The organism is Reichenbachiella agariperforans (assembly GCF_900142205.1).
Classification (GTDB): Bacteria; Bacteroidota; Bacteroidia; order Cytophagales; family Cyclobacteriaceae; genus Reichenbachiella; species Reichenbachiella agariperforans.
In genome coordinates this window covers 115343-173013 of the sequence record NZ_FRAA01000003.1, presented here as the reverse complement: position 1 = coordinate 173013, position 57671 = coordinate 115343, and the positions used below count along the sequence as shown (strand labels likewise).

General features: G+C 43.9%; 41 protein-coding genes (2 of these 41 running past the window's edge). 29 read left to right on the top strand and 12 right to left on the bottom strand.

The window, feature by feature from the left end:
- Positions 1-731: the end of a RagB/SusD family nutrient uptake outer membrane protein gene (locus BUB99_RS09955; RefSeq protein ID WP_073122073.1), read on the top strand. Its footprint begins 820 nt before the window's first position; the window shows 731 of its 1551 coding nt (coding positions 821-1551); its start codon lies off the left edge, out of view; it ends in the stop codon at positions 729-731.
- Positions 732-799: 68 nt separating this feature from the next.
- The gene (locus tag BUB99_RS09950) at positions 800-2485 is read left to right on the top strand and encodes a DUF5107 domain-containing protein (protein WP_073122070.1); all 1686 of its coding nucleotides are present in this window, start codon (positions 800-802) and stop codon (positions 2483-2485) included.
- A 72-nt stretch (positions 2486-2557) separates the two neighbouring features.
- On the opposite strand, the gene BUB99_RS09945 is transcribed toward BUB99_RS09950, so the two are convergent.
- Positions 2558-5347 carry a sugar-binding domain-containing protein gene (locus tag BUB99_RS09945; RefSeq protein ID WP_073122069.1) on the bottom strand — a complete coding sequence of 930 codons (2790 nt, stop codon included), beginning with the start codon at positions 5345-5347 and terminating at the stop codon, positions 2558-2560.
- A gap of 806 nt (positions 5348-6153) precedes the next feature.
- On the opposite strand from BUB99_RS09945, the gene BUB99_RS09940 reads away from it, so the two are divergent.
- The 13 genes from BUB99_RS09940 (at position 6154) to BUB99_RS09880 (ending at position 30302) form a co-directional block, all read left to right on the top strand.
- On the top strand, positions 6154-9390 hold the full coding sequence (locus BUB99_RS09940; RefSeq protein WP_245816822.1) for a SusC/RagA family TonB-linked outer membrane protein: 3237 nt from the start codon (positions 6154-6156) through the stop codon (positions 9388-9390).
- A gap of 20 nt (positions 9391-9410) precedes the next feature.
- On the top strand, positions 9411-11123 hold the full coding sequence (locus tag BUB99_RS09935; RefSeq protein ID WP_073122066.1) for a RagB/SusD family nutrient uptake outer membrane protein: 1713 nt from the start codon (positions 9411-9413) through the stop codon (positions 11121-11123).
- An 89-nt stretch (positions 11124-11212) separates the two neighbouring features.
- Entirely contained in the window at positions 11213-12370 is a 1158-nt protein-coding gene (locus BUB99_RS09930; RefSeq protein ID WP_119844749.1) for a glycan-binding surface protein, read from the top strand.
- 25 nt (positions 12371-12395) lie between these two features.
- The gene (locus BUB99_RS09925) at positions 12396-14435 is read left to right on the top strand and encodes an IPT/TIG domain-containing protein (protein WP_073122062.1); all 2040 of its coding nucleotides are present in this window, start codon (positions 12396-12398) and stop codon (positions 14433-14435) included.
- 302 nt (positions 14436-14737) lie between these two features.
- Entirely contained in the window at positions 14738-15883 is a 1146-nt protein-coding gene (locus BUB99_RS09920) for a glycoside hydrolase family 26 protein (protein WP_073122060.1), read from the top strand.
- A gap of 235 nt (positions 15884-16118) precedes the next feature.
- Positions 16119-17312 (top strand): glycoside hydrolase family 130 protein, encoded by a 1194-nt coding sequence (locus BUB99_RS09915; RefSeq protein ID WP_073122058.1) that lies wholly within the window; start codon positions 16119-16121, stop codon positions 17310-17312.
- Between the two features lie 5 nt (positions 17313-17317).
- Positions 17318-18715: an MFS transporter gene (locus BUB99_RS09910; RefSeq protein WP_073122056.1), complete on the top strand. Its 1398-nt coding sequence runs from the start codon at positions 17318-17320 to the stop codon at positions 18713-18715.
- A 120-nt stretch (positions 18716-18835) separates the two neighbouring features.
- Positions 18836-20743, top strand: coding sequence for a sialate O-acetylesterase (locus tag BUB99_RS09905; protein ID WP_073122054.1), 1908 nt, complete (start codon positions 18836-18838; stop codon positions 20741-20743).
- 76 nt (positions 20744-20819) lie between these two features.
- Positions 20820-22025 (top strand): glycoside hydrolase family 27 protein, encoded by a 1206-nt coding sequence (locus tag BUB99_RS09900; RefSeq protein WP_073122052.1) that lies wholly within the window; start codon positions 20820-20822, stop codon positions 22023-22025.
- Between the two features lie 77 nt (positions 22026-22102).
- Positions 22103-23806: a glycosyl hydrolase gene (locus tag BUB99_RS09895; protein WP_073122050.1), complete on the top strand. Its 1704-nt coding sequence runs from the start codon at positions 22103-22105 to the stop codon at positions 23804-23806.
- Positions 23807-23927: 121 nt separating this feature from the next.
- The gene (locus BUB99_RS09890; protein ID WP_073122048.1) at positions 23928-28109 is read left to right on the top strand and encodes a hybrid sensor histidine kinase/response regulator transcription factor; all 4182 of its coding nucleotides are present in this window, start codon (positions 23928-23930) and stop codon (positions 28107-28109) included.
- A gap of 122 nt (positions 28110-28231) precedes the next feature.
- Complete coding sequence (locus tag BUB99_RS09885) at positions 28232-29509, top strand: glycoside hydrolase 5 family protein (protein WP_170863772.1); 1278 nt, start codon at positions 28232-28234, stop codon at positions 29507-29509.
- Between the two features lie 154 nt (positions 29510-29663).
- Positions 29664-30302 (top strand): MOSC domain-containing protein, encoded by a 639-nt coding sequence (locus BUB99_RS09880; RefSeq protein ID WP_073122045.1) that lies wholly within the window; start codon positions 29664-29666, stop codon positions 30300-30302.
- Between the two features lie 44 nt (positions 30303-30346).
- Here the strand turns inward: BUB99_RS09880 and BUB99_RS09875 are convergent, their stop codons facing one another.
- From BUB99_RS09875 to BUB99_RS09855, 5 genes are read right to left on the bottom strand one after another with little or no spacing between them, the layout of a single operon-like run.
- A complete protein-coding gene (locus BUB99_RS09875) occupies positions 30347-31366 on the bottom strand; it encodes a lipase family protein (protein WP_073122043.1) in 1020 nt (339 codons plus the stop codon).
- Between the two features lie 4 nt (positions 31367-31370).
- Entirely contained in the window at positions 31371-32897 is a 1527-nt protein-coding gene (locus BUB99_RS09870; protein WP_221407498.1) for a phytoene desaturase family protein, read from the bottom strand.
- Complete coding sequence (locus tag BUB99_RS09865; RefSeq protein ID WP_073122041.1) at positions 32894-34195, bottom strand: phenylacetate--CoA ligase family protein; 1302 nt, start codon at positions 34193-34195, stop codon at positions 32894-32896. The genes BUB99_RS09870 and BUB99_RS09865 overlap by 4 nt, the downstream gene beginning before the upstream one ends.
- 5 nt (positions 34196-34200) lie before the next feature.
- Entirely contained in the window at positions 34201-34572 is a 372-nt protein-coding gene (gene acpS, locus BUB99_RS09860; RefSeq protein WP_073122039.1) for a holo-ACP synthase, read from the bottom strand.
- Positions 34569-36221, bottom strand: coding sequence for a C45 family peptidase (locus tag BUB99_RS09855; RefSeq protein WP_084190483.1), 1653 nt, complete (start codon positions 36219-36221; stop codon positions 34569-34571). The genes acpS and BUB99_RS09855 overlap by 4 nt, the downstream gene beginning before the upstream one ends.
- 143 nt (positions 36222-36364) lie before the next feature.
- Between BUB99_RS09855 and BUB99_RS09850 the strand changes: the two genes are divergently transcribed.
- The gene (locus tag BUB99_RS09850; RefSeq protein ID WP_073122035.1) at positions 36365-37603 is read left to right on the top strand and encodes an NAD(P)/FAD-dependent oxidoreductase; all 1239 of its coding nucleotides are present in this window, start codon (positions 36365-36367) and stop codon (positions 37601-37603) included.
- Between the two features lie 102 nt (positions 37604-37705).
- Positions 37706-38053, top strand: a complete 348-nt coding sequence (locus BUB99_RS09845; RefSeq protein ID WP_073122033.1) for a hypothetical protein — start codon at positions 37706-37708, stop codon at positions 38051-38053.
- An 11-nt stretch (positions 38054-38064) separates the two neighbouring features.
- Here the strand turns inward: BUB99_RS09845 and BUB99_RS09840 are convergent, their stop codons facing one another.
- Positions 38065-39114, bottom strand: a complete 1050-nt coding sequence (locus tag BUB99_RS09840; protein WP_073122031.1) for a class I SAM-dependent methyltransferase — start codon at positions 39112-39114, stop codon at positions 38065-38067.
- A 393-nt stretch (positions 39115-39507) separates the two neighbouring features.
- Between BUB99_RS09840 and BUB99_RS09835 the strand changes: the two genes are divergently transcribed.
- Positions 39508-39873, top strand: a complete 366-nt coding sequence (locus BUB99_RS09835) for a hypothetical protein (RefSeq protein ID WP_073122029.1) — start codon at positions 39508-39510, stop codon at positions 39871-39873.
- A 9-nt stretch (positions 39874-39882) separates the two neighbouring features.
- On the opposite strand, the gene BUB99_RS09830 is transcribed toward BUB99_RS09835, so the two are convergent.
- The 5 genes from BUB99_RS09830 to BUB99_RS09810 all read right to left on the bottom strand — a co-directional run bounded on the left by BUB99_RS09830 (position 39883) and on the right by BUB99_RS09810 (position 49030).
- The gene (locus tag BUB99_RS09830; protein ID WP_073122027.1) at positions 39883-41286 is read right to left on the bottom strand and encodes a TolC family protein; all 1404 of its coding nucleotides are present in this window, start codon (positions 41284-41286) and stop codon (positions 39883-39885) included.
- Positions 41283-42647 (bottom strand): HlyD family secretion protein, encoded by a 1365-nt coding sequence (locus BUB99_RS09825; protein ID WP_073122025.1) that lies wholly within the window; start codon positions 42645-42647, stop codon positions 41283-41285. Before BUB99_RS09825 ends, BUB99_RS09830 begins: the two co-directional genes overlap by 4 nt.
- Before the next feature lie 10 nt (positions 42648-42657).
- Positions 42658-44370, bottom strand: coding sequence for a peptidase domain-containing ABC transporter (locus BUB99_RS09820; RefSeq protein ID WP_073122023.1), 1713 nt, complete (start codon positions 44368-44370; stop codon positions 42658-42660).
- Positions 44371-44384: 14 nt separating this feature from the next.
- The gene (locus tag BUB99_RS09815) at positions 44385-45086 is read right to left on the bottom strand and encodes a TetR/AcrR family transcriptional regulator (RefSeq protein ID WP_073122022.1); all 702 of its coding nucleotides are present in this window, start codon (positions 45084-45086) and stop codon (positions 44385-44387) included.
- A gap of 149 nt (positions 45087-45235) precedes the next feature.
- Positions 45236-49030 carry a trifunctional MMPL family transporter/lysophospholipid acyltransferase/class I SAM-dependent methyltransferase gene (locus tag BUB99_RS09810; protein WP_084190482.1) on the bottom strand — a complete coding sequence of 1265 codons (3795 nt, stop codon included), beginning with the start codon at positions 49028-49030 and terminating at the stop codon, positions 45236-45238.
- Between the two features lie 160 nt (positions 49031-49190).
- Between BUB99_RS09810 and BUB99_RS09805 the strand changes: the two genes are divergently transcribed.
- The 11 genes in view from BUB99_RS09805 to BUB99_RS09755 are tightly spaced (at most 11 nt apart) and all read left to right on the top strand, a layout consistent with a single transcriptional unit that may run on beyond the window.
- Positions 49191-50720, top strand: a complete 1530-nt coding sequence (locus tag BUB99_RS09805; protein ID WP_073122018.1) for an HAL/PAL/TAL family ammonia-lyase — start codon at positions 49191-49193, stop codon at positions 50718-50720.
- Positions 50717-51451 carry a 3-oxoacyl-ACP reductase FabG gene (gene fabG, locus BUB99_RS09800; protein WP_073122016.1) on the top strand — a complete coding sequence of 245 codons (735 nt, stop codon included), beginning with the start codon at positions 50717-50719 and terminating at the stop codon, positions 51449-51451. Before BUB99_RS09805 ends, fabG begins: the two co-directional genes overlap by 4 nt.
- A 4-nt stretch (positions 51452-51455) precedes the next feature.
- Positions 51456-52670, top strand: a complete 1215-nt coding sequence (locus BUB99_RS09795) for a beta-ketoacyl-[acyl-carrier-protein] synthase family protein (RefSeq protein ID WP_073122014.1) — start codon at positions 51456-51458, stop codon at positions 52668-52670.
- Positions 52663-52911, top strand: a complete 249-nt coding sequence (locus BUB99_RS09790) for an acyl carrier protein (RefSeq protein WP_073122012.1) — start codon at positions 52663-52665, stop codon at positions 52909-52911. Before BUB99_RS09795 ends, BUB99_RS09790 begins: the two co-directional genes overlap by 8 nt.
- Complete coding sequence (locus BUB99_RS09785; RefSeq protein WP_073122010.1) at positions 52911-53777, top strand: LpxL/LpxP family acyltransferase; 867 nt, start codon at positions 52911-52913, stop codon at positions 53775-53777. Before BUB99_RS09790 ends, BUB99_RS09785 begins: the two co-directional genes overlap by 1 nt.
- Complete coding sequence (locus BUB99_RS09780) at positions 53774-54202, top strand: hypothetical protein (protein WP_073122008.1); 429 nt, start codon at positions 53774-53776, stop codon at positions 54200-54202. The genes BUB99_RS09785 and BUB99_RS09780 overlap by 4 nt, the downstream gene beginning before the upstream one ends.
- The gene (locus BUB99_RS09775; RefSeq protein WP_073122006.1) at positions 54202-54633 is read left to right on the top strand and encodes an acyl-CoA thioesterase; all 432 of its coding nucleotides are present in this window, start codon (positions 54202-54204) and stop codon (positions 54631-54633) included. Before BUB99_RS09780 ends, BUB99_RS09775 begins: the two co-directional genes overlap by 1 nt.
- A complete protein-coding gene (locus BUB99_RS09770) occupies positions 54630-55730 on the top strand; it encodes a beta-ketoacyl synthase N-terminal-like domain-containing protein (RefSeq protein ID WP_073122004.1) in 1101 nt (366 codons plus the stop codon). Before BUB99_RS09775 ends, BUB99_RS09770 begins: the two co-directional genes overlap by 4 nt.
- Positions 55727-56284, top strand: a complete 558-nt coding sequence (locus BUB99_RS09765) for a hypothetical protein (RefSeq protein WP_073122002.1) — start codon at positions 55727-55729, stop codon at positions 56282-56284. Before BUB99_RS09770 ends, BUB99_RS09765 begins: the two co-directional genes overlap by 4 nt.
- An 11-nt stretch (positions 56285-56295) precedes the next feature.
- On the top strand, positions 56296-56547 hold the full coding sequence (locus tag BUB99_RS09760; RefSeq protein ID WP_073122000.1) for a phosphopantetheine-binding protein: 252 nt from the start codon (positions 56296-56298) through the stop codon (positions 56545-56547).
- Positions 56547-57671, top strand: the 5' portion of a protein-coding gene (locus BUB99_RS09755) for a beta-ketoacyl-[acyl-carrier-protein] synthase family protein (RefSeq protein ID WP_073121998.1). 54 nt of this gene lie beyond the right edge of the window; the window shows 1125 of its 1179 coding nt (coding positions 1-1125); it begins with the start codon at positions 56547-56549; the stop codon falls past the right edge of the window. The genes BUB99_RS09760 and BUB99_RS09755 overlap by 1 nt, the downstream gene beginning before the upstream one ends.

The window sequence follows — 57671 nt, the reverse complement described above, 5'->3', positions numbered from 1 at the left end:
AGTCAGAGTATAGTATAGAGTCCGTGTTTGAGATTGGTTATGGAGATTCACCTGGATGGGGAGACTGGGGATACATCCCTGGAGGGGAAGGTAACCTAGCGGCTCAGTTACAGGGACCACGTGCTGGAGGTGGAGGTGACTGGAATAGAGGTTGGTCTTATGCACCTGTTTCGTACAAAGTCGTAGAGGCTTTTGATCCAGCGGATGTTCGGTTGGAAGCTACGATTCTCAACGAGTCAGAAATTAATACGACGGTGGATCATGGTTTTCAGCACACGACTTATTTTTCTCAGAAGTACACTTCGGACAAGGAGCACTGGGGTACGGATGGTTCGTTGGAGCTGAACAGAAAGACGAACTTTAGAGTGATTCGTTTTGCTGATGTCTTGCTCATGGCAGCAGAATTGGGGAGCCCCAATGCACAAGATTATCTCGATAGAGTGAGAACGCGTGCTGGCGTACCGTCGATACCTGCCACCGCTGACAACATCTACAACGAACGTTCATTGGAGCTGGCCTTGGAGGGGTTGAGGTATTTTGATCTGCTCCGAAAAGGATTGACCTACGCAGAGTCCGAATTGACACAGGTGGGAGAGCGCGGACCATTATACGAAGGTGAGCAAGTTAACTTCGATGTAACCTTTGATGTTGCAACGAGAGGATTTTTACCGATCCCGCAAGATGCATTGGATTTATCCAATGGCAACTTCACACAGAACGACGGGTACTAAAAAATTGTAGCTCGTTTTATTCATACTTAGAAGGAGGCACTGCCTCCTTTTTTTTATCCTATTCTACCATGAACTATTTGAAAAAAGTCAATTCATTATACCTCCTATTGTCGTTACTGATTGTCGGTCTATCTTATACCTCGTCACAAGCCCAAGTCATCTTGAGGGACACTACGGTGACCTGGCAGCATCATAGTTATGCCTTGAATCCTGACTATAGTATGGATACATGGACTACTGACAATACGGATATCGAAGAGGTTTCCTTTTCGGGAGCAAAAGTCATCGAAAATGACCTCATCCGATTGGTCGTCGTGCCAGAGTATGGCGCACGAGTCCTGTCTCATTATTACAAGCCTACGCAGCACGAGTACCTCTATCAGAGCGAATGCGGTTCTCCTTATGGAATGAATGCTGGCAATTTCTACTATGATTGGCTGATGGTGTGGGGAGGGATTTTCCCGACCTTTCCAGAGCCAGAGCACGGCAAGGCTTGGCTCGTGCCGTGGGACTATTCGGTGGTGAAAAATACCACTGATACCGTCACGATCCAGATGCAATACACCGACGAGAGGAGTTTTGACGGTGCACCGGGAGGGTTCAACAACGGTACGACCAACATCACTTGTGTCGTAGAAGTAAGCGTCTACAGTCATAGTGCGTCGTGGGATTTTGATGTCAAACTCATTAACAACGAGGCGGAAAGTGTGAACTACGAGTATTGGACATGTACCACCCTAACTCCCGGTTCTGAGGTGGGAAAGACCGCTTCACCGCTCAATTCCGAAATGATCATTCCGTCCGAAGAGTACTTTGCCGCCTGGAGCCCTGGTGCATGGATCGGCAACTACAACACTCACTATGCGATGAGCGACATTGCTTACCTCGATGATTGGGTGGACATGGGGATCGCTTATGCTGCGGATTTCAAGGCCAACTATTGGGGCGTCATCAATCATGAAAATGAGGAGGGAATCATGCGCATCTCGGACAACCAAGAGACACCAGGTGTGAAACTCTGGACATGGGGGAGAAACAATGTGGACAACAATATGTTTGATTTCAACAATGGGGGAGCAGATAACTACATCGAATTGTGGGCGGGTGCTTCTGAATCCTTTTTTACGGATGAGACCCTCAGTGCCAACGAACAAAAGAGTTGGAAGGAAAGCTACTGTGCCACCGTCGGTATGACGGGCATAGATGCCATGGATTATCATGCGGCGTTGCATCTCCTGTGGAACGAAGCGTCGCAAAGCTTAGGGTATGAGCTCAATACTTTTCAGTCCGATGCGGTATATACGTTGGTTTTGTCGTTGGATAACCCTTCTGGATTTACGGTAGAAAAGGAGATTGCTTTTGATGCCCTCGGTCAAACAGCTGATTATGATTTGACAGCTGAGGATATCTCAGCGGGTTATTATATGGCTAGTCTTGAATTGCGTAATACAGAAGATGAAGTGATCCTGTCTAGTGCCAGAGAAATCTATGTTGGGACGGTACTGCATGCTGATATAGCTGGCCCAGATTTGAATCAAATGGCTATTCATGCCTTGGGTAATCAGCGTATCATGGCACAAATGACAGAACCTGGACATTATGCGTATCAAGTCTACAATCTCAATGGGCAAACGGTGCAACAGGCACAAGTAGACGATAGTCAGATCGATATCCAGCTATCAGAGGCAGGTATCTATCTGCTGCGTGTAGCAGACGGTCATTCGGTAGTCACCCGAAAAATAGCGGTACGCTAATAAGCGTAAACCGCAATACTGAACCTGACAGGTTTTACTCATTGGATGGTGAAATCTGTCAGGTTTTTTTATCTATAGCAAGGCTTTTAACTCATCTACACCTGCTGATTGTTGGGGAGAAAAATCTGTAGAGTTCATATAGTTCAACATCGCTTGGTATAGCTGTGCAGCCTCGGGTTGGTCGATGATTCTTTCAAGATCAGACATGCATACCAGTAACTTGCCTTCTCCTACTTTGAATTCAAAGATTAAGCCCAATTTATGGTTTCGTTCGAGGTTGTCCACTACTTGGACGATTGGTTTGTAGTGGGCTGAGGTACTATCCAAGAAAAGTGACCGGCTGGCTTTGATGATCGAAAACCACTGCCAGTTGGTGTGGTAGTCCGTGGGGAATGACCGGAATAGTGGATGTTCTGGATCCATACATAACCCCAGTGTACCTGGAGAAACGGTTTTTTTGACCCACTCGCTGATCCCTTTGAACATGCCATAGTTCCAAAACTCAGGAGGAAAATGCCCCGCAACACTTTTGTCTTTGAGGCCTTCCGATTGTGGAAAAAGTAAAACGTTCTGTCCGGCCTCCAATCGGTCTAGGGTTGCTTGGTTTAGACTTTTCGAAACGAATACTTTCTCTATATTGTCCTCTAATTCTATACTTGGATACACCCAGAGATCATATTGATTGCTATAGGTCGTGCCAGCGATGGAGGCATGCAGAGTGAGCTGTTTTGCTGTCTCGATCTCCGACAGATGTATGGCAATAGAACCGATAGTGTTTAGTCGACCGTTTGGTATTTCTTGCTGATCAAAGTGGCCTTCTTGGATCACATTTCCTTTTTTGTCCACCAATCGCCAGAGGATATCTCCAGTGAGGGTTTGGTTGCTGTAGTTGGCGATTTTTAGTTGAGACTCGAATGTTTCTGTATTGGTCCATACATATTTGGGAAACTCCATGAGTAGGACTACATTATTGCAGGACTGTAGCCACTGTTCACGGCTGACGACTTCTTTGTCATCCATAAATGCGTCCAAAACCCCCACCAAGGCAGTTCCTTGCCCTGGGAAATCTTGCAAGTCCAACAGTTGAAAACCAGCCATTTGTTCCGTGCGCAGAGCGGCTTCCATTTCAGCTTTGTAGCAGAGGGCAGACCATGCTCCTGTAGCTTTTTGGAAGAGACTGTCTTGATCGAGCATACCTGCCTTTTTCAATCTTTCTTGGAATACTTCCAGGTTCCAAGCGCGTAGTACTCCCGTGTATTTTTTGATCTCTTGGTAGTCAGGGTAGATCTGGTATTGCCCGATTTCGTGACTGACCAAGGGCATATCTGTTTGGGAGATAGGGTAATCAAAGTTGGTCTCGGTGTTAGGTTTTTTGGTGTTGAGACTACCACCTCCCCGCGAATCTGCAAAGGCGTGCGTCAACCGGGTGTGGGTCATTGTAGTGTCTCCATCAGAGGGAGTGCGTGATGCCACAAAGAAGTCCGAGCTTTTGGTGGGAGGCATGTAGCCAATGTTGTTGTTAGACCCAAAGGTGTACAAAGGCCTAGAATCAAATGCTTTGAGTGCGACGATGTTACGTTCGGCACGATCGTGTCCACTCCATATCTCATTGCCATGGGAGAGCATTACAAAAGAGGGGTGATTGGCATAGCTTCGGAGCATGGCCAACCCTTCTTCTCGAAGCATCATCGCCACGGTATCAGATTCTAGCCCTCCCCAGAAAGGGAGTTCGACTTGCAAATAAATCCCTGTCTGATCCGCAGCAGTAAAAGCCGCTTCTGGGGGGCAGTAGGAGTGAAATCGATAGTGGTTGATGCCATAGGATTTGGAGATTTCGTAGACACGTATCCAACTGTCGACATCCATCGGTACATGTCCTGTCAGTGGAAATACCCCTGCTTCGTGTTTCCCGCGAAGGAAAGTCGTCTTACCGTTGATTTGAAATTGCTTAGCGACTGCTTCGAAGCTCCTCATACCAAAGGGCACGCTCATTATATCTATGGTTTCGTCGGTAGAAGAGATCGTCGCGGTGAGATGATATACCGGTTGGTTGTACTCGTCCCATAGCTGTACTTGGTCACCAAGCACGTAGCTGAGTTGTACCACGGAATCACCAGAATGAATGGTTTTTTGAGGGGTTAAATTGGTTACATTTTCACCATCCAAAGTGATACTCAACTCGATCGTCAACGATGGGTTGGTTGTAGGTTTTTTAACCTTTAGCTTCACATCTATACTTTGATGGGTGAGGTCAGGGTATACCTGTAGATCTGCGATATGTGTAGTAGGGAGGGAGGCGATGTGCATCTGTCCTAGGAAACCATTCCAGTTGGTCTGGGTGTCATCGGAGTAGATATGTACGTGACCGTATGGCGTCAGTGTCAGGCTATTGTCCACGCGCACGGTGATATGGTGTTCACCGGGTGTTAGCAGGCTTGTCGCATCAAATCGCTGTGGAGACTGGAGGAGTATGGACTCACCGAGGTAAGTAGAGTCTATCCATACTTGCGAAGGTTTGCTACGCTCCCAGTAGAGCTGTAGCTGTCTTTGGTCAAAAGTAGGAGGTATGATGACCTTTTTGCGATACCAAGCAGCTCCTTCGTATTTGTATAAGCGACTGAGGTGCATGGTCGTCGTATCACGATTGAGCCAGCCCTTTTGATTAGAATCTGTAGTGCCGGGTAGGCTAATTGAATCAGCCAACTGTCTCAAGTACCATTTTTCTTCAATCCCAATATCCGCTGTGTCAAGAGCAAATTCCCATTGTCCAGATAGGTCAATATAGTCACGTGTAGCAACGGTCTCTGGCTGACAAGCCAGTAGAGGAAGTAGGGCTAGTATGAGGTATATGCTTTTGGTCATGAGGAGTATTACTTATGGTTTGCGATGAGTTTTGGGTGTGTAGGTTTATACTTCTCCAAAGTAAGTTTAAAAACACGAGGTGTAGCAAGGTGAAAATGCACCGAGAGCATAGTCTCAAGTTGCCTCAGAGGGTGCATCCTAAATGAGTGAGCAAAAACCTATTTTTTTCTTAGTGAAAGTCATTTGTGTACTATTAGGCTAGAATTATACACCCTAGGTGATGGTATCAGCCTAGTGGGGTGATTCTTGCGAATTACCTGCCCACCCCATATTAAAGTAACATCGGGTAGTGTAGCAGTGTTACATCCGTCTCTTTATGACCTTCATAATGCCCCTAGACATCTTGTAGAATCCGTCCACGCTCAATGTGAAATCCTTCACGGATGTTTCAGCTGTAGTATGACAATCTTGCATATAGGATTAATCCCAATCATAAAGACGATATCAGATGAATAATGAGCAAGACAAACAGCATACAAAGAAGAGATACTTTCTATTGATGGAGGTCTCGATGGGTGTTGCGATTGTTGGGCTGATTTATTTCTTATTGAAGCTGTTGATTGACATCTAGTCAAAGGGATTAAACTAGCAGGTGAGAAATGATTATTTAAACTAAAGCTGAATGAGAGAAACAAATACTTAAAATGCGGTGGCATGACACGAAAAGGACTCTTGACTGAGTCAAACCAATAAGGTTCATGGAGTAAAGTTTCTGTGAATTTAATTCAAACAAAAATACGTGCTGGTTCATAACACGATCGGCATAAGACTTATTAATTACTATTTATACTAAAAAAAGCATGTTTATGAAAGACGTTTACAAAAGACGTAAGGCATGGATGATCGGAGGGTTTAAGACCCCTGCAGTCCTGCTTATAGTTTTCTGCGTGGTACTGCTAGGAGCATCCCCAGCTTTGGCGCAGGAGGTGAAAGTTTCCGGCAAGATTACCGCCGGTGATACAGGAGATGAATTACCTGGTGTGACGGTAGTTCAGAAAGGCACGACGAATGGTACGATTACCAACGTGAATGGAGACTATTCGGTCAGTGTGTCTTCAGATGCGGTACTTGTTTTTTCATATCTCGGATATGAGAGCAAGGAAGTTGCGATTTCGGGTAGATCTACTATTGATGTAGCGATGGATATTAATGCAGAGGAGTTGGAAGAGGTGGTCGTTGTAGGGTACGGTGAGATGAGAAAGGCCGATCTAACCTCTGCGCAAACTTCTATTTCCTCTCAGGAAATCGATCGTACTGTGAATACGACTATTGATCAGGCAATCGCGGGTAGATCTGCGGGTGTACTGGTGACACAGAATACGGGCGCACCAGGTGGAGGTATCTCTGTGAACATTAGAGGGCTTAGTACCTTAGGGGGTAGTAACGAACCTCTCTATGTGATCGATGGAGTACAAATACAAGGGAGTAATTCACTGAGTGGAGTTAACCCATTGTCTTCTTTGAACCCTGCTGATGTGGAAAGTATCGAGATTCTTCAAGGTCCATCAGCTACTGCTGTATTTGGTTCTAGAGGTACCAATGGTGTTGTGATGATTACGACCAAAAGAGGAAAGGCGGGTAATGCTAAAATTACTTATGGCTACAGTTACAGTCTTCAAACCCCTCCAGAAAATCAGGATGTGATGAATTTGAGACAATATGCTCAAATGGAGAATGATTACAAAGACTTGGTTGGAGGTGATGTGAGAGAAGATTTCTTAGATCCTTCTATTTTGGGAGAAGGTACTGACTGGCAGTCTGAGTTGTTTAATTCTGCAGCCATACAGAAGCACCAAATAGGTATCAGTGGTGGAGATGAGAAAAGTTCCTACTACATTTCTGGTGAGCGGTTTATGCAAGAGGGTGTTGCTGTAGGGTCTGGTTTTGAAAGGACTTCTATGAGAGTCAATTTAGATACCAAGCCAAGGGACTGGTTTTCTGTGGGTGTTAACCTCAACCTAACGCAGACAGATGAAGAAATTGCTTCTACTCAGGGCAATTTGATTTCTAATGGTCTTCGATTAGCACCTCAAATTCCTGTTACCAATATCGATGGAAGCTATGGAGGTGGAAACTTAGATAATAATGCAGAGCAATTTGCTCCAGTTAACCCTGTCGCTTTGGGTAATATGATTACCAATGAGCGTATGGAAAGGAAGTTAATTGGTGGGGTCAATGTGAAATTCCAAATCATTGATGGCTTGGAACTTCGTTCTAGCATCAATACCAACATGGGCTTCCAAGCATCTACTTATTACAGACCAACGTATGAGTTTGGCTGGCAAGTAAATGACTTGGCGCAGTTGACCAACAATCATAACTACAATACATGGTGGAATTGGAACCAAACACTCCAATACACCAAGCAACTGGGTAAGCACCATGTGAACGCTATGGTGACACACGAGGCTCAGTCGTCTTATTGGAAGAATGTAGGTGCGTCCAGACAAGGCTTTAGTACCAATACCCTATTTGATTTAGAAGCAGGTAACCCCGAACTATCTTCCAACTCTGGTCAACAGGCTGATTGGGCTCAGGACTCTTATTTGGGAAGGGTGAATTACAATTATAATGATCGTTATATCATTACTGCGGCATTTAGAGCAGATGGTTCTTCTAACTTCGGCCCTGAAAACAAATGGGGATATTTTCCATCTGTTTCAGCGGCATGGAGAGTGTCCGAAGAGGCGTTTTTTAACGTGAACTTCATCTCTGATTTGAGATTCAGATATGAGATTGGTCTGACGGGTAACCAAGGGAATGCGGGGCCTATATATGCAGGTATGTCATCAGCGATTCCTACAGATTTAGGTACTGGTTTCCGACCAGCGTCTTATCCTAACCCTGACTATCAGTGGGAGCAAACACAGACGGATAACTACGGAGTTACGCTTGGACTTTTTGGTAGTCGCATCCAGTTAGATGTAGATTATTTTATAAGAAGTACAGACAACCTTATCCTACAAGCAGCTTTGCCTTCTTACATGGGGACCAATGGAGCAGCATCTGTAACAGCACCAACAGTTAACATAGGATCGTTACAGAACAAGGGCTGGGCTATTAGCCTCAATACCATCAACATTGACAACAATGGCTTCAAATGGGAGTCTAATTTTAATGTAACGAGCGTTGATACAGAAATCACCGCGTTGAGTGCTGGAGCTACCCATATCACCCGTAGAGGAGAAGATTGGTTTCTAAAAGGCTTTGCACAGCGCTCTGTGATAGGAGAGTCCCCTTGGAGGTTTTTTGGCTATGAGGAAGAAGGGATTTTCGAAAGTGTAGAAGATATCGAAGCGAGTGCAATACCTGTTGATAACAATGGAGACCGACTATCAGTTGCAGAAGATGGTGTTTGGGTTGGAGATGTCAAGTACAAAGATCAGCTCACGGAAGATACTGATGGAGATGGCGTAGCGGATGCCAGTGATGGCATCATCGATGAAAAAGATATGACTTTCATTGGCAATCCTCTTCCAGAGTTTTATGGTGGGTTTACCAATACTTTTTCTTACAAAGGGTTGAGTTTGAGTGTGCTGTTGATTGGGAGCTATGGAAACGATGTTTACAATTATTTGCGCTTCCAAAACAGCAATCCTAATAACATCAATTTGGGACAAAATATGGTTGTCGATGCGATGAATTATGCTAGAGTAGGAGTCGATGAGGCGGGAAATCCAGCTTTGGAAAATCCAGGTACCAATGTAGCAAGATTGACTAGCTCAAGTGCTAACGGTAACTATGATAGATTGACAGATAAATATGTTGAGGATGGTTCTTACATCAGAGTGAAAAACATTAGTCTCTCGTATGTACTGCCTTCATCATTGATAGACAGACAGCGCGTGATTAGAAATGTCACTTTGGGTGTGAGTGCACAAAACGTCTACACCTTCACCAAGTACAGTGGGTATGATCCAGAAGTAGGAACTTTTGTTGGAGATAGTGGAGGAGTAGGTGCTGCTTCGGGCTTTATGGGCGTTGACTATGGTAGATATCCATTGACTCCTGTCTACTCATTTAGCGTAGGACTTGAATTCTAAAACGATTAAAGAAGAAGAAAATGAAAAACTATAAATATATATACGTTGCGCTTCTCTCTATTTTAGGGTTGACCGTGTCCTGTTCAGAAGACTTTTTGGACAGACCACCTAAAGATAGATTGGTTGACGCAGGCTTTTATCAAACGGACGATCAGTTATTGTCAGGGACTGCACCACTTTACAGTGCGGTATGGAAGGATTATGCAGACAAGGCCAATTTTAAATTGGGCGATATACGTGGAGGAACATTGTACCGTGCCTGGAACGACAGGGATGCGGTCGAGTTCAATATTACTGCTGTATCAGACGCTAGTGAATATGCTTACCGTGCGTTCTACATTGTAATAGGACAATCCAATTTGATCATGAACAACATCAATACCTATGCGGGTAGTGGTGTTACAGAGGCGGTTAAAAACCACGCTTTGGGTGAAGCGCGATTCATGAGAGCGACGGCATATACACATCTTGTGATGAATTTTGGTGCTGTTCCTATCATTGAAAATAACTTGGATCATTTGAACAATCCTCAGTTGCGTAGAAACAACGTGGAAGATGTCTGGGAATTCATTCTTCGTGACTATGAGTTTGCAGCAGAGAACCTGTCTGAAATTTCTTTAGCTGATGGACGATTGACTAGTTATTCTGCCAAAGGTATGTTGGCTAGAACACATCTTACCTTAGCAGGCTTAGGCGCATCAGCAGGAGGTAGAGATCAAGGCCATCTAGATAAAGCCAGAGATTATGCAGCAGATGTGATCAACAACAGTGGAAAATCTTTGTTGTCTAACTATGCTGATCTGTTTACTTATCCGTACGACAATGGCAATGAGTCTTTGTTCGAATTGCAATGGTCGTATTCTCCCAAAGGGAGTTCTACTCAGTATGAAGCCTCAAATACGATGATTTCGCAAATCAATCCCAACAATGAAGTAGCTGCCAATGGAGACGGTTGGGGAGGCGATCTCAGTGCTTCTTGGTGGATGTTGACTCTCTATGATGGGTTGATTCAGGACGATGGTGCTACGCCAGGTTTTACTTTAGATCAAAGATTGAAAGCTACTTTTATGTTGCCAGGCTTTACTTATCCAGGTGTCATCCAAACGGTAAAAGATGATGAGGGCAACAATGTAAATCAGGATTTGGTAGTTGCTGATCCAGGAGAGGATCCTTACCAAGTTTTTGCCAGCATCAAAAAATATGTCATAGGACGAGGGGCCTATTTAGAGGGAGACGCAGATGCGCAGGATTATCCTAATAATACCTACATGTTGCGTTTGGCAGAGATGTATTTGATCTATGCTGAGGCAGTGTTAGGAAACAGTGGCTCCACTACAGATGCGGCCGCTTTGACGGCCTTCAATGCAGTACATATGAGAGCAGGCCTTCCTGAGTTTGAGGATCCGTTGACTTGGGACGATATCTTCGAAGAACGAGTTAGAGAGTTTGCTATGGAAAGTATCACTTGGTATGATTTGGTGAGACTGCACTACTATGACCCTAGCGAGGCATATGACATTATCAATGCTCAGGATAGAGGTTTATTTGCTATCGAGCCTAACCAGTGGCCAGACCCATCTGCATGGACATTCTCGAAAACCCCTGATCAGGCATTTAGAAATGCAACTGCAAACTCGGGTAATTTCTTGATCCCTATACCTGCATCGGAAATGAGTCAGTCTCCTAGCTTGGCAGAAGAGCCAGAGGCTTATGATTTTGGTGACGGAGAGTAGGATAAAATTTAAAATGAGAGAGGTAAACATGAGGTGCGTGTTACTTCAATTGGGTTTTACTTCTCATAGATCATTAAAAATATAAAAATATGAATTCTATACTTAGATATACATTATTCCTTGCGATGACAGTGGTCATCTGGGGAGGATTGTCTTCTTGTCAAGAAGATGATATGAGTGGAGGAGAACCAATGGTGTCTTTCATCAGGATAACTGCTCCTGAGTCTGCAGACTCTTTGGTTGTCTCTGCGGGTCAAGGTCAGATGATCTCGATCATGGGAGAAAACCTCCAAAATGTAAAACAACTTTACTTTAATGACAGGCCAGCGACTTTGAACCCGTCATTTATCACGAGTAGTTCTGTGATAGTGACTGTACCGTCAAAAATTCCTTCTGAAATCAATAATTTGATGACGATGGTGTTTAGCAATGGTGACTCACTGAAAGTTCCTTTTGAGGTAAGAATTAGTGCTCCTAGTGTTGATAGATTCTTGAGTGAGTACGTTAATGAAGGAGATGTTGCTGTTGTTTATGGAAATTACTTCTATGAACCGCTGTCTGTGACTTTCTCTGGAGATGTAGCGGGAGAAATTCTTTCAGTAGAAGACGACCTGCTTTTGATTAGAGTGCCAACAGGCGCTGAAGCCGGACCAATTTCCATTACTTCTAATTTTGGTACTTCAAAATCTAAAGCTTACTTCAGAGATGATCGAAACATCATTGCGAGTTTTGATGAGACTTTTGAAGGGATGTGGAGAGGAGCTGATTATGTAGTCTCCAGTGATGCAGATATTGCCAACATTAGTGGTGATTTTATTCGTCTCAATAATGGAGCGCAAGCCGCATACCCATACATTGAAGTCTATGGTGGGCCTCAAGAAAGTGATACAAATATTGAAACCAGAAATATTCCAGCGGATGCATTTGACAATCCAGAGGCTTATTCTTTGAAGTTTGAATTGAACTCGCAAGAGACTTTCGTGGGAGCAACTATGCGTTTATACTTGGGTAATGGTGATGGCAGCACTTTTGGTGATGATAGAAACAACATCTATTATATCTGGGAGTCTAATGTCGATACGCAGGGTGTATGGCAGACCATAAGTATTCCTTGGGAGGAAGTATATGAAGCTAACCTTAGTTTTGATTATGACCCAAGTGGATATGGTATGTATATCTATTTCCATGGGCCTAATGCGGCTATTTATAACATCGGTATGGACAACTTCCGTGTGGTGCCTAACTAATTATTTCATTTAAACGAAAAACAAGATGTTTAAAAATATAAGCTTAAAATATGCTTTTCCAGTGGTACTGCTAGCGCTCGTCGCGCTATGGAGTGCTTGTGAGGAAAAGGAAGATGAATTGAGCAATGAGGTAACTTTATATAGTTTCGGTCCCTCTGTGTTGCGCGGAGGACAGCTCAAATTTATTGGTGAAAATTTGGAAGATGTAGAGCGAATCATCCTACCTAAGGATGTGGTGATCGAAGCATCAGAATTTGATAGCTTGTCGGCAAAGTTGATCGTGATCAATGTGCCAGATGATGTAGTAGAAGGTCTAGTGTCTTTGCAGGTGAAAGGAAAAGAGGACAACCTGGTGACGAAAACTCCTTTGAGTATCCTAGAACCTATTACCATTACGTCTATGCCAGACAAGGCGGTTAGACCAGGTTCTATCATCACCATCAAGGGTACTTACCTTAATTTGATCGAAGAGGTGGTTTTTGCGACCAATAAATCGGTTACGGCTTTCGAAGAGCAGAGTAGAGGTGAGTTGAAGTTAATGGTGCCAGCAGATGCTCAGACTGGAACTTTGGTATTGTTGGACTCAGAAGAGATTCCTAACGAAATCCAAACAGAGGAAGAGCTGATGGTAACTTTGCCAGCGATTTCAGGGGTTACTCCTTTGACAGTGAAGGCAGGAAGTAATGTGACCATCAAGGGTAGTAACTTGGATTTGGTGATGAGCGTAGAGTTTGGTGGTAGCCAGATTGTCGATAGTGCCAACTTCGTGAGTGCAACTGCTGGCCAGATCGTAGTGGCTGTACCTGCCGCTACCAACGATGGGGAGATTGCTTTAGCAGCACCTTCTACAGTTAAAGTGACTTCTACAGAGGCTTTGACACTGGTCGTGCCAACTTTGACAGATTTGACACCAAATCCTGCCAAAACAGGACAGAACCTTACCGTGACAGGCACTAATCTTGATCTAGTGAGCCAAGTTGTGTTTGCAGGAGATAAAGAAGGAACAATAATCGCGGGTGGTTCTGATACTTCGATCACAGTAGAAATTCCTGCAGACGCAGAGAGTGGAACGATTGAATTCCGTACACAGGCTAACAAGAGCGTAACTTCTGTAGCAGTCGATATGGTGAGACCAGGGATTACGACTATGACTGCTGAGGTTAAGTTGAATGAGGATATCACCATTACAGGTGAGAACTTGGACATTGTCAAGGAAGTTTGGTTTACAGGCGGAACGATGGGAACGATTGGGACGGCTACTGAGACGAACTTAGTAGTTACTGTACCAGTTGGAACCAATACTGGTGTAGTTACTTTGGTAGCTAACAATGGTGTAGAGGTAGTATCAACGAGTGCTTTGACTATTTTGGCTGAGGTGCCTGTATTTGATTCCTTTCCTGCCAAAGCAGAACCAGGAGAGATGTTGACTTTAACTGGAGAAAAACTGAACCTCACCAATGAGGTAGTGTTCCCTGGTGATGTGAAGGCAACTAAGTTTGGGAATAGAACTACAGAGATACTTGAGGTATATGTTCCAGATGACGTACAACAGGGTATGGGTAAAATCACTTTTACAACTTATGGTACTGATTTTACTGAATCTACGGATATCAACTTTACGGCGTTGCAGGATTTGGCGGTTGTCATTTATGAAGATGTCAACAATAGTCCGTTCGGTCAAGGTGGAGGCTGGGGTACTACCACAACTGATTTTGCCAGTACGGAAATGGTAAGGTCTGGATCCGCCTCTGTCAAGGTTACCTATGGAGGTGACTGGGGAGGAGCCTGTCAGCTGGGTACATGGGGCAATTCTCCCTTGTCTACTGCAGGAATGACCAGTTTCTTGGTATCAGTATATGGTGGAGATGGCGTAGTTGATGGACAAAAACTAGCACTCAATATCAGTGGTTCGGCAAATGGAGAGCTGACGCTTACTGCTGGTGAGTGGACGGATTTTGTGATTGATCTATCTGTTTTTGGTAGCCCTGCTGAGATATCAGAGGTCTGGTTCCAAGATCAAGGCGTTACTGGGACAGTGTATATGGATCATATTGGTCTCAAGTAGAAGAGTGAATTTTATAAAGCATACATAAAATTTAGAGTGGAAATAGCCAGGCACCATTGGTGTCTGGCTATTTTTTTCTTGACCTAACATAGGTCAATGTAACAATTGTAGTGAGGTCTTGTTACATAGTTTGTAAAGTATCAAGGAAGATAATAAGACACCCATTTCTGTGAAATCACACCCTCCTGTGAGGACTCTATTCACGAGATATTTGTGAGATAAATTAAAAGTAAGCACGTCAAGGAACTTCATTTTGGAATAAATATGAAGTCCGGATATCATTTAAGAAATAACAACCAAGAATGGAAAAGCATACATTGAAAATTTTCGCTTCTGTACTCATACTAGCTTCCATGCTAGCAGTCATGCCTGCTTGGGCACAGTACGATCTTCTCGATCATAAAGCGACCAAAGAAACCAAAAATCTCTTCAACAATCTGATCAAGATTGCCGACGGTCAGATCATGTTTGGACACCAAGACGACATGGCCTATGGAGTCGGTTGGGAAAAGATCGAAGGGAAGTCTGACGTCAAAGATATCGTCGGTTCGTTTCCCGCTGTGCACGGTTGGGATCTCGGACGCATCAAGACAGGCAAAAGTTTGGATGGCATATCCATAGATGACATGCGGGAGTGGATGAAGAGCATCTATACTCGTGGAGGCATCAACACGATTTCCCTGCACTGGGACAACTTCGCTACGGGAGGCAACTCGTGGGATTTGACTCCAGCAGTCAAGCATATTCTGCCCGGAGGCTCAGCACACGAGCGATATGTGCAGCAGCTCGACGAACTTGCGGACTTCATTCAGTCTGTCAAAGTAGGCAAGACGATGGTGCCGATGATCTTCAGACCTTTTCATGAGCACAATGGCGATTGGTTTTGGTGGGGGAAAGGCCTCTGTACCGAAGAAGAGTACATCGCTATATGGAAGTTTACGGTAGACTATCTCCGCGATGAAAAGAAATTGCACAACCTGATCTATGCTTTCTCTCCCGATGCGAGTCGCATGGGGACGACCAATCTCGAAGCGGGTTACCTATACGGCTATCCGGGCGATGACTATGTAGATATGCTCGGTATCGATGACTACTGGAACGTCGGCCGTGATGCCAACAAGCTCAGTCTAGATGAACAAAAAGCTGTGTTTGTAGAAATACTCGAACTTGTCACGCGCCTGGCAGATGACAAGGGCAAGGCGACAGCCATCACAGAGACAGGGTTAGAGTCGATCACCAATCCTGATTGGTTCGATGCGCATATCCTCAGTCCGATCAAGTCTTCGGACAAGATCAAAATGTCCTATGTGTTGGTATGGAGAAATGCCAACGAAAAACATCACTACGCACCCTACCCAGGACATGCCTCAGTAGATGGGTTCAAGAAGTTTTGTGCAGACGATGCTGTATTGATGGAAGATGATTTGAATGGAATGTATAGAAAATAGCTGAATACGAACAGAATACGCTCATTAAGTGGCTGAATCCCTCCAAGGGTTTTGTTAATAGAATTCAGAATGGAATCGATCAATGGTAGATTGATTGAGGAGTAACCCTTCGAGGGGGGGCTGTTATTCTTACTAAAAGGAGTGTACCTGATCATTCGGATAATGATACGAAATTAAGGAGGTCTCTACCGTTATTCCCTCGTCGAGGGGACGGGGGAGGAAAGAAAGAAAACAGATGAGCAAAGAACATATAGCAGCAGTCAAACAACTGATTGCCGATCACGAAGCATTTTTGGCTACAGCCAATACTCCAAAAGAGGAATTCAATGGAGTGATACAGCGCTACCAAAACCCGATCATAACTGCCAAGCATACGCCTGTGTTTTGGCGCTATGATTTGAATCCAGAGACCAATCCCCTACTCATGGAGCGACTGGGAGTCAATGTGGCTTTCAACTCGGGGGCTATCGTCTTTGACGGGAAAATTTGCTTGGCCGTGCGGGTAGAGGGAGACGATCGCAAGTCATTTTTTGCGATCGCAGAGAGTCAAAATGGGATCGATAATTTTCGATTTTGGGATCACCCCATCACTTTGCCTGAGACTCATGAGCCAGACACCAATGTCTACGATATGCGACTCACTCGTCACGAGGATGGGTGGATTTACGGGCTGTTTTGTACGGAGCGGAGAGACCCCTCTGCATCCGATGCAGATCAGTCTGCCGCAGATGCCAAGTGTGGAATCGCTCGTACCAAAGACTTGGTGACTTGGGAGCGATTGGCTGACTTGGATTCTGGCAAGAATCAACAAAGAAATGTGGTACTGCACCCCGAATTCATCGAGGGGAAGTACGCCCTCTATACGCGTCCACAAGATGGATTCATCGAGGCAGGCAAGGGCGGAGGAATCGGCTGGTGCCTCATCGAGAGCATGGACAATGCCAAGACGGGTGCTGAGAAGATCATCGATCCGAAGGTCTATCATACGATCAAAGAAGTAAAAAATGGGCAAGGGCCAGCACCGATCAAAACAGAAGAAGGCTGGCTGCATCTCGCGCACGGTGTACGAAATACCGCTGCGGGTTTGCGTTATGTACTGTACATGTTTATGACCTCACTGGACGACCCGTCGGAGGTGATCCACAGACCGGGAGGACACTTCATGGGGCCAATCGACGAGGAGCGGGTGGGCGATGTGTCCAACGTACTCTTCACCAACGGATGGATCAAAAAAGACAATGGTGAGATATTGATCTACTACGCGTCTTCGGATACACGGATGCATGTAGCGACCTCATCGGTCGCGCAGCTAGTGGACTACTGCAAGCACACACCAGAGGACGGATACCGATCCTATGCGAGTGTAGCGACGAGAAACAAACTCATAGATAGCAATTTGGCTTATTTGAAGTCAATAGGATTAAAGTAAGCCATATGAAAGACACCAGTATGAAGGTTGGGTTGAGAGAAAAGATGGCCTATGGCTTGGGGGATTTTGCGTCTTCTATGTTTTGGAAGCTATTTTCGATGTTTTTGCTGTTTTTCTACACCGATATCTTTGGGATATCTGCAGCAGCGGTGGGGACCATGTTTTTGGTGACGCGCGTCTGGGATGCCGCCAATGACCCATTGATGGGGATCATCTCGGACCGCACGCAGACCCGCTGGGGCAAGTTCAGACCCTTTTTGCTCTTTGGAGCGATTCCTTTTGGGATCGTGGGGGTGTTGACTTTCACTACGCCTGACTTGGACAGTACGGGCAAGTTGATCTATGCCTACGTGACTTATACGCTGATGATGATGGCCTACACGGTTGTCAATGTCCCATATGGTTCGTTGCTGGCGGTGATCAGTAGCGACAGCAACGAGCGGACTGCTTTGGCGTCATGGCGGTTCATTGGTGCTTATTCTGGGGGGATGCTGGTGACCTCTACTGCGACCGTACTGGTAGCCTACTTCAGCGAGGGTACGACACAGGCTCAGGGTTATCAAACGACGATCGCACTCTATGCGGTAGTCGCGGCGATCTTGTTTGGACTCACCTTTTTGGGCACCAAGGAGCGACTGATTCCGACCAAGGAGCAGCAGGGATCGCTCAAAAATGACCTCAAAGATTTGGCAAAGAACAAGCCTTGGTTCATCATGCTGGCGGCCAATATTTGCATCTTGATATTTATGTCGCTGCGAGACGGTTCGATTTTGTTTTACTTCAAGTACTACGTCCAAGACCAAACGCTTAGTCTATTTGGGACGACTTACCAGCTGACGACAGCTGTGTTGTCCTCGGTATACATGACGCTTTGGCTCGGGTCCAATATCATCGGAGTAGTGTTGGCCAAGCCCATTTCTGCCCGACTGGGCAAAAAGAAGACCTTCGGTTATGCTGCTTTGGTGTCGGCCTTCTTGAGTATGTTGTTTTTCTTCTTAGAGCCGTCTCAGATAGTCGTGATTTTTGGACTCAATGTCTTCATTGGGATCAGTGCAGGATTGGTGATGCCGCTCGGTTGGTCGATGTACGCCGATATCGCGGATTATTCAGAGTGGAAGACTGGACGTAGAGCGACAGGCCTGGTGTTTTCTTCTTCGTCCATGTCGCAGAAGTTTGGCTGGACGTTGGGTGGTGCCTTGTCCGGATGGATATTGGCAGCTTACGGTTTCGAGGCGAATCAAGAGCAAACCGAGCTGTCTTTGTTGGGTATTCGACTCATGTTTAGTGTGTTTGCGGCAGCAGGAGCTTTTGTATCCTTTTTAGCGATTCAGTATTACAAATTGGATGAAAAATTCATGGAAAAGGTCAATGCGGAGTTGAACAGGAATGCCACGGAAGAGTGATGAGAAACTAAAAATTGGGGTAAGAAATGAATGGATTTAGGGTAAGGAAAAACCATAGGGATTCCAAATCAATTCAGACTCCTTCATATTGCAGTTGTTAGAAATTAAGGCATATAAATTATGAAACTGAGAAGACTATTATTCATCCTACCGATGTTGCTGGTGATGCAATCTTATGCGGCGGATCTTACCTTACCTAGATTGTTTGCGGACCACATGGTGTTCCAACGCAACCAGCCCACCAAAATCTGGGGTTGGGCCAGTCCCAAACAAAAAATCAAGTTGCAGTTTGACGACCAGAAAGTCAAAACCAAAGCCGATGATACAGGCTACTTCGAAGCATACCTCGACGGCAAAACAGCAGGAGGTCCCTATACGCTGACGGTAGCCGCAGATACGACGATCACTTATACCGATATTTTGATCGGTGATGTCTGGATCGCAGGAGGACAGTCCAACATGGAGTGGCAGATGCAATGGGAGGTGGACAACTGGGAAGAGGAAGTCAAAGACAGTGACTATCCAGAGATCAGGTTTTTTCAGGTGCCCAACGAATTTGCGACAAGCCCACAAAAAGATATCAGCGCAGGAGAATGGCTCTTGGCGGGACCCAAAAATACCCCGAGCTTTTCGGCTGTAGCATGGTTTTTTGCGAAGCAAAACCATCGAGAAAAAAATGTACCTGTAGGAGTGATCGAGAGCCACTGGGGGGGCACACCTGCCGAAGCATGGGCTTCTGTCGAGACGCTGACCGAGACCCCAGGATACGAAGCAGCAGCAGAGAAGATCATCAATCCCGAGATCAGTTGGGAGGAGTTTACGGAGAAAAACCAAGCCAAAGAAGCACGAAAGTGGGAGTTGATGCGAGACAAAGATGGAGCCATCGCCAGCGGGGCACAGCAGGTCGAGTATGACGACAGCAGTTGGACCACCTACGAGCTTCCCAGCAATGCAAAAATGACCGATTTGGCTTGGCTAAGAAAGGAAGTGCAGTTGTCCCCAGATAGTGTAGAAGATCTGAAACTCTACATCAACAATGTCGTGCAGGAAGCTTTTGTCTTCTTCAATGGGGAGCTGATCTGGGCCAAAGTATGGAGCGATGGCATAGAGCCGCTGGAGATTCCGAAAGAACTCGTACAAGAGGGGAAAAACGTCATCACATACCGTGTAGCCAACTCGTGGGACAACAACGTGTACTTCGGTCGTGCAGGCGAGATGTGGCTAGAAGTCAATGGACAACAACAGTCACTCGAAGGAGCATGGAAATACTCTAATGACGTGGAGTCGAAGATCCCAGAGTCGATCAAGATGTATCAATTGCCGTCCTTCCTCTACAATGCCAAGATCGCGCCGATCGGTGGATACACGGCGCGAGGAGTGATCTGGTATCAAGGAGAGTCCAATGCCGACAAACCACAATACTACCGTGACTTGTTTGCCAATGTGATCAAGGACTGGAGAAAGCTATGGGGGGATGATCTGGCCTTTCAGTATGTACAGTTGGCGAATTTCATGGCCAGAAAAGACGAGCCAAGCGATAGTGACTGGGCGAGATTGAGAGATGCGCAGACTGAGACTTTGAGTCTCCCAAAGACGGGTATGGCAGTGACGATCGATATAGGGGATGCGGACGATATCCATCCCCGCAACAAGCTGGATGTAGGGCAGAGACTTTGGCTGAGTGCCAAAAAGGTGTCCTACGGGGATGATGTGGTCTATGCAGGCCCGATGTACAAGAGTCATCAAGTGGAAGGCAATGCTGTGACGGTGACCTTTGACAATATCGGTACGGGACTGAAGTCTAGTGAGGACAAAGTACTGGGGTTTGCGATTGCAGGAGAAGATCAGAAGTTCTATTGGGCGGATGCCAAAATAGTAGGCGACCAAGTGGTCTTGTCTGCGTCGGAAGTGGCCGTGCCAGTAGCGGTACGCTATGCTTGGGCAGACAATCCCGCGACTAGCCTGTACAACGAAGAAGAATTGCCAGCGGTGCCTTTTCGCACCGACGACTGGGAGAGACAATATTGATCAAATAGACCGCTCGTCTTTCCTTCCATTTTGGGAGCGCAGAGAGGAAGAGGACAGTTCAAACAAAACGAATAGCATGAAAAAGATACTCATAGTAGCAATGATCACTGTTTTTGCACTAGGTGCAAAAGCACAAAAGTTCGAAGGACTAGCAGACACTCCTCCGATGGGATGGAACAGCTGGAATAAATTCGCCTGTGATGTGACCGAAGATTTGATCAAAGAAACGGCAGACGCCATGGTGTCTTCGGGTATGAAGGATGCAGGATACGAATACATCGTGATAGATGACTGTTGGCATGGAGAGCGAGACAGTTTAGGGTTTATCCAAGCAGACCCAGCGCGTTTTCCTTCTGGGATCAAGGCTTTGGCAGATTATGTGCATTCCAAAGGCTTGAAATTTGGCATCTATTCTGATGCGGGATGGCAAACGTGTGGAGGTCGACCGGGGAGTCGGGGTAGAGAGTACCAAGATGCGATGACCTATGCGAGCTGGGGAGTAGACTACCTCAAATACGACTGGTGCAATACCGAAGGTCTCAAAGCAGAAGGAGCCTATTTGACGATGCGTGACGCGCTCTATGAGGCAGGTCGCCCGATTGTACTCAGCATCTGCGAGTGGGGAGACAACGATCCGTGGGATTGGGCCGAGCCTATCGGTCACCTCTGGAGGACGACGGGTGACATCTACAATTGTTTTGACTGTGAAGAAGATCACGGGACTTGGTCGTCGTGGGGCGTGCTGCAGATTATCGACATGCACCCGGGTATCCGTAGCGCTGCAGGGCCTGGTCACTGGAACGATCCAGACATGATGGAGGTTGGCAATGGCATGACTGTCAACGAGGATAGAGCACACTTTGCGCTTTGGGCAATGCAGGCTGCTCCGCTGATTGCCGGCAATGACATCCGAAATATGTCACCAGAGACTCTGGAGATCCTGACCAACAAGGATGTGATCGCGATCGATCAAGACACGCTCGGTGTACAGGGCTACAAGCATATCGATGAGGAGGATTACGAAGTATGGGTCAAGCCACTCGCCGGTGGTGACGTAGCGATTTGTTTCCTCAACAGAACCGAAGAAGCGATGGACATCACGTTTGACTGGGCGACCAACAAACTTGTAGACCCTGATTTTGGACACACGACTGATTTTGCACAGTCTCGCTATGACATCTACAACGTCTGGACACACAAGAAAGCAGGCAATACCAAGAAAGCACTGAAGGCTTCATTGCCAGGCAGAGATGTATTGATGCTTCGTCTGAGCAAGAAATAGACCATGACAAGCACGTCAATTCGCTAGGGATGACGTGCTTTTTTTATTCCCATCCATTTTATGAAAACACGATGACTATGAAACAAATGTTCAGAACATCTGCGCTGATTGTTATCCTATTCGCTTCATGGGTCGCGAGAGGACAAGACCCCGTGGCGAGTGTAGAAGCAGAAGAAGGTGTGCTCAATGGTGTGCAGAGTTCTTCAAGTACTTCTGGTTACTCAGGTGAAGGTTACGTCACGGGATTTGACAATGGTAATGACTATGTAGAAGTGCAGATTAATATATCGCAAGGAGATTTGTACCGCTTAGAGATAGGTTATAGTTCGTCAGCAGGTTCTCGGACGCAAAAAATATTTATCAATGATGAAGGAGCTCACCCCATACATTTCGAAGGAACGAATAGTGGCGAGTGGTTAGTCCAGCGATCAGGGACTTATCGTTTCAACAGTGGGAGCAACAAACTAAAGTTGCAAAGTGATTGGGGTTATATTGATATAGACAATTTTACGCTCTACGAGGTAGAAGAAAAGAGCTATGATGTGACAACTACTCTGATTGATCCTGAAGCTAACGAAGATGCAGGGCTACTATATGATTTTATGTTGGAGCATTTTGGTAAACGGGTCATTTCAGGTCAGACTAATGACACGTATGAAGACTTGGCCGACGAGGCAGGCTATCGACCACTGATGCGGACTTTTGATTTTCAATCTTATACTGAGGGCTATACTTACGCTTGGGACAATCAAGCCGGAGGCCATACTTTTGGGGCAGTAGATGATGGACAAGTGAGTACAGCTATTACTTGGTATGAAGCTACTGGAGGTCAGGGTATAGTCAATTGGCAATGGCACTGGCACTCGCCGAGTGGGGGAGAAGCTGGTACCAATTCTTTTTATACAGACCAGACCGATTTCGATGTGCGTGAAGCGGTGAAGAAAGGTACAGCAGAGTACGAATTGGTCATCAGAGATATTGATGCCATCGCGGTACAATTGCAGAAGCTGAGTAATGCGGGAGTCCCTATTATCTGGCGACCCCTGCACGAAGCGGGTGGAGGATGGTTTTGGTGGGGAGCGAAAGGTGCTGAACCTTGCCTCCAGCTTTGGGATATCGTCTATGATCGTCTGCAAAATCATCATGGTATTCATAACTTGGTTTGGTCTTGGTCTACACCAGAGGAGGACTGGTATCCTGGGAATGAAAAGGTGGATTTTATCGGATATGACTCTTATCCGGGTGCTGAAAATTATGTCCCACAGACACAGATGTATGATCAGGTCTATGAAATAACCAAAGGGAAGAAAATCATCGCGATGACCGAAAATGGCCCTATACCAGATTTTAAAACCTCTTTTGGGGAGGGTGCTCCTTGGTCGATGTTTATGTCTTGGAGTAATCTGGTTTTTGAGCAAAATAGCAATGGACATATTCAGCAAGTGTATGGCTATTGGAGAGTACTGGTTTTTGATGATGATTATAATCTGATTATCAGGGAGGAAGAAGATGAGACAATCGAACCAGAAGAACCTGTCTTGGATGTCAAACTGGGGAGTGGAGGAATGCGGCTGTATCCTAATCCAGCCCACGATCAGGTGCAAGTATTGGGAGGGACATTTGTAGATCTAACGGTGTATGACATGACAGGTAGGTCTGTAGGTCAATGGCCGCAGCAGTCAGATACTGTAGATGTATCTGGGCTGAGCGATGGCTACTACATGATGGTCTTCCAAAACGGACAGACCACAGAGCGTCTACAACTGATCATTAGACGTTGATGGTTGAGCAAGTATTGGTTTTGGCTATCTATACGCGACTATTGTCTAAGTACTAAATTTTTATACTCAAAAATACTATATTTAGTGATTGACGAGGAATTGAAATACAGCATTTGAGGATATGAAGAGTTTAGTGATAGGGGTGGTATTCGTCGTGGGTCTGATGTATGTGGGGTATACTCAGCCCCAGAGTATCATGACCAAAAATGTATATTTTGAGCAATTGTCGATGGATTTGGGGTTGTCCCAGCGATCTATCAACTGCGTGATGCAGGATCACGAAGGCTATCTATGGATAGGTACATGGTCTGGTCTGATCAAATACGATGGTTATACGACCAAGCTGTTTCGTGCAGACAACAGTACGCCAGGCAAAATCAAGAGTAACAAAATCGTTAGAGTTTTCGAAAGTCGCGATTCGACGCTGTGGGTTGCTACTCGTAGTGGAGGCTTGTTTCGCAAGGATAAGGTGACAGACGAGTTTTATCAATACACTTATCAAGAAGGAGCGAAGAACTGTCTGAGCAATCAGCACGTGTGGGATGTCGTCGATGACGAAAATGGAGACCTCTGGATAGCTACAGAAAATGGACTCAATCATTTGAACCGAAAGACTGGAAAGTTTACGGCCTTTTATACTGATCCTGCAGATGTCAATACACTCGGCAATAGTTTCATTACACGGTTAATGATAGACCCCAAAAAGAGACTTTGGATTGCGACAGAGTACGGCGTCAGTGTCATGGAGACTATCAATCATGAAAATCCAGTTTTCAAGCGTATCGAATACCTAGAGGATTTTGGGAATAACGGGCTGCATAACTATGTTTTTGATATGGGAGCTGTTGAAAATGCGCAAGGAGTCAATATCTACTGGGTGACCAAAAAGGGACTGAAAAAGTATAGTCAAGGCAAATTGCAAAACTATGAAGTGAAGCGAGGGGTCTCGTCTTTTAACTTCTTTAGGTCTATGGCTTTGGTGAAAACCAATGAGCCATTTTTACTCTTGGGTTCTGAGATGGGATTGAGTGTTTTTGATGTCAAGAAAAATGAATATGTGCGGTTCTTTGGCGACTATGATAAGGAGGTGAACCTCAGTCAAAACACGGTCACTGCGCTGATGATGGACAACAGCGGTGTGCTATGGGCAGGCACACGAAAAGGGCTCAATAAGTTCGATACCTACGACAACAATATAGGCCTATACCGCACCAAATCTTTTGATCCCACCAATAGTATCATCAGTGGCATTCGGCAGTTGCCTAATGGCCAATACTGGATGAGTACGCTAGGAAGTGGCTTGTTTCAGATCACGATGAATGGTGATCAAGTGATGCAAATAGAGAATTATGATATTCTGACCGAGGATGAGGTTGATTATACCAACTATATACAGAAACTGGAAGTGGATCACAAAGGGAGGCTCTGGGTGGGCACAGCTGGAGCTGGAATCTATGTGATAGATAAGTCTGGCATAGATCATTCTAAACACACCATTAATCCCTATAGACACTACGGTATGCATGATGAGTCCAATGCGATATCGGATGACTATGTGATGTCGCTCTACCCTTCCAATGGTGGAGGAATGTGGGCTGGTACATGGAATAGAGGTTTAAATTTGATCACTGAATCCGGCAAAGTGATTGTTTTTCGAGAGGAACGATTGGAGCATATTGTTTTTGCATCATTGTTTGAGGATTCTGAAGGGTATTTATGGATTGGTACCCGAGGCAATGGCTTGTTACGGTTGAAAATCGAAGGGGATAGTATCATTGATTTTCAACGCTATGAGTATGACGAATCAGGTGGAGGTTTATCCAATGATTTCGTCAATGTCATCTTTCAAGATGTACAGCAGCGACTATGGGTAGGGACAGAAGATGGACTCAGCTTGTATGACAAAGAAAATGATGTTTTCGTACTGATGAATGAACGGGATAGTGAGTTGCCACGGGATGTGATCAGTATCATGCAGGATGGTAATGGCCAACTGTGGCTGGCAGGCTATGAAGGGATTTCTGTGATGGATCCAGGCAAGGAAAAAATGTTTGTCAATCATCTCGATACGCAGGATAGAATTCAGGGAGGTTTTTTCTTCAATGAAGTCAATTTGAAAACCAAATCCGGAGCACTCATTTTTGGTGGATCGAATGGGTTTAATGTTATAAATCCTAAAAACATCTATCACAATCCTCACATACCATCTGTAGTGATTAAAGAAATAACTGCATCCGATGTGAGTCTAGAGCCAGGGAAAATATTCAATGGGAGAGTAGTACTGGACAAGCCCATTAGTTTGACCAATGAGATCGTGTTACATCATGATGAAAATACATTGTCGTTTGAATTTGCATCACTTAGCTATGCGAACCCTGCCAAAAATAAATATGCATATCGTTTGGAGGGATTTGATGAGGATTGGAAATCTACATCAGCCAATAGACGCTTTGTTCGGTACACGAACTTACACTCGGGTAAGTATAAGTTCACCGTCAAAGCCTCGAATGACGATGGACTATGGAATGAAGAGGGAACGGCCATTCATGTAGTGATCACGCCTCCGTGGTGGAAGACACAGTGGGCCGTACTGCTATATGTGGGGATAGCGATGATATTTCTATACCTGTTTCGAAGATTGATTTTGATTCGCTCGGGATATGAACATGAATTGAAGTTTGAACGATTGGAAAGAGAAAATACGGTAGCACTCAATAAATCCCGATTGCAGTTTTTTACCAATATTTCTCATGAGTTTAGGACACCGTTGACACTGATACTTGGGATCGTGGAGCAGATGATGAACGCTGGAGAGGGTGGTCTAAACGTACAGAAACAACTCAAATTAGTGTCTCAAAATGCAAGCAGACTACAACGATTGATTAGTCAGCTGTTGGATTTTAGAAAAGCAGAGGCAGGTAGTCTTAAACTCCGTGTGGCAGAGGGTAATTTCTATAAATTTGTCAAGGAGGTGAAGCTTTCCTTTGATAGTCTAGCAGCACAGCGAGGTATCGATTATAGTTTTGAGGCTTCATCCAATGTTGTCAATGCTTACTTTGATCGTGATCAGTTCGAGAAAATACTCTTTAATTTGCTATCTAATGCCTTCAAACATTGTTCTGGAGGTCAGTCTATCATCATCAAACTGGTAGAGAGAGAAGAGGCGATATCCTTATCGGTGATAGATCATGGAGAGGGAATCTCCAAAGAGTCTGTTCACAAAGTTTTTGATCGGTTTTACTCTGGAGATCAGGAGTCAGGTACAGGGAGTGGGATTGGTCTGGCACTGTGCAAGAGTTTGGTAGAGTTGCATCATGGACAAATTCTTGTGGAGAGTGAAATAGGGAAGGGATCGACATTCGAAGTGTTGTTGCCGAAAGGTTTTGAGCATTTTGAGAAAGCCGAGTTGATTACCAACTTCAAGGACAGCGAGCACATTGACTTGTATCGTGATGTGGTGCTTGAAGTCCCAGAATCAGAAGTGGTGAAGCAGGATACTGAACTGCCCAAGACAGTCAAAAATGTAGAGGACATGAAACGCATCTTGTTGGTGGAGGACAACCATGATGTGCGTAGTTTTCTCAAGTCACTGTTTCAATACGAATACGCCGTTTTTGAAGCAGCCAACGGACAGGAAGGACTGGAGATAGCCGAAGAAGAAAATCCTGATTTGGTGATTAGTGATGTCATGATGCCGGTGATGGATGGTATCACATTATGTGATAAACTAAAGACGAACCTCAGTACATCGCATATTCCTGTGATTTTACTCACGGCACGAACCTCTTTTATTTACAATGTGGAGGGACTCGAAAAAGGAGCGGATGACTATGTCACCAAGCCATTTCATATCGAAGTAATTAAACTCAAAGTACGTAACCTGATTAAATCACGGGAAGAAAGTAGACTGTTGGTTCAAGACAATAAGCAACTGATACTTGAACCAAAAATGGTGACTGTGACCTCTGCAGATGAGATTTTTATCCAAAAATGTATAGAAACTATAGAAGAAAATATGGCCAATTCGGAATATTCTGTGGTTGAATTCGGTAAGGAGATCGGGCTGAGTCGTATGCAGCTCTATCGCAAACTCAAGGCGCTGGCAGGAAAGTCACCGAACGAGTTTATCCGAATGATGCGCATCAAACGTGCAGCACAGCTATTCGAGCATGGGGATTATAATGTGTCAGAAGTCACCTATCAAGTGGGTTTTTCTGATCCAGCCTATTTTAGAAAGTGTTTCAAAGATCAGTTTGGTGAAACTCCATCCAACTATATCAAAACAAAGAAAGGCGGACGGTAGTCCTGATTATTTTGTTAGTTGCACCTCACTTTGTGCAAAATAGAACGGTTTGCTGAACGATTTGTATGCCCTGTTCTCTACACATTTGCTCCATCTTGCTGCTCTAATTAATGAACATCAATATGCGTAAGATATTTGTATTGGCGCTGCTACTGTGTAGCGGTTTGGCCTTTGCTCAAGAGGGCTTTGTAAGAGTAGAAGGGTTAGGATTTGAGATTGACGGAAGCCCATATAAATACATTGGAACTAATTTTTGGTATGGAATGAATCTCGGGTCTACAGGTGAGGGAGGAGATAGAGACCGACTTAACCGCGAGCTGGATCGAATGACAGATATGGGATTAAAAAATCTCCGAGTGATGGCCGCTAGTGAAGGTGCTGAGGATAGCCCTTATCAGAACAAACCTATACTCCAGACTGCACCAGGTGTATACAATGAAGACTTGCTTGTTGGTTTGGACTATTTTCTCGTTGAGATGGGCAAGCGTGACATGAAGGCCGTGGTTTGTTTGGGTAATTTCTGGATGTGGAGTGGTGGTTTTCCGCAGTATGTGTCATGGGCTGATGGATCAGAAATTCCGTATCCAGATGTGATGGGGGGCGGTACTTGGGATCCATTTATCAATTATGCACAGTCTTTTTACAACAACAAGAAGGCGATGAAAATGTATTTTGATTTCGTCAAATTCATAATCAATCGTACCAATAGCATCAGCGGGGTAAAGTATAAGAACGATCCGACCATCATGGCATGGCAACTAGCGAACGAGCCCCGAGGATATAAACAAGTGCCTGCGTTTCGTGCATGGGTCAATCAAACCGCAAAGCTGATCAAGAAGCATGATAAGAAGCATCTGGTGTGCTTAGGTACAGAAGGAGATACAGCGGCAGACTACTCGGGCAACGACCTATATGAGGATAATCTATCACCTGATGTAGACTATGCGACTACTCACGTGTGGATACAGAACTGGGCGTGGTACGATCCTAAGAATGAGGCAAGTTATGAGGAAGCCAAACAACTCACTATTGAATATCTCGAAGGGCAACAAGAGAAAGCACGTAAGCTAGGCAAGCCGCTGGTAATCGAAGAGTTTGGTGTATCTAGAGATAATGGAGACTTTCGGAATACAGCACCGGTGAGCTACCGTGATGATTATTACGATTTTATATTCAACTATACACTCAATAGTATTAAGGCTGGAGGGATTATTCAAGGCTGTAATTTCTGGTCATGGGGAGGCGAAGGATGCCCCTCCGATCCTGGTCAGTTGTGGGAGAAAGGAGATGATCTGATAGGAGACCCTGCTCATGAGCTCCAAGGTTGGTATTCGGTATATGACACGGATGCTACCACCATCGAGGAGATCAAATCTGCGACATCTCAGTTAGAGGATTAATCGGAGGGTGATAGCCTGTTGGGTTTTTATCGCTCCGACCTTACCCGAAAGTGACTCGTTTCTACACCACTCTAGACTAAACGGTAATAGTTTTTTCTTGCGGTGGTATAGGCTTTTGAGATAGACTGCCCATTTTTACACAAACAAAATTGAGATGGAAATAGTATCTACAAATATTGCCACTTCGAGAACTATCGTTTGGAATGGTAAAGAGGAACAAACAGGCATCTACAAGGAGCCTACCGATCAGCCATTGTATCTGGGTAAGGCAGATGTGAAAGGAGATGCAGTTATCGATAGAAAATATCACGGTGGTGTGGACAAGGCCTGTTATTTGTACTCCGCAGATTACTATCCTTTTTGGAGAGAAAAATATCCAACCCTTGATTTACCTTATGGGATGTTTGGAGAGAATCTAACCGTAGCTGGTTTGGATGAAACGAAGATGATCTTAGGAGATGTCTATCAACTAGGAGAAGCTAAGGTGCAGATTTCAGAACCCAGACAGCCTTGCTACAAACTAGGTGTTCGTTTCGGAGATCAAGGAGTTCTAAAAGAATTCATCGCTGCTAAATACGCTGGTGTGTATCTACGGGTAATCGACGAAGGGCAAGTGCAAAAAGGTGATCAATTCGTTTTACTGGAGGCGGTTAAGGGAGGGTTGTCAATTGCCGATGTATTTGATCTAACCTATGGCCAGTACGCCGAACCCGAATTGCTGCGTACCCTTCTTAGTGATGAGTATTTGCCCTCAAAACTCCGAGAAAAATTGATTAAGAAACATAGTAAGTGATCATTGATCTATGCTTGGAGATCAGATCGAAAAACTATTTAGGGTTAATCGAGTTTGGATAGCGTGTCTTTGAGTAGTTTTTTGGTTTTCTCCCAGACGGTGTCTGGTTTTTTGTTGAGAAAGTCTGCGACGATGCGTCCCATCTCTGGTGTACGGAGGTAACCATAGGATTTGTGTGCATTGTTAGTTACCCAGTTTTTGTAATCATTGTCCACGAGATGATCGATGGGCTTGATCTCTTTGCTGTTAGGAGCGAAAAATTCTGCGAGCTCGTCGAATACAGCGAAATGGTCTTCTTTGTCCGAAAGATTATACCAGTTGTTGATCGACTCAGGTGTTGGGAGTAGAGTACCTTCTTTATAGTCCAGTTGGTGTTCATTGGCAATATTCTCTCTGATTAAGGGAAGACCTAATGGAGAACCCATCGATACAAAAGTATCTATCTCGTAGATGTTTTGTAGCAGATAGAGTACATCATAGGTGATGATAGACCCCATAGAATGCGCTACGATTAGGATGCGTTTGTGCCTGTTTTTGTATAGCAGTCGTCTGAGTCGGTTACGAATCAAGCTTTTAACGGGCAGTTGATCCATGAACTCAGCCTTCGTCTGATCTTCGTTATAGTAAGCGTCTAGGTCTTTGAAAGATTGTTTGACGACAAAATTGAAGGGTAGGCGGTAGTTGGCTAGTCCGTTTTTACTCAGAAAAGCGATTTCCTTCATCTTATTAAATCCCAATTTGGCGAGATGCCAAGGCGTGTAGCGTATCGTAGGAGTAGGGATGGGTTCAGCGATGTAGGGCTCCTCGATATGTAGATCGTGATCGGGGTTTTTAATGCGTGGATTGAGGGAATGCGGGTACATGATATCCGCCCAATACACCATCTCAAATTGAAATGTTTTGGGAGCTCCTTCGATTTTTTTGAGTCCCTCGACCAAAGCTTTTTTCCACCAAAGTTTGAGTGTTGCGTGAGAAGGCTTATTACCTAATCCATGTACACCCAGTATTAGGGTTTTGGGTTCTTTTCGCTTTTTGGTTTTGCTAAATAGCCGTTTGCTCGCCATGGGATTATAATACCGATTTGATTTTTTTCAACAGATAGTCTCTACCTAGTATCTCTGCGCAGGTGACCACCGAACTGATCGTAGCACCTAGGACGCCATGGAGGATGATGTTTTGCCCCGTGAAGTACATGTTTTTCATTTTAGTTTTGGTATTGATCTGGGATTTTAATGGGAAATTATGATCCCGAGAGATGCCATAGAGTGATCCTCCAGTTGTGTTGAGATAGTCTCGTTGCGTTAGAGGCGTGGAGGTATGGTAGCTCTTAATGTTTTTCCTGAGACCAGGAGAAAAGCCTTCCATTTTTTCTAGCAGGAATTGTGCTTTTAATTCCTTGAAATTTTGATAGCTTTCATCTCTGTCGCTTTCTTGAAGTGTCGTGTTGAAGGTGTTCATCCATGGCAACATCTCTTCCATTTTCATGTAGGCCATGACGGTGATTACACTGGCATACGCTGGGTTTTTGTTATCGGGGAGATAAAATACAGCAAAATCTTTCCCCCAATCTTCGGGCTTATAATTGGTCAGACCCCATACTTTATTCTCGTTAAAGTTATAGAAGTTGGAGTTGCGATATTTCACAGTTTGAGGCTTGAGTACCAGATAGAGTGTGAATACCGATACGGTATTTTCTAGTCCCGCGATCCTAGATGTATAGGATTTTCTCATAAGTCCCTGATCCATCATTTTGATAGTTTCAGTGGGATGGACATTGGAGATGAATAGGTCTGCTTTGATTTTTCGCCCATCGACTAACGTGACACTAGATACCGAAGTGTTATTGTGATCGATGGTTGCTACCTCGGCATTTCTGACAATGTTGCCTCCTCGTTCTTTGATTGAATAGTTGAGTGATCGACTAATTTGACTACCTCCATGGTGAAATTTGTAAGCACTCATCATATAAGAGTTGATGATGAGGGCGTGGACGTAAAACGGGGTTTTGTCTTCTTCCCCTGCGTAGAGAAGGTTGGATCCTGCGAGTACACGCTGTAGTTTTTCGTTAGAAGTATAGGTTCTAATGCGTTGGCTGGCTCCATCGTACATGTATTCAAGTTCGTTGGTTCTGGCAGGCATGTCATTGACATTGTACAGTGCGAATTTTTTACAGAGTGCTTTAATATCCGTTACATATCGATCTAAATTTTCTTTTTCGTCTGGAAAAAACTTGAGGAGTTGTTCCTTGAAGTTTTCGTAACCCTGTGCATGAGGATACTCGTTGCTGTCTCCGGCGAAGGTAATGACATCATAGGCGTTCTCATTCAGCTTCATGATATCAATGTCTTTGAATATATCGAGATACTTGAAGTAAGGGTGGAGCGGCTGACCTTCATCTAATCCACCGACATAGTGTACACCTGTGTCGAACTTTCCTCCGTCCCGTTTAAAGGTTTGGAGTGTCCCACCGATCTGTGCGTTTTTCTCCAATACACAGACGGATTTTCCTTCCATGGCTAGGATGAGGCCACAGGAGAGTCCCGCCATACCTGATCCTATAATGACTACATCGTATTTATCTTCTATCTTTTTCAATTGGCTAGCTGTCGTTTATCTACGAACCTTCTGGGCTTGCGACTTCCTTTGGGTAGGATTTCGCTGGCGATGTAGGCCGCGGTATTTTGTTCTAAAATCGGATTGACTCTCAGGCTTTGCTGTAGTAGTCGCTGCGCCTGATCTAATACATTGCGCTCCAGATGGTCTGGCAGTATCACTTTGAGTAGGTCTAGCCCTAGATCGTCTAGGGACAGTTCGATGATGTAATTGTCGATTTCGCTGATATGATTCAGAACGTTTTCGATCTGCTGCGGAAAAAGTGTAGTGCCTTTCCATTTGATCATCTGACCTTTTCTCCCTTCTACAGGGCCAAGCCGGCTCGTGTTGCGACCACAGCTACAAGTTTCTGTATGCAGACGAGCTAGATCGCCTGTTTTGTAGCGGAGCAGCGGCATGCCTTCGATTCCAAAAGGAGTGACCGTCACCTCACCGACTTCACCATCTGCTACGGGCTGATTCTGATCATCGAGTAGCTCTACGTGAACTAGTTCGGGTAGTAGATGTCCCCCTTGACCCGCTTCACATTCGGTAAAGGCTGTCGCCATTTCTGTACTGGCATAGGTAGAGTACAATTGTACATCCCAGATTTCCATCAGTTTTTGGTTGAGTGTATTGGGAGCAAAGGATGTGTCTTTAATCGGTTCGCCTATACAAACGATCTTTCGGATCGAGGTGCTTTTAGGATCTATTCCTTTAGAGAGTAGATAGTTGCCGAATTTGTAAGCGAATGAGGGAACTGCGATCAGTACGGTGGGTTGAAAGCGACGGATATTATCCAACTGAAAATCTGGATCACCGATACCCGATCGGATCACAGCAGCACCTAGTGCTGTCGCGCCTAAGTAGTAGGCGATACCCGCCATGAAACGCTTGTCTAGTGTCGTGGTGATCTGTATCACATCATCCGCAGTGATGCCACACATATTCAACGAACGTTTTTCGTTCCAAGTGAGCCGCTTTTGGTCTTCGAGTGTTAGCGCAATACTGATGGGATTGCCTAGCGTGCCGGAGGTGGTGACATATTCTACAACAGACCGTGGGCTGACTGCCTGAAAGTCTAGATTGTTCGTTTCGATCTCTTCTTTGGTCGTAACAGGGATTTTCGTGAGGTCATCTAGACTTGAGATATCTTCAAGTGTTATACCGCACTTATCTAGTTTGTCCCGATAGTGCTTGGCATGGGAGTAGGTGTACTTTAGGTGGGAGAGGAAGCACTCGTTTTGCAACTGTCGTATCTCTGATTTGGATAAATAATCTTGGTTTGGGTCTATCTCCACAATGCCTACTTAGTTATGATTAGGTAAGCCACAGCATGAGTACTCGTGTGACTTAATGATACAAATATGTCTTTCAGTTCTGATTTATCAAAATATCTTTTACTTCCTCCTAGTAGGTGAATAGAGGGGGCTCCTTCTGCATTGTTTTGTACTTCGATTTCTTTAAAATCTGCTCCTTCTGCCCACCCTGTCCCGAGCGCTTTCATATAGGCCTCTTTTGCGGCAAAACGAGCAGAGAAGTGCTGCTCTGGATGCCCCATTTTTTGGCAGTAGGCTATTTCTAGGGGTGTGAAAACCGTCTGTAGAAAAGGGAGGTTAAGAAGTTTTTTTTTGAATCGATCTGTTTCCACGATATCAGTACCTATTCCTGCTATCATGGGGTGAGCGTTTTGATTTGTTCTTTCATGAACGTTTCATCCTCTTTGTAGGCGATATTTTTGGTCAATCCCTCGCGATAGGCAGCGATGGCTTTTTCGTTTTGCCCTAGGCTAGCGTAGTAGTTGCCGACGAGTCGATGGGTTTCGTAGTAGGCAGGGTTCGTCTCTAGGAAGGTTTGGATTAGTGTACTGTCCATGGGTTGCTCTTTGGCCGTCTGGCGGATGATTTTGGCCTTGAGCTGCTTGAAGACTTTAAATGTCTGATAGCCTTCGCTAAAGTAAAACGGGTCAGCTGCGATAGAGAGTGAATCAATCGTAATATCGTTTTTTGTACCTGGCCATTGATCAAAGTCATTTAAATCATAGGTGTCAAAGACATTTTCCTGAAAAGGATAGTTGGAGACCCAAACGCGCTTCTTGACATTGTCAAAGAGAACTGCATGATGTGCGAGTAACTGGTTGATCGCTTTAGGATTGCCAATACCAAGGTCTTTATCCTTAATACCCGCTTGGTTGCGGAGGATTCCTGCGATGCCCTCTGTATTACATTTAGGGAGCTGGGCGGTGAGCTCTTTTGTACGGGTATAGCGATCTACAGATTCGGAGTTGATCATGTGTTCCTGATTGAGAGGAATATCTTTGAGTTCTTTACTTTGGTAGTGGTTGGTGACGATCAAGGTGTCTTCGGATGGGTAGAATACCCCAGTGTTTGTTGGGGACTTTTCTATCACAGCCATTTGTTTATCCTTCAGAGATGAGATAGTAAATAGCTCAGAGACAAAGCTGTCATAGCGATTTGCTATGGTTTTGGCTTCATCGATGGTGGCTGCATACTGTAAGATGTCTCTGGCAATAATAGAGACAGGAGTACCTGACTTAGTAGGGATCTCTGAGATGGCGGAGTTTAGTGTGATGCTAAGTCCATGTTCGTTCATCCCTGAGACGATACCACAGAATCCACCCCAAGTGACAGAGAGATACTTATAGCCCTCGGAAGGATTGCAGAGTAGTACGATTTTATTTTTGGCAAATTCATCACCAAAGTAGAAGTCGAAGTTTCGGCCGGACATCATTAGCTCTGTCGAGTCGTTGAAGTTCCATATTCCTACAGATGTACAACCGACTAAATGCATATTTTGTACGGCATGGCCTATGTCATGGGCAGCATGGTAGTTGATGATACGGTTGAATTTAGGGCCGATGTAGTCATATTCGTCGGAGAAGAATTCAGATATACCATATATTTCCTGACGGTACTCTTCGGGAATGTATTGATCTAGGTCTCGGTTAAACCATGATATGCCTAGTATGAGCATTTTTCGGAGAAACCATGAGGAGACGTTTCTGTCGATTTCATCCACGAATACTTTTTCTTGATCCTGAATCAGCTGTTGATGGAGGATACCGATCGTACGACCTCTGTCGTAGGCACTCCCTTCGATATAGCTCTCCCAGTTACCGTATTTATTTTGCTTGAGCCATGAGTTTCCCAGCGCATAGTGATGCTCCGCGATCATTTCTAACTGTGACGAATGCACAGTAGAGACAGGGAGTGTGGGCGTATCGTAGATGACACGTTGTACAAACCAGATAGCACTGAGGGTAGATATCACCGAGAGTACGATTAAAAATATATAACGCTTTTTCAATAGTATTTTTTAGTTTTGGACAAAATCTAGACTAGCCTTATCTATTGCAAAGATACCAAAGCGCAATTTTAGCGATTTCATCTCTAATCATTGATCTATTGGAGATGAATAGAAGCGGAATAGTCGGGGAAAAATAACAAAAAATGACGGATGTATTGGTGATAGGAGCTGGTCCAGCAGGTAGTGTAGCAGCAGCGTATTTAGTGAATCAGGGTTTTAGTGTGACTGTGGTTGAGAAATCAAAGTTTCCGCGATTTACGATCGGTGAGAGTTTGTTACCCTTGAGTATGGAACACTTCGAAGAAGTGGGTATGCTGGATGCATTGAAGGCTGCGAATTTTGAAGTAAAGTCAGGTGCGTTATTTGTTCGAAAGGATGACGAAATGGATATTTCGTTTGATGAAAATTTCACCCCAGGTTGGACTTGGACTTGGCAGGTGCCACGAGATGAGTTCGACCACATCCTTGCCAAGGAAGCTGAGAAGAAAGGCGCTAATTTCAAATACGAGTCAACTATTGCTTCTATAGATTTTCAAGAAGATAAAGTTGTCACGGAGATAGAGGATGGCGGTAAAGTTGAGACGCACGAGTTTAGATATGTATTGGACTCTAGTGGTAATGCTGGCGTGTTATCCAAAATGCTCAACTTTGATATCGACTATGCAGAGACGGGCAGGTGTTCGCTTTTTACTCAGGTGAAAGAGACCAACCGTGAGGAATTCAAACGACCACTCCGCATTACTTTTGAGGTTCTGGAGCAGGATCTATGGTATTGGGTGATCCCATTTTCTAATGGCAATACTTCGTTAGGTTTTGTAGGGAATAAGAAATGGTTCGATATTCCAGCAGCGGATAAGAATGATTTGTTTCGTAAGATGATGGAGAAATCCGAGCATTTCATTGAGCGATTTGAGGGCAAAGAATTTTTGTATGACGTGCGAGGAGCGGATGATTACACCAATTCTTCTACACAGTTGTATGGTCATCGTTTTGCACTGGCTGGTAATACTACGGGGTTCATCGATCCTGTGTTTTCGTCAGGAGTAGCGATCGCTACAGAGTCCGCGATGCGTAGTGCAAAGTTGATCGAACGAGAATTAAATGGAGAAAAACCTGACTGGGATAAGGAGTATGTGCAGCATATGAAACAAGCCACAGAGGTATTCAAGGCAGTCGTAGACACTTGGTACAATGGGGAGTTACAAAAAATATTTTTTCATTCCGAAATCAAGGTGGAAATAAAAAAACAACTGACCTCAATTTTGGCTGGTTATGTTTGGGATTTGACCAATCCTTTTGTGAAACGAAACCGGAAGCTTATTAAGACTGTGGCTCATGTGGTAGATATGGAAGTAGATGCTGCTTCTGAAAAGTCTAAATAACCCAATTAGATTTTATACATCCTAGTCAATATTTTGGAGGTGTTTTCGTTAAGTGAATATTAGCCCGATTGGGCTTTTTTATTCACCTATACTAGATTCTTTATGTTTAAATCTAAACTTCCGTTCGTAGTGATATTCATTTCACTCACCGCACTTAGTAGTGCGTGTAAAGTCAAAGATTCTATAGAAGATGATCTGTTTGGCTGCAATGGTTATGATACAGAGATTAACAGCCTTTTAGAAGAGTTGACTGCTGCACAGACTGCATATACCAATGATCCTACAACCTCGACATGCAATAGCTATGTATCCGCTATGGATACTTATGTCACTGAAGTGTATGAATATCTCGATTGCATCCCCGGTGCTCAAAAGCAAGCTTATCGTGATGGTTTAGATCAATGGAATACGAGTCTCGATGAGACTCGAGACAGCTGTGATGCGCTATAAATTTATAGTTGTTATTTCAACTTACAAGCCAATATGGTGTGGTAGCTATCACCGATGAGTGCGTGGGTTTCGATGATTTGCATACCTGCTTTGTCTATCAGTTCCTTGAAAGTCTCCAGTTTGTACATCTTACTGTTGCCATTCGCGATACATGTAAAGTATAGTGAAGTAGCGACCAGAGAGTAGGTGGCAGCTTCATAGGGCTGATTATCAATGAAAGGCTCCATGATGTAAATGGTCGTATCCTTGGTAGATGCCTGTGCGCAGTTGAGTAGGATCACTAAGATTTCCTCTTCTGAGAAACAGTCTAAGAACTGACTCATCCAGATGACGTCAGCTCCCTGTGGAATTTTTTGTGTGGTGTCTAGCAGGTTGATGGGATGAAACTCAATTCTGTCCTGTAGGTTGTTATCAGCGATGTTCTTTTTTGCCATTTCGATCTGCCCTGGTAGATCCAAAATTTTAATATTCACATCAGAATCATAACCGCAGCATTTGATAGACCACTTGCCCGTGTTGCCACCTATATCGAACAGCTTACCTGGTTTGTTTTTGAATACAATCTCTAACGCAGAGTCAAAAGCATCTTGAGAATAGAAGTGATCAAACTCCAACCATGATTTTCTGACTGGCTTCTCTAGCTTAGATAAACCTTCGTACACGGTGTCCCATTCACCAAATACTTTGAGTCCAGCTGGCTTGTTCGTTGCGAGTGATTCTTCGAGATATTTAGATCCGTCGTAGCATACATCATTGACGAAGTTCATATTGACACGAGTCAACTCATCACGCAATAGGAAAAAACCAATCTTCGAGAGAGATAATTTTCCCTCCTTGGTTTCGATGATATCCATCACTTCAGCGGTTTCTAACATAACCTCTACCGAGTACTTACTAATGCCTAGATCTTCAATGATTTCAGCTTGGGTAGCATTCCCTCTTTTTTTGTAGATGTACTCCATGACACCTAGGTTTTTCATCGCCATGATGGCTTGGAAAGTTATTGGGGCAAAAGCAATTTTTTGTGCTTCGTATTTAGCGTCTATTGCGGATATATTCATGTGTGATTCTGTCAATCTACTCTCTTAAAAACTATCAAGACGAAAAGATAAGTCGATCTGTCTTTCTAGTCACACAAATAAGCCATGATATTTTGATAAATCGTGAAAAACAAGATTAGATTCTGATTAGAGTTATGTCTCTTGTGGTGAGTTTTATGCCGTTTTTAGTTTCTGTTTAGGAAAGGAGGATTGGTTATTTACTAGTGTATTAATAAGTGTTAAAACGTTGGTTATGAGTGATTAATCGACTACCTTTAAATGGAGGAAATAGTACTCAATTGTGGAAGTGGTAAATGTGCTTATGTGATTATTATAGTGCATTTTTCTGATCAAAGTGATTTGATTTTTTGACTGATTTACTAAACATAGAACGCCTGTTCTAAAACCAAAAGCATGATGAACAATCCCGATGAAATAACCCTAGATGTATTTGGAAAAATCCTCTATGCCCTAGCTATGGCAGATGGAGGTATCCAGAAAGAAGAAAGAGAAGCCTTGCAAAAGATGGTTGATCAAGATGACTGGGCGCACCGCATCAAATTGTCCTTTGATGCGGCGATGAATCTAGAGATGGATCCCAAAATGGTATTCTATAAAAACATGCGGATATTTCAGACTTTGAAGACTGATGTACACATGCCTTACTTCCTAGACTTGATGAATCGTATGGCCAACGCCTACGAAGGAATCGTACCAGAGGAACGTGCTCTGATCGAGAATTTTAACCATAAAGTGAATCAATCATCAGTTCTTGTTTAGAATGGTGATTTATAGTGTGAGGTCTTGAATTTCTTGATGCAATATACCAGCGGACCATTTGAGCTCACCGATGGATTTGCCATACTTTGCACGAAGTTCGATCAATTTGAGCTCACTTTCTAGCTTTTTGTTTTCACGACTATTGAGTAGGAATACCGAGCTTTCTCCATTGTTAAACTTGATTTGCTCTGCCACTAGGAGTCTTTGGTAGTTGGCGAGGATCTCTTCCTGTTGTGCTATCATTTGATTGAGAGTAAGCACCTTGTTGTAGGATTGTCGGACTTTGTTTAGCGTTTGTCTCGTTTTTTCATCAATCATTAATTCATTCTCCTGAATTTTTAGTTTTGTGCTTTGCAGTTTTGCACGCTCCTTTCTTACCAAAATCGGGAACTCGAATTGAAAGCCTAATTTGTAGTTGTTGTTAAAGTAGGTGTCATATTCATTGTCCTGCTGATGTAACAAAAAGTTGTAATTCACATCCAAAACAGGTTTGATCTGTTCTACACTCAGTTTACGATCCAGTTCTAGAATTTCATTTTTTAGGGTCAACTTCTTTAGATTAGGATGCGAAGCTAATATTTGCTCTTCGAGTGCTACAAAATCCAATAGCGTGTTTTGGGTAGCATACTTGGGTTCGAACATGTCTATCTCTAGACTATCCGACCAAATATAGTTGTTCATGTACAGTGTACTGTTTTGTAGTTGCATCTGCGCGTCTCTGTGTAGGTTTTGCCATTTTTGGACTTGAATTAGTGTTTCTAAAGAGTCTACTGCTGCGTTTTCTCCATTGGCTACAGATTCTTTGATTGCCTCGAAACGATTGCGCATTAAAGTCAAGTTGTTTTGTACTACGACGTACTTCTGATGAAACTCGTACCACCACCAAAAGGCATGGTTAGCATCATACAACAGGTTGTTTAACACCAGAACGGATTCATTCATGTATTGCTGCTCTTCATAGCGACTTTTTTGTAGGTTGATCTTTCGAGGATTATGGATCAAACCTTGTCCTAGCGGTACTGAGATCCCTGCATAGTATAATCCATCTGTGGGGACATTGTGCTCCGGGTTTAGATATGTTCCGCTGTTTCTTTCATACCCTGCCTTAAAGTCCACGTTGAGTAAGGTGGGCATCTCCAAGTAACTATTCCATAGGTTGTAATAGTCCTTTCCGTTGTATTCTTTGCTATTATAACTTGAAGAGAGCTTCGGGTCAAATTGACCTTTTGCTTGTTGGATCGCTAACTCTCCACGTTGGTTGAGTAGTCGGGCTTGACGAGCCACAGGATGGTTATTGACCACCATTTGATAGAAATCATCAAGGGAAAGTACTTGATTTGACTCTTGGGCATGAACTGAATGGGTCAGCTGTATGAGCAGTGTTGAAACGAAAAATAGTATGATACGATTCATTTTACCTTACCTTTTTTAGCTTTTGGTTCTTTCAATTGTTCATTGATATAAAAATCGGGAGGAAAACCATTGAGGTTTCGCCACATTTCGTACCAGATAGGGACATTTTTGAGTAAAGAGATGCCATAGGCACCAGACCCTATCCTGAGCAATTGTGGCCATTCGGGCGAGTCAGGGTCTGGAGATACCAATACTCTAAACTCACCGTTGGCAGTAGCGGCTTTGTCATAGGCGACCACTCGGCCCGTGTAGGTTCCAAAGGAGAGGTTGGGCCAGCCACTGAAAACCAAAGCAGGCCATCCATCAAATTGGATCTGTACTTTTCGCCCTTCCTCTACTAGAGGTAAATCGATGGGTCGAATGTACATTTGAAGGGCTAAATCGTAATCCGATGGGATAAAACTGAAAATGGGGTCTCCTTCTTTGACTGTCTCACCTATTCCAGTGGTGATGGCTCTGGTGACATACCCGTCTTGTGGGGCTTTGATATAGTAGAATCCAGAACGCTGTGTATAGTTGGACTGCTGAATGGACAGTTTGTTGTAGTCGCTCTCTGCCTCCAAGGACATGGAAACTGCAGACATGAGGTCGGATTGTGCTTTGGCGATTTTCTCTTGAAACTCCCCTTGGATGGTATTGATATTGAGTTGTGCGTTGATTAGTTCGTTTTGACTCGTGAACCATTTGTTTTGGTAGGAAGTTTTTTTATTGACGGCTTCTTGTAGCTTTTGTCTTCGTTGTTCTAGTTCTGTTAGGGATTTTAATCCTTGTTCATACAGCTTCTCTTGTCGGGCAAATTGTTTTTGGGCTATGTCTAGATTGATGATCGCAGTTTCGTATTCTATGCTGTCCGAATTCACCTTTAGACGCTGTTGACTTAGATAGTTCTTCGCTTGTTTGAGTTTCAGTTTTTGGTTGTTTTCTAGTGCATCAATTTGATTTCTAAGTGCCTCTGCTTTACTTTTATAGGATGTGATTGAAGCTTCCTTGGCATTGGTTTGGTTCTTGGATTTTTCGATGAGGTCTGGATCGAGGTATTCTGATTTCATCTCAGAGATGAAGATGATTGTGTCTCCTTTAGCGACGAACTGTCCTTCTCTGACGAACCATTTTTCGACGCGACCAGAGATCACCGAATGAATCTCTTGTTCCCGGTTTTCTGGTCTCAATGTTGTGAGTGTACCTCGTGCCCGTATGCTTTGAGTCCATGGGAGAAACAGCATTACAAATCCTAGGAAAAATAATACAGAAAGTAGCCGAACCAGTGTTCTAGAGGCTTTCGTACGCATGACCTCCTGATAGGAAGATTGGTTTTTGAGAATCTCATCTCTGTCGATCGAATTGTGTGATATATTGAGCATGATTCTTCCTTTAGATTATTGATGGTTTTTGTTCTTTGATATCGACTATGTTGCCTTTTTCCATGGTGACGATTTTGTCCGAATGGTTCATCATCAGTGGATCGTTGGTTACAGCTAGTAGTGTCCATGGTTGCTCTGGAGAGGTTAGGATCGTACTGATGAGTTTTCTGTCTGTGAATTCTAGCCCTTGCAGCGTGTTGTCCATGACGATGATTTTGGGTCTTTCGGCTATAGTACGGGCGAGGATGATTTTTTGTCGTACACTAGAGGATAGACCTTGACCTTCTGGTTGTATCATGGTGTTGAGCCCTTTGGTCAGCTCTTTGAAGTATTCGCTCAAGCCTACTTGCTTGATAGCCCAGAGTATATCCGCTGTGTCTATTTGCTTTTTTCCTACAGTGATGTTTTCAGCTAGTGTGCCATAGAATAAGTCTTGCATGCTAAGGTTGTCACCTATGACGGACCGAAAACTCATCGTATTTAGGTTGCTTAGCGGTACACCATTAAACATGATAGATCCATCGTAGTGACTGTATAAGCCTGATATGAGTGCTATTAACGTTGATTTTCCGGATTGATTTACTCCAGTGATACATACTTTTTCACCCGCTTCTACTTTCAGGTTGAGGTTCTGTATCGCAGGGGAGGTAGTAGAGGGGTAGGAAAAAGTAAGATTTGATAACTCTACTGAGATTTTCTTACCCACGGTCATGGCTTCTAGGTCTATTCCATCTTCATTTTCCATCTCTATATCGGTCACTTGTCCGAGCTTTTCGATTCCAGTGAGTACATCGTAGACGGTCTCCATACTGAGTATCAGTTTTTCGACAGAGCTGAGCACCAGTAGTATGATAATCTCAGAAGCCACAAATTGACCTAAATTGATTTCTTGATTGATGACCAATATGCTACCTAGGATCAGTAAGCCAGCGGTAATCACTGTTTTGAATCCTACGATATTAGAAAATTGGAGGATAAGTATATGGAAATGTTGTTTTCTGAATTTGAGATAGTTTCCTACATATTCATTCATCTTATCGATAGGTAGATCGGTTTTTCCTGCTAGTTTAAAAGTACCCATAACCCTTGCTAGCTCTTCCAACCAGTGTGCCACTTGATACTTGTATTTGGATTCAAGAATACTTGTTTTTAGACCTTTGGGGCCAGTTAGGAAAAAGATCAATGTAACAAGGCTAACGAGGGTAATACCAAAGAAAACAAAAAACGGATGGTAGAGCGATAGTAACAACAATCCGAAGATGATTTGCAAAGTAGAACTAGATACATCGATGAGGATTTTGGAAAGCCCTTTTTGGATATTAAGTGTATCAAAAAATCTATTCATAAGCTCAGGAGCATAGAATCCAGAGATAGACTCCATTTTGAACCGAGGGATGCGGTAGGCAAACTCGAAGGAAGAACGGGCAAAAATCCTGCGTTGTAGTAGTTCCGTGAGTGACAATTGTAGAATCTGAATGATTCCCGCTGCAGCTACACCTAGAACCACTATAAATATCAAAATACTAAGAGATGCAGAGTATTCGGCACTAATCACAAAACCTATAATAGCCTGAACTCCGAGCGGAAGTGATAGGTTGATCAGTCCATTGAATATGGCGTAGGCATAGATGATCAGGATCTCTCGCTTGTCTAGGGATAGCATTCTGAAAAGCCGTTTGAAAGGAGTCAGCTTAACTTCTTGGGAGCTCTGATTTTGGTTCATAGTGGTAGTGCTTTTCAGGTTTGTTGAGGTACGTTTTTCAATACTTTGAAAATCATATCTTCGATGAAATCATAGACTTGGACGTTGAGTGACTGCTCTTTCTTGGTCGATATTTCTGTCAAAGAAGGCAGGTGGTTGGCAAAGAACGTTTGCTGGTGAGTGGTCTCTAAGATGTTACTCACCAATGCATGAGGGTAGCCATATGTTGGATTGATTTCTATCAGTACTTCTGCGATTTTGTGACATAGTTTTTTGAAGCCTCTAAAGAGTCCCTGACTATTGATTTCATCTACTTGCTTGTTCAAGTAGGTTTTGTCAGACTCACTCATGACGACACGTCTCAGGGAGATTGTGTCAGTTCCACAGATAGTGATTTGAGACGTTTCGGTTTGACTATAACTGAGAATTTTGAGGATTTCTTTGAGCTTTTCCTCCGGAGTCCGAATATGGTGTGTCTGATAGTCGATTTGATATTCTAACCATGCCCAGTACCAGCGCGTGAGGTACAGCAACATCTTCAGTTTATTGTCAAAGTATCTATAGACTGAGGCTTCTGTCGATTTAATTTTTTCAGCTAGTTTTTTAAAAGTGAACTGTTCGAAACCGAGCTCGTTTAGGAGGGAAATGCTGGCTGAAATGATGTTTTTGCCAAGTTCCGTGGACTGAGGGTCTTTGTTGTAGTACTCTTCCTCTATAACAATTGAGATATCTAGCATGTTCCGATAGTAATTATTCGTGTAATAATAGTAATACTATTGTTTATGGAAGTGCTTTTGTGTTTAATTTTTTCAAAATTATGTATAAACAAAGAGAGCTTGTCACATATGTGACAAGCTCTCTTTGTTTTAAGGTCAAAGGAATTTGGTTAATTCTTGGAGAGAATAAATAGTGTGTTAGAAGATTTATCCGATTGTGACTCTATAGATAGGCTATAGTGATGATGCTCTGCCCATGCTTCTATTTCCCTTTTTTTTATGAAATGTAGCGCTCCATTGGTCTTGTTGAACTTGATTAATTGAGTAGACCATTTTTCCGATTTCTCTGTCCATTTGTGTTTTTCTTCTTGATCAGAAATGCCGTCTCTTATTAATAGGATTCCGCCAGGTTTTAGACCTTGATCACATTTAATTAGTAACTGTTGTTGTGACTCTGGAGATAGATAGTGGAGCGTATCTGCTAGTACTATGGCGTCTGCGTCTTGGATAGATGTTTCTTCTGCTTTGTCGACTGTGAATTCTACTTGGTCTGATTTCAAATAGCTATTTTGTGCTAAGGCTACTTTTTCATTATCATAGTCTACCCCAATAACGGTTCGCTCGTTATTTCTCAGCCATAGAAAGTAGCTTAAGTAACCATACCCACAGCCTAGGTCATAGATTCTTTTAGTCCCCGTTCCGATGAGTTGATGGTAGTGTTCGTAGTTGTTTTTTTCAAAGCGCCACTTTATTCGGAAATACCAAGGTAGTATAGGGCTTTTGTAATAAAAACTATACAGAAGTGGTGCATAGGCGTGATCGAGACAGGCTGTACTTTCAATATATGTCTTAAAGGCAGCTTTATAGTACGTAGATATTTTTTTTGTACGCTCACGATACCCTGATCCGAATTTCGGGTCGTTCCATGAGATACGTGGTAGGATGACTGTGTCACAGGGAGAGTCTTTGAAGTAGTACTCATTCTTAGGCATGACATAGCCATGCCCATACAGTAATATCGGTGTGATGTCTAGTTGGAGTTCTTCGGATAGGTAGAAGGCTCCTTTGTGAAATCTACCCATTGTGCCGTCTTCTGATCTTTTTCCTTCTGGGAAGATGGCTATGGTGTAGCCATCCGCTACGAGTTGGCGTAGCTTGGGTAGCTGATCCTCCATGTTTTGATAGGCTGGGATGTAGTCCGCGTAGCGAATCGCTGGTCCAAAGAGGGGAGAGTTATATACCCACTCGTTGACGAGCAGTACCATCTTGGGATGTAACCTAACCAATGCCAATATGTCAAAGAAGGATGTATGATTAGCGATGATAATCGATGGAGAGGCAAAATCCAGATTTTCCATTCCGATGTGGCGCTTTTTACTTTTCCACAGAATATCGAGTTGGAAACCTGATACTTTTTGGAGAATGCGATGCGTGCCTAGTTTTTTTGTTTCCGTAGAGAGAGGTAACATCTTTAGTCCAAAAGTCATCGCTACACTCAATAGACTACCGCCGATAAACATGCCATATCCCCAGATACTGAACAGAATATTGGCGATGGAATAGGGAGGTTTTCCCTCTTCGGTACGGTGACTGATTAGCATCCTGAAAAGTACCGGCTGGATAAAAAATGTGATGGGTACTATGATGCCAATCCCGATGATACTTAGCAGTGCGATGGATTGTAGCGCAGGATGTTTGGCGAATAGCAAAACGCCAGTACCTATGATGGTAGAGACGGAGGAGAGTACGATCCCTGTTTTATACTGTCCCATGACTTCTTTGCGGTACTTATAGCGATGCAGGAGTCCGTCCGTGACGAAGATGCTAAAGTCATCACCTAGACCGAAGATAAAGGTGGTCAGGATGATGTTGATGAAGTTGAATTTGACATCCAAAAGAGATGCCATGCCAAGTACCCAGATCCAGCTTAGCACCATGGGGATGAACGAAACGAGCGTCAGCTCGATATTGCCATAGATGAGTAGGAAGGCGATGAATACCGCCAATCCAGCATAGAGTAGTAGAAAATTGAAGTCGTCTTTGACGCTATCTACGATTTTGGTGACGATGCTCATATTGTCTATGAGTACGATGCCCGAAAGTGAGGCTAATTCTTGTTTGACACTGTCTACTTGATCGATCGGACAGACGACTGTAGTGAGGATTTCGGTGTGTTCTTCGTCTGTTAGCGTCATGTCGCTGAGGTTGTCACTACTTGCTATGAAATCGTTGAGGTCGTAGGTTTGATAATCGTTTTCTACCATGTCGTAGAACCTATCGAAATACTGTGGTTTCCAGTTTTGCTGCGTCGCTGCATTTTGAAATGAGTGCAAGAAAGGGGTTCTTTTTTGTTCCCAATAGCTGTTCCATCTTGCTATTCTCTCCTGTTGTTTTTCTTTGGATATTAGAAAAGGCGCAAGGGAAAAATGAGACTTGATGATGTTTTGGTTTTGTAGTTCATGTAGTTTGTCGGCGAGCTGCTCATTGTTCCATTCTGGGCTGTGGTCGTCAGCTGCGACGGAGAGCATAGTGAGGTGCTGTTCGGTAGTAGGATGGGTGTTGCGTAGTGCGATCTCCCGTTGCTGGAGTTCGTCGGGGTAGTAGTTGATTTTGCGCAGATCACTTTCGAACTGCACGTCTATGCCCATGTATAGCATCCAGCTTGTGAGGCCAATAAAAATGAACATACTCCATTTGCTAGGTATGCTTTGTCCTATTTTGATTTTAGCAAATAGTCGGTCAAGAGGATTGGTTTTTGTGAACTTGATACCTTTTTCAAAGCGGCGCAGAATCAAAGGCAGGGCTGTAAGTATAAAGAACAGCGTTCCTGCCAGACTCAGGGAGGTAAAAAGCCCAAAGTCATTCAACGTTTTAGAATCTGCAAATAGCAATGATAGAAATGCGACGATGGTCGTGCCAGCACTGATCAGGAGTGGGAACATGGTTTCATCTCGGCTCTTTACGGCATTTCCATTCTCTTTAAAGTGAGTAAAAAAATGAAACGAATAATCCGCCACAATACCGAACACAATGGCACTGGCAGCCAGTGCTAGCCCAGAAATTTGCCCTTGAATCAGGTAGATGAATGCTGCAGCAGTGAGGATGCCAAACACACCTGGGACAAGAAATAATACTAGAATGATTGCTTTGCGGTAGTAATAGGCTAGTAATAGGATGATAGCCACTACTGCGATAGTTACCGTGAGATGGACGTCTTTTTTGATTTGCTCAGCATTTTCATCCGCGACTAAGAAAGTGCCAAAGTAGTCTAGCGTATGCGCATCATGAGTCTGGTTCCACTGTGCTACGAGACTGTCTAGTGTATGCGCCGCAGATCGGTTGGCTGCACTGTTGGCCATGTCAAATGTTGCCCGTCCTTTGATGAGTAGCTTGCTTCGGTCTTGAATCAAAAAGTAGCCATTACTCTGGATGATGTCATCTGTCATCTGTAGCTGCCCAAACCGTGCCAGTGCCAGATGAGAAAAGCCTAGTGGGTCGTCTAGCAGTTGTCTTCTTTGACCTATCCCTTCTGGGGACATGAGGGTTTTCTTGTTGTCGGTGAGCTTTTGCGTGATGTAGCTTGGTGCGATAAGACTGTCGAGCTGGGTGTAGTCTTTTTCTTCTAGGTAGATGGGGAGGTTGTCTTGTATCAGCTGGATGAAACTTTCAGGGTCTATGTCGTTCTGATATTGTATGTTTTGGATCAGAGCTGTTTGTTGGATTTGTTTCGAAAGGTCAGAGGCTATTGGTTCTATCTCATCAATTGTCATATTGATTGGAATGTCCAGCGAAAATACGACGATACTTTTTTGCTTGTCTATCCACGATTGTATGCTGGAGTTTTGATCATGACCTGGCAAGGTTTGATCTAAATTTTCACCTATCTGTAGGTGAAACAACCCGTATAGACCTGCAAAAAAAATACAAACAATAAGAAGGGGGATCAGAAATCTATTAAGAGACATATTAGCGAATTGGCTGTTTCTTTTTTTGAGTTTACAATATTAAAGGATACACATTGAAAAAGTCATAATTGGGTAGACTAAACTAGGAGCTGACAATTAATTAATTAGATTTGTCAGTTAGCAAAAATAAGGTTCGAATTTTTAGATAAAATTACGCTAGTTGGTAAGGCTTACAATTGAAAAAATAGAAGAGATATTCGATAGGAACAGTGACTATCGACTAGATTCTGATCAGAAAGAAAGGATTGAAAAGTCCTATACCTTCCTGAAGGATTTCTCTAAAGATAAGGTGATATATGGGATCAACACAGGCTTTGGCCCGATGGCTCAGTATAGAATATCAGACGATAAACTAGAGGAACTCCAATACAATTTGATCCACAGTCACAGCAATGGGACAGGGGCTTATTTGGAAGAGGAGTATGCTAGGATCGTGATGATCTGTCGATTGAATACGCTATCTCTCGGTTTTTCGGGAGTGAGTTTACAGTATCTTGAGACTTTGGAGCAGTTTATACAGCACGACATTATTTCATGTATCCCTGTACATGGTGGTGTAGGGGCGAGTGGTGATCTTGTGCAGTTGGCACATGTAGCGTATACGCTCATAGGACACGGCAAGGTCTACTACAAAGGTGAAATTGTAGAGACTTCCGAGGCGTTAAAAGCGACAGGTATATCACCTGCTAAACTCAAGCTGAGAGATGGGCTAGGAGCAATTAATGGAACCTCCTGTATGTCGGGTATTGCAGCGGTCAACCTCATCAAAGCAAAGAAGTTAATTGGATGGGCGATACACGCTTCGTCCATCATGAACGAACTCACATCCTCTTACGACGATTCGTTTTCATCAGAACTCAATGCAGCCAAGCTTCACCGTGGACAGCAAAAGGTTGCTAGTATTATGCGGGACTTGGTGAAGGATGGTAGTGTACTGAAGGAGCGAAATGCCCATCTTTTTAACCAAGACCATATCAAGGGACAAGAGTACTTTTCCGAAAAAGTACAGGAGTATTATTCGCTGCGCTGCGTGCCGCAAATTATAGGACCTGTGTTAGATACGTGGGAGTATTGCAAGCAGATCGTAGAGGATGAGGTGAACTCTGCCAATGACAATCCTATCATCTGCACCGATACCCAAAATGTCTACCATGGAGGGAACTTTCATGGGGACTACATCGCACTAGAGATGGATAAATTAAAGATTGCCATCACCAAGCTAAGTATGCTGATGGAGCGTCAGATCAACTTCTTGATGAACTCTAAGCTGAACCAGATTTTTCCTCCATTCCTGAATATGGAAAAGCTGGGGTTCAATTTTGGTCTTCAAGGCATGCAGTTTACTGCGGTCTCTACGACAGCTGAGAATCAGACACTATCGAACCCGATGTATGTACATAGTATACCGAACAATGGTGATAATCAAGACATCGTCAGTATGGGGACTAACGCTGCTGTGATGACGCAGAAAGTAATCGATAATTCTTTCGAGGTGTTGACGATTTTGATGATCTCAATTTCTCAAGCTATCGATTTGACGAATAAGATTGATCAGAAAGCACCATCAACGAGAAGTTTTTACAATTTTGTAAGGACTGAGGTTCCAACCCTGACTAAAGACGTAGCGTTGCATACGCATCAGTTGGAGCTGAAAAAGAAATTGTTAAATACAGAAAAGGATTTGTTTTGAAAAAATGCGCACTCGTAACAGGAGGATCTAGAGGTATAGGTAGAGCGGTAGCTGTAGCCTTGGCAGCAGATTTAGGATTACATGTGATAATCAACTATGCATCGAATGATGATGCAGCCAACGAAACCAAAAGACTTATCGAGGAAAAGGGCGGGACTGCCGAATTGCTCAAATTTCAGGTGCAGGATCATGCTGAAGTGGAGGCTAAGTTAAGTACTTGGCTTAAAAATAACCCAGAGTCCAAAGTCCATGTTCTAGTCAATAACGCAGGGATCACCAGAGACAACCTGATGGTGTTCATGGAAGAAAGTGATTTCGACGATGTGGTACAGACGAGTTTGAAGGGCATGTATAATGTGACTAGGCATTTGCTTCAGCACTTTGTACGAAACAGGTCAGGGCGTGTCATCAATATGGCCTCCCTATCTGGACTTAAAGGAGTTCCAGGTCAGGTTAATTATTCTGCGGCTAAGGGCGGAATGATCGCCGCTACCAAGGCATTGGCTCAGGAAGTGGCCAAGCGAAAAATCACCGTCAATGCAGTAGCTCCTGGGTTTATTACCAGTGATATGACCGAAGATTTGAATGAGGATGAACTGAAAAAGCTCGTTCCAATGAATCGCTTTGGTCAAGTACAAGAAGTTGCTGATTTGGTGTCGTTTTTGGCTTCAGATAAAGCGGCCTATATCACTGGAGAAGTTATCAATATAAACGGAGGATTGTATTCCTAATCACATGAGAGTAGTTATTACTGGATATGGAGTTTATTCCTGTATAGGGAAAAATGTAGGAGAGGTTACTAATTCTCTCCGTGAAGGAAAAAGTGGGATAGGACTTGATTTGGCTAGAAGAGAATTTGGCTATCGTTCTTGTCTGACAGGAATCGTGACAGAACCAGACCTCAAGGCGGATCTACCTAGGCGTGCTAGATTAGGGATGTCTGAGGAGGCGAAGTATGCTTATGTCTCCACCAAAGAAGCTTTGAATATGGCGGGGATCTCTCAGGAGTATCTAGATGCCAATCGTGCAGGGATACTTTTTGGGAATGATTCGACGGCTGGTGCTGTAGTTGAGGCTGTGGATACGATTAGAGCCAAGAAGGATACTATGTTAGTCGGGTCAGGCTCGATTTTTCAATCCATGAATTCTACAGTTAATATGAACTTAGCGACGATTTTCAAGTTGCGAGGGATCAATTTTACTATCAGTGCAGCCTGTGCATCAGGCTCACATGCAATAGGAGTAGGCTACCATCTGATCAAATCCGGATTGGAGGATATGATTATATGCGGAGGTGCGCAGGAAGTCAATATGTACGCTTTTGGTAGTTTCGATGGATTGGGAGTGTTCTCTACTAGAGAAGAGGACCCTGCGAAATCATCACGACCTTTTGATCAAGGGAGAGACGGCTTAGTAACCAGCGGTGGCGCAGCAACCGTCGTGATAGAGTCACTAGAGTCAGCCCAACGACGAGGGGCGACTATTTTAGGAGAAGTGACAGGGTATGGTTTCTCATCCAATGGAGACCATATTTCTAACCCAGATACGGCAGGTCAAGTAGATTCTATATCTAGAGCGCTGAAAATGGCAGAGGTTAAGCCAGAACAGATAGACTATGTCAATGCCCATGCAACTTCTACCCCCAAGGGAGATATGTTCGAGGCGCAGGCTATTTTTGATGTTTTTGGAGGGAAAACCCCTGTGAGCTCTACCAAGTCAATGACGGGACATGAGTGCTGGATGGCAGGGGCGAGTGAGATCGTTTATTCGATGATTATGATGAAGAATGGCTTCATCGCTCCAAATATCAATTTTGAAAATCCCGATGAAGTATCCAGAAATCTTAATATTATTGCAGAATCAAAGAATGCAGAATTGAATATGATCGCCTCTAACTCCTTTGGTTTTGGCGGTACGAATTCAACCCTTATTATTAAGAAATATGAGTAGAGAAGAAGTAGTAGAGACCGTTAATGGTTTTTTGGCAGAGGAGTTTGAAGTGGAAGTTGAGGCATTGGATCCTAATGGTGTGTTGCACGAAACGCTAGATTTAGATAGTCTAGACTATGTAGATTTGGTAGTGGTGATCGAGAGTCACTTTGGATTTAAGGTGACAGGAGAAGATTTCAAGTCGATTTCTACGCTCAATGATTTTTACGATTTCATCGTCAACAAGCACGAGCATGCCTAATGACAAAATGGACTGGACGTACTAAAGGTTCCCTACTAGGGTATCGTATCATTGTATGGACTCTGAAATTTGTTAATATTCGTGCGGCCTACCTAATCCTAAGAATCGTATCGTTTTATTACTACCTGTTTGCCTCTACACCTAAAGAGGCACTTTTTGATTTTTACTCCCGAACTTTAAAATTATCCAAAAGGGAGGCTCGTCCCATTATTCGTAGAAATTTTTATGAGTTGGCACAGTCACTCTTGGATAAGATCGCCTTTACTGCTGGTAAAAAGGATTTGTACTCCTATACTAATGAAGGCGAAGATGATCTACTAGCACTAGCCGACCAAGGAAAGGGACTCATACTGATATCGGGTCACTATGGCAACTGGGATATTGCGGGACAGCTGCTGCGTGGATTCGATAAGAAAATCAACATCCTAATCTATGACAATGAACACGAAAAGATCAAAGATTATTTGAAAAGTCAGGGAGTTCAAAATTACAATGTCATCGTTCAGGGAAATGATTTTTCTCATCTGATACAGATTTACGAAGCGTTGCGCAATGACGAGATATTGTGTTTGCATGCGGATCGGTTTCTGCCAGGTGCGTCTACGTTCACGTTGGATTTCTTTGATCAAAAAGCATTGTTCCCTCAAGGTCCCTTTCAGATGTTGTCAAAATTGAAATCACCATATGCCTTTGTGTTTGCACATAAAAGAACTCGATTTCAATACCATTTCACTGCTCATATGCCTCATACTGATCGCAAAGATGTAGCAGGTGTAGCGCAGGAGTTTGCCGATATTTTGGCTCAAAAAGTGAGAGAAAATCCAGATCATTGGTTTAATTACTACAAATTTTTCCATCAAGTATGAATCCACTAATCAACCGTCAAGAGATCATTCAGTACATCCCACAGCGAACACCCATCATCATGGTGGACGAGGTGTTGACCTATGAGGAAGCTGAGATTACTACTAATTTTGAGATTAGAGAAGAGAATTTGTTCATCCTAAACGGACGAATGACGGAATCTGGACTGATTGAAAATATAGCACAAACTGCAGCTGCTAAAGCAGGTTATACTTGCCACCTAAAGCAAGTTCCTGTTCCACTTGGATTCATAGGTGCCGTGAGCAAAGTACAAGTGCATGGACTGCCACCATTAGGATCATGCATAGAGACTCAGGTCACCATCAAGAATGATGTGATGGGGGTAACGATCGTGTCTGGTAGAAGTGAGTTGGATGGTGAGTTGTTGATCGAGTGCGAAATGAAAATTATTATCCAACAAGACTGATGGAGTATATAGAAGCGAGTATATCGGTACGAGCAAGGTTCTCAGAAGTAGATGCGATGGGTGTTGTATGGCATGGCAACTATCTAAAGTACTTTGAGGATGGTCGTGAGCATCTGGGCGAAACGAGTAATATGTCCTATATGGATATCGCCAAGAGGGGATATTTTGTACCCATCGTCACAGCACATGTGGATTATAAATCCCCCCTGACATTCGGTGACCGCATTCAGATTACTTGTAGGTTGATCAAGAGTAGGTCTGCCAAACTCATCCATGAATATGAGGTGAAGAACTTGGAGAATAACAAAGTGAGCTGTCTTGGAAGAACAGAGCAGGTGTTTTTGAATGCTGACACGAAGGAGTTAGAGCTGACTTACCCATCTTTCTATGAGGAGTGGATCGGAAAAACAGCGTGGAGCACGGAAGCATGAGTTTTATAGCAGCCCCACATATTATTTCTCCTCTCGGGAATTCCGTACATGAAAATTTCGAGCGAGCACTAGTAGGTCAATCTGCTCTACGTCTTCATTCGGATCATCCTTTTGCTCCAGTGGATATTCCATTTGGTATCATCACGGATCATGAGAGATCTGAGGGATGGACCAAACTGGAGTCGCTCTGTCTACAGTCCTGTCAGCAGAGTTTGGCACAATTGAAAGACACATCTGGCAAGTGGTTGTTGATATTCTGCACGACGAAAGGAGATATAGATCGCCTAGCCAGTGGTCTCAGCGAAGAAGTGAAGCCACAGTATTTGGTACAAAAAGTAGCCAAAGAATTACCTATAGATATAGATACAGAAGTAGTCTCCAATGCCTGTATTTCAGGATTGTTAGGCGTGATCATGGCGCACGACTATGTTTCGACAGGTGTTTATGACCATGTATTGGTACTAGGAGGGGATTTGTTCTCTGATTTTACTTATAAGGGATTTGAATCCTTCATGGCGTTGAGTGCTCAGGCATGTAAGCCATTCGATGCGAATAGAGATGGGTTGTCACTTGGTGAAGCGGTGGTGAGTGTGGTTGTTTCTGATAAGAAAGAGATTTTTAGCCAAGTGGATTGTCAGGTGCTCGGTGGCGCTAGTGCCAATGATGCCAATCATATATCTGGGCCTTCACGAACAGGCGAGGGTTTGTACCGATCCATCCAAAAGACATGGAAGCAGACGGGACTTTCGGCAGAGGAAGTAGATGCTGTGTCAGCACATGGTACTGCGACCCGGTACAATGATGACATGGAATCTATTGCTTTTCATCGTGCAGGATTGGCAGCCAAGCCGATTAACAGCATGAAGGGGTACTTCGGTCACACCCTAGGAGCTGCAGGATTATTAGAACTAGTCATGTCCATGGAAAGCATGCGTGCCGGCATATTCCTTAGTAGTCTGGGATGTGAAGCACCCGGAACAACTGAAGAGATCAATGTCGTGACCGAAAATACACCTATGGAGATTCACACGCTGCTCAAAACCACCTCGGGATTCGGAGGATGCAATGCCGCAGCGATAATCCAAAAGATACAATGAGTCAGCAAGTGTGTCATATCAAATGGAATGCAGATGGACTGATTGTCGATGGTCAGCAAGCTGATTTGCTTCCTCATGAGGGAGGACTAAAGGAATTATTAGCAGCCTACTACAAGTCGCTAGGTTTGAATTACCCTAAGTTTCATAAGATGGATAATCTTTCGAAGCTGGGTGTGCTAGGCGTAGCAATGCTTAGTGCGCAATATGATTTGAGTGCGTATGCAGATGATGCCATAGCGATGCATTTTCAGAATGCTTCGGCGAGTTTGGATACGGACTGGGTACATCAGCAAAACATCAATGAGGGAAAGGCAGCTAGCCCCGCCAATTTTGTGTACACTTTGCCTAATATTGTGCTGGGAGAAATTGCTATCCGAAACAAGTGGTATGGTGAGAATTTATTTGTCGTAGCAGATAGCTTTGATTTGGAACGATGGATGAAAACCAACCAAGTGCTATTCGACCAAAACAAGGCTGAGGCTGTGTTAGGTGGATGGGTAGAGGTCTTGGAAGAGAAATTTGAATTAGAACTGTATTTCGTAGTGAAGCAGTAAAATATAGCGTTATGGATTTAAAATTAGAGCTGAAAGAAAAGCTGATTGACCAGTTGAATTTAGAAGAAGTGAAACCTGAGGATATCAAGGATGATGAACCCTTGTTTGGTGAAGGTTTGGGATTGGATTCTATCGATGCGTTAGAGATCATTGTGATCTTGGATAATAACTACAATATCAAAATAGGTAATCCAGAGGAAGCGAGAGATATCTTTCACTCGATCAATACCTTGGCTACTTATATAGAAGCAAACCAAAAGTAATGAACGTGTATGTGACAGGCATCGGAGTAGTCTCTGCACTGGGGATAGGCGTAGCGGCGAATCAAGATGCCCTAGCGTCTGGACGTACAGGGATTGTGAGCTGCGAGACTCGAAAGGGACCTAAACTGAAAGGATGCCTATCACTATCTGACGAAGTACTTAAGTCACGGCTAGGGTTAGAGCTGTCTGCACAGGTGCCACGTACTGCTATGCTAGCGATGCTAGCAGCAGAGGAGGCATTGGGAGACACAGTCATGCATACTGACATTCGTTCGGGATTCATCAATGGTACGACGACTGGTGGGATGGATTTGAGTGAAGCGTATTTTTCTGCGCTTTATTTGGAAGAGGACGATTCAGAGATGGTGAAGTTACTGACCCATGATTTGGGCACAGTGACCCAGCTAGTCAATCAGCGTTTGGGCTTCACCAATTATGTCAATACACTTTCTACCGCGTGTTCATCGGCAGCCAATGCGATCATGCTAGGTGCTAGAATGATCAAAGCTGGAATGATTGATCGGGTACTGGTTGGGGGCGTAGATGCCTTGACTGATTTTACGGTGGATGGCTTTGGGTCTTTGATGATCTATGATTCGGAGCATTGTAGACCATTTGACGAAGAGCGTGTCGGGCTGAATCTAGGAGAAGGAGCTGGTTTTTTGTTGATAGAAAACGATAAGAGTTTGGCTCAGTCTCAGAACAAAGTACTGGCGCGATGTGCAGGTTGGGCAAATGCCAATGATGCCTACCACCAGACAGGCACCTCCCCAGAGGGCAATGGCGCAGCACTGGCGATGATAGAGGCGCTCAAAGTAGCGCAACTCACGCCATCAGCTATCGACTATCTCAATGCACACGGTACAGCGACCAAAAACAATGACAATTCTGAGTTGAGTGCGATTGATCGCGTGTTCGAGGGTGTGGATGTAGATTTCAGCTCTACCAAGGCCAATACTGGACATACACTAGCTGCGGCTGGTGGGATAGAGGCGGTTTATGGGATTATGAGTATCCTGACGGGAGCAGTTTTTCCTAATCTCAACTGGAAGAACAAGATGCTGTCCAGTGATCGTAAACCAGTACTGACTTATACCAAGAAAGAAATTAATGCGGTCATGTCC

Excerpts from the sequence above, each read along its gene's own strand:
- BUB99_RS09885 (WP_170863772.1), top strand. The coding sequence starts at position 28,232 with ATGCGTAAGATATTTGTATTGGCGCTGCTACTGTGTAGCGGTTTGGCC.
- BUB99_RS09810 (WP_084190482.1), bottom strand. The coding sequence starts at position 49,030 with ATGTCTCTTAATAGATTTCTGATCCCCCTTCTTATTGTTTGTATTTTT.
- BUB99_RS09950 (WP_073122070.1), top strand. The coding sequence starts at position 800 with ATGAACTATTTGAAAAAAGTCAATTCATTATACCTCCTATTGTCGTTA.
- BUB99_RS09875 (WP_073122043.1), bottom strand. The coding sequence starts at position 31,366 with ATGGCGAGCAAACGGCTATTTAGCAAAACCAAAAAGCGAAAAGAACCC.
- BUB99_RS09850 (WP_073122035.1), top strand. The coding sequence starts at position 36,365 with ATGACGGATGTATTGGTGATAGGAGCTGGTCCAGCAGGTAGTGTAGCA.
- BUB99_RS09920 (WP_073122060.1), top strand. The coding sequence starts at position 14,738 with ATGGAAAAGCATACATTGAAAATTTTCGCTTCTGTACTCATACTAGCT.
- BUB99_RS09780 (WP_073122008.1), top strand. The coding sequence starts at position 53,774 with ATGAATCCACTAATCAACCGTCAAGAGATCATTCAGTACATCCCACAG.
- BUB99_RS09835 (WP_073122029.1), top strand. The coding sequence starts at position 39,508 with ATGATGAACAATCCCGATGAAATAACCCTAGATGTATTTGGAAAAATC.
- BUB99_RS09910 (WP_073122056.1), top strand. The coding sequence starts at position 17,318 with ATGAAAGACACCAGTATGAAGGTTGGGTTGAGAGAAAAGATGGCCTAT.
- BUB99_RS09940 (WP_245816822.1), top strand. The coding sequence starts at position 6,154 with ATGAAAGACGTTTACAAAAGACGTAAGGCATGGATGATCGGAGGGTTT.
- BUB99_RS09930 (WP_119844749.1), top strand. The coding sequence starts at position 11,213 with ATGAATTCTATACTTAGATATACATTATTCCTTGCGATGACAGTGGTC.
- acpS (WP_073122039.1), bottom strand. The coding sequence starts at position 34,572 with ATGATAGCAGGAATAGGTACTGATATCGTGGAAACAGATCGATTCAAA.
- BUB99_RS09845 (WP_073122033.1), top strand. The coding sequence starts at position 37,706 with ATGTTTAAATCTAAACTTCCGTTCGTAGTGATATTCATTTCACTCACC.
- BUB99_RS09825 (WP_073122025.1), bottom strand. The coding sequence starts at position 42,647 with ATGCTCAATATATCACACAATTCGATCGACAGAGATGAGATTCTCAAA.
- BUB99_RS09785 (WP_073122010.1), top strand. The coding sequence starts at position 52,911 with ATGACAAAATGGACTGGACGTACTAAAGGTTCCCTACTAGGGTATCGT.
- BUB99_RS09890 (WP_073122048.1), top strand. The coding sequence starts at position 23,928 with ATGAAGAGTTTAGTGATAGGGGTGGTATTCGTCGTGGGTCTGATGTAT.
- BUB99_RS09795 (WP_073122014.1), top strand. The coding sequence starts at position 51,456 with ATGAGAGTAGTTATTACTGGATATGGAGTTTATTCCTGTATAGGGAAA.
- BUB99_RS09765 (WP_073122002.1), top strand. The coding sequence starts at position 55,727 with ATGAGTCAGCAAGTGTGTCATATCAAATGGAATGCAGATGGACTGATT.
- BUB99_RS09840 (WP_073122031.1), bottom strand. The coding sequence starts at position 39,114 with ATGAATATATCCGCAATAGACGCTAAATACGAAGCACAAAAAATTGCT.
- BUB99_RS09905 (WP_073122054.1), top strand. The coding sequence starts at position 18,836 with ATGAAACTGAGAAGACTATTATTCATCCTACCGATGTTGCTGGTGATG.
- BUB99_RS09915 (WP_073122058.1), top strand. The coding sequence starts at position 16,119 with ATGAGCAAAGAACATATAGCAGCAGTCAAACAACTGATTGCCGATCAC.
- BUB99_RS09880 (WP_073122045.1), top strand. The coding sequence starts at position 29,664 with ATGGAAATAGTATCTACAAATATTGCCACTTCGAGAACTATCGTTTGG.
- BUB99_RS09895 (WP_073122050.1), top strand. The coding sequence starts at position 22,103 with ATGAAACAAATGTTCAGAACATCTGCGCTGATTGTTATCCTATTCGCT.
- BUB99_RS09815 (WP_073122022.1), bottom strand. The coding sequence starts at position 45,086 with ATGCTAGATATCTCAATTGTTATAGAGGAAGAGTACTACAACAAAGAC.
- BUB99_RS09820 (WP_073122023.1), bottom strand. The coding sequence starts at position 44,370 with ATGAACCAAAATCAGAGCTCCCAAGAAGTTAAGCTGACTCCTTTCAAA.
- BUB99_RS09945 (WP_073122069.1), bottom strand. The coding sequence starts at position 5,347 with ATGACCAAAAGCATATACCTCATACTAGCCCTACTTCCTCTACTGGCT.
- BUB99_RS09770 (WP_073122004.1), top strand. The coding sequence starts at position 54,630 with ATGAGTTTTATAGCAGCCCCACATATTATTTCTCCTCTCGGGAATTCC.
- BUB99_RS09830 (WP_073122027.1), bottom strand. The coding sequence starts at position 41,286 with ATGAATCGTATCATACTATTTTTCGTTTCAACACTGCTCATACAGCTG.
- BUB99_RS09935 (WP_073122066.1), top strand. The coding sequence starts at position 9,411 with ATGAAAAACTATAAATATATATACGTTGCGCTTCTCTCTATTTTAGGG.
- BUB99_RS09900 (WP_073122052.1), top strand. The coding sequence starts at position 20,820 with ATGAAAAAGATACTCATAGTAGCAATGATCACTGTTTTTGCACTAGGT.
- BUB99_RS09760 (WP_073122000.1), top strand. The coding sequence starts at position 56,296 with ATGGATTTAAAATTAGAGCTGAAAGAAAAGCTGATTGACCAGTTGAAT.
- BUB99_RS09790 (WP_073122012.1), top strand. The coding sequence starts at position 52,663 with ATGAGTAGAGAAGAAGTAGTAGAGACCGTTAATGGTTTTTTGGCAGAG.
- BUB99_RS09775 (WP_073122006.1), top strand. The coding sequence starts at position 54,202 with ATGGAGTATATAGAAGCGAGTATATCGGTACGAGCAAGGTTCTCAGAA.
- BUB99_RS09925 (WP_073122062.1), top strand. The coding sequence starts at position 12,396 with ATGTTTAAAAATATAAGCTTAAAATATGCTTTTCCAGTGGTACTGCTA.